The 55,923-nt window shown below is 62.1% G+C and carries 53 protein-coding genes and 1 tRNA gene (2 of these 54 running past the window's edge); 23 read left to right on the top strand and 31 right to left on the bottom strand.

All coding sequences use genetic code 11. From position 1 onward, the window contains the following. Positions 1 to 149: the final stretch of an ATP phosphoribosyltransferase gene (gene hisG / locus ACCO56_RS02370; protein ID WP_433637242.1), read on the top strand. The gene continues 550 nt to the left of window position 1, outside the view; the window shows 149 of its 699 coding nt (coding positions 551-699); its start codon lies beyond the left edge, outside the window; its stop codon occupies positions 147 to 149. Positions 150 to 223: 74 nt separating this feature from the next. On the opposite strand, the gene ACCO56_RS02365 is transcribed toward hisG, so the two are convergent. The 3 genes from ACCO56_RS02365 to ACCO56_RS02355 form a co-directional block, all read right to left on the bottom strand. Further along, on the bottom strand, positions 224 to 646 hold the full coding sequence (locus tag ACCO56_RS02365; protein ID WP_433638306.1) for a DoxX family protein: 423 nt from the start codon (positions 644 to 646) through the stop codon (positions 224 to 226). Positions 647 to 755: 109 nt separating this feature from the next. Beyond that, positions 756 to 2,147: a class II fumarate hydratase gene (gene fumC / locus ACCO56_RS02360; protein WP_433637239.1), complete on the bottom strand. Its 1,392-nt coding sequence runs from the start codon at positions 2,145 to 2,147 to the stop codon at positions 756 to 758. A gap of 169 nt (positions 2,148 to 2,316) precedes the next feature. Continuing rightward, positions 2,317 to 2,952 carry a DNA-3-methyladenine glycosylase I gene (locus ACCO56_RS02355; protein WP_433637237.1) on the bottom strand — a complete coding sequence of 212 codons (636 nt, stop codon included), beginning with the start codon at positions 2,950 to 2,952 and terminating at the stop codon, positions 2,317 to 2,319. Between the two features lie 291 nt (positions 2,953 to 3,243). Between ACCO56_RS02355 and ACCO56_RS02350 the strand changes: the two genes are divergently transcribed. Beyond that, complete coding sequence (locus ACCO56_RS02350; protein ID WP_433637234.1) at positions 3,244 to 4,014, top strand: L,D-transpeptidase; 771 nt, start codon at positions 3,244 to 3,246, stop codon at positions 4,012 to 4,014. 41 nt (positions 4,015 to 4,055) lie between these two features. On the opposite strand, the gene glcF is transcribed toward ACCO56_RS02350, so the two are convergent. The 4 genes from glcF to ACCO56_RS02330 all read right to left on the bottom strand — a co-directional run bounded on the left by glcF (position 4,056) and on the right by ACCO56_RS02330 (position 8,811). Then, positions 4,056 to 5,357, bottom strand: coding sequence for a glycolate oxidase subunit GlcF (gene glcF, locus ACCO56_RS02345; protein WP_433637231.1), 1,302 nt, complete (start codon positions 5,355 to 5,357; stop codon positions 4,056 to 4,058). Positions 5,358 to 5,371: 14 nt separating this feature from the next. Continuing rightward, entirely contained in the window at positions 5,372 to 5,746 is a 375-nt protein-coding gene (locus ACCO56_RS02340) for a DUF4870 family protein (protein WP_433637230.1), read from the bottom strand. A 14-nt stretch (positions 5,747 to 5,760) separates the two neighbouring features. Further along, the gene (glcE, locus tag ACCO56_RS02335; protein WP_433637227.1) at positions 5,761 to 6,996 is read right to left on the bottom strand and encodes a glycolate oxidase subunit GlcE; all 1,236 of its coding nucleotides are present in this window, start codon (positions 6,994 to 6,996) and stop codon (positions 5,761 to 5,763) included. A gap of 318 nt (positions 6,997 to 7,314) precedes the next feature. Beyond that, complete coding sequence (locus ACCO56_RS02330) at positions 7,315 to 8,811, bottom strand: FAD-linked oxidase C-terminal domain-containing protein (RefSeq protein WP_433637225.1); 1,497 nt, start codon at positions 8,809 to 8,811, stop codon at positions 7,315 to 7,317. 183 nt (positions 8,812 to 8,994) lie between these two features. Here ACCO56_RS02330 and ACCO56_RS02325 point away from each other — a divergent pair, with 183 nt between their 5' ends. The 8 genes from ACCO56_RS02325 (at position 8,995) to ACCO56_RS02290 (ending at position 18,402) form a co-directional block, all read left to right on the top strand. Next, on the top strand, positions 8,995 to 9,768 hold the full coding sequence (locus ACCO56_RS02325) for an FCD domain-containing protein (RefSeq protein ID WP_433637223.1): 774 nt from the start codon (positions 8,995 to 8,997) through the stop codon (positions 9,766 to 9,768). Positions 9,769 to 9,806: 38 nt separating this feature from the next. Next, positions 9,807 to 10,604, top strand: a complete 798-nt coding sequence (locus tag ACCO56_RS02320) for a (Fe-S)-binding protein (RefSeq protein WP_433637221.1) — start codon at positions 9,807 to 9,809, stop codon at positions 10,602 to 10,604. Positions 10,605 to 10,628: 24 nt separating this feature from the next. Next, the gene (locus ACCO56_RS02315) at positions 10,629 to 11,762 is read left to right on the top strand and encodes an alpha-hydroxy acid oxidase (protein WP_433637219.1); all 1,134 of its coding nucleotides are present in this window, start codon (positions 10,629 to 10,631) and stop codon (positions 11,760 to 11,762) included. A gap of 33 nt (positions 11,763 to 11,795) precedes the next feature. Beyond that, a complete protein-coding gene (locus tag ACCO56_RS02310; protein ID WP_433637218.1) occupies positions 11,796 to 12,533 on the top strand; it encodes a metallophosphoesterase in 738 nt (245 codons plus the stop codon). A gap of 446 nt (positions 12,534 to 12,979) precedes the next feature. Next, entirely contained in the window at positions 12,980 to 13,642 is a 663-nt protein-coding gene (locus tag ACCO56_RS02305; RefSeq protein ID WP_433637217.1) for a hypothetical protein, read from the top strand. Positions 13,643 to 13,649: 7 nt separating this feature from the next. Next, positions 13,650 to 16,712 (top strand): OmpA family protein, encoded by a 3,063-nt coding sequence (locus ACCO56_RS02300; RefSeq protein WP_433637215.1) that lies wholly within the window; start codon positions 13,650 to 13,652, stop codon positions 16,710 to 16,712. 18 nt (positions 16,713 to 16,730) lie between these two features. After that, on the top strand, positions 16,731 to 17,225 hold the full coding sequence (locus ACCO56_RS02295; RefSeq protein ID WP_433637212.1) for a Rab family GTPase: 495 nt from the start codon (positions 16,731 to 16,733) through the stop codon (positions 17,223 to 17,225). A gap of 106 nt (positions 17,226 to 17,331) precedes the next feature. Then, positions 17,332 to 18,402, top strand: a complete 1,071-nt coding sequence (locus tag ACCO56_RS02290; RefSeq protein ID WP_433637209.1) for an adenylate/guanylate cyclase domain-containing protein — start codon at positions 17,332 to 17,334, stop codon at positions 18,400 to 18,402. Positions 18,403 to 18,468: 66 nt separating this feature from the next. Here ACCO56_RS02290 and ACCO56_RS02285 read toward each other — a convergent pair whose 3' ends face one another. Together ACCO56_RS02285 and ACCO56_RS02280 are read right to left on the bottom strand one after the other, a co-directional pair. Further along, complete coding sequence (locus tag ACCO56_RS02285; protein ID WP_433637208.1) at positions 18,469 to 18,693, bottom strand: hypothetical protein; 225 nt, start codon at positions 18,691 to 18,693, stop codon at positions 18,469 to 18,471. Between the two features lie 215 nt (positions 18,694 to 18,908). Then, positions 18,909 to 19,607, bottom strand: a complete 699-nt coding sequence (locus tag ACCO56_RS02280) for a type 1 glutamine amidotransferase (protein WP_433637205.1) — start codon at positions 19,605 to 19,607, stop codon at positions 18,909 to 18,911. Positions 19,608 to 19,690: 83 nt separating this feature from the next. Between ACCO56_RS02280 and ACCO56_RS02275 the strand changes: the two genes are divergently transcribed. The 4 genes from ACCO56_RS02275 (at position 19,691) to ACCO56_RS02260 (ending at position 23,615) form a co-directional block, all read left to right on the top strand. Further along, a complete protein-coding gene (locus ACCO56_RS02275) occupies positions 19,691 to 20,350 on the top strand; it encodes a hypothetical protein (RefSeq protein WP_433637202.1) in 660 nt (219 codons plus the stop codon). A gap of 33 nt (positions 20,351 to 20,383) precedes the next feature. After that, positions 20,384 to 21,127, top strand: coding sequence for a 16S rRNA (uracil(1498)-N(3))-methyltransferase (locus tag ACCO56_RS02270; protein ID WP_433637200.1), 744 nt, complete (start codon positions 20,384 to 20,386; stop codon positions 21,125 to 21,127). 90 nt (positions 21,128 to 21,217) lie between these two features. Further along, entirely contained in the window at positions 21,218 to 22,591 is a 1,374-nt protein-coding gene (locus ACCO56_RS02265; RefSeq protein WP_433637199.1) for a glutamate--cysteine ligase, read from the top strand. 127 nt (positions 22,592 to 22,718) lie between these two features. After that, positions 22,719 to 23,615, top strand: coding sequence for a DUF937 domain-containing protein (locus ACCO56_RS02260; protein WP_433637197.1), 897 nt, complete (start codon positions 22,719 to 22,721; stop codon positions 23,613 to 23,615). 732 nt (positions 23,616 to 24,347) lie between these two features. Here the strand turns inward: ACCO56_RS02260 and ACCO56_RS02255 are convergent. Next, a complete protein-coding gene (locus tag ACCO56_RS02255) occupies positions 24,348 to 24,629 on the bottom strand; it encodes a DUF1127 domain-containing protein (RefSeq protein ID WP_433637195.1) in 282 nt (93 codons plus the stop codon). Positions 24,630 to 24,822: 193 nt separating this feature from the next. Here ACCO56_RS02255 and ACCO56_RS02250 point away from each other — a divergent pair, with 193 nt between their 5' ends. Further along, the gene (locus ACCO56_RS02250) at positions 24,823 to 25,779 is read left to right on the top strand and encodes a LysR substrate-binding domain-containing protein (protein WP_433637192.1); all 957 of its coding nucleotides are present in this window, start codon (positions 24,823 to 24,825) and stop codon (positions 25,777 to 25,779) included. A gap of 16 nt (positions 25,780 to 25,795) precedes the next feature. Continuing rightward, entirely contained in the window at positions 25,796 to 26,125 is a 330-nt protein-coding gene (locus tag ACCO56_RS02245; RefSeq protein WP_433637191.1) for an SH3 domain-containing protein, read from the top strand. 11 nt (positions 26,126 to 26,136) lie between these two features. Here ACCO56_RS02245 and ACCO56_RS02240 read toward each other — a convergent pair whose 3' ends face one another. Then, a complete protein-coding gene (locus ACCO56_RS02240) occupies positions 26,137 to 27,177 on the bottom strand; it encodes a zinc-dependent alcohol dehydrogenase family protein (RefSeq protein WP_433637190.1) in 1,041 nt (346 codons plus the stop codon). A 23-nt stretch (positions 27,178 to 27,200) separates the two neighbouring features. Then, positions 27,201 to 28,133 carry a DMT family transporter gene (locus ACCO56_RS02235; protein WP_433637188.1) on the bottom strand — a complete coding sequence of 311 codons (933 nt, stop codon included), beginning with the start codon at positions 28,131 to 28,133 and terminating at the stop codon, positions 27,201 to 27,203. 135 nt (positions 28,134 to 28,268) lie between these two features. On the opposite strand from ACCO56_RS02235, the gene xseA reads away from it, so the two are divergent. Beyond that, on the top strand, positions 28,269 to 29,837 hold the full coding sequence (gene xseA / locus ACCO56_RS02230) for an exodeoxyribonuclease VII large subunit (RefSeq protein ID WP_433637185.1): 1,569 nt from the start codon (positions 28,269 to 28,271) through the stop codon (positions 29,835 to 29,837). 207 nt (positions 29,838 to 30,044) lie between these two features. On the opposite strand, the gene ACCO56_RS02225 is transcribed toward xseA, so the two are convergent. From ACCO56_RS02225 to msuE, 6 genes are read right to left on the bottom strand one after another with little or no spacing between them, the layout of a single operon-like run. Then, entirely contained in the window at positions 30,045 to 30,869 is an 825-nt protein-coding gene (locus ACCO56_RS02225) for an ABC transporter ATP-binding protein (RefSeq protein ID WP_433637184.1), read from the bottom strand. Continuing rightward, entirely contained in the window at positions 30,866 to 31,708 is an 843-nt protein-coding gene (locus ACCO56_RS02220; RefSeq protein ID WP_433637182.1) for an ABC transporter permease, read from the bottom strand. Before ACCO56_RS02220 ends, ACCO56_RS02225 begins: the two co-directional genes overlap by 4 nt. Next, positions 31,657 to 32,526 carry a sulfurtransferase gene (locus tag ACCO56_RS02215; protein WP_433637180.1) on the bottom strand — a complete coding sequence of 290 codons (870 nt, stop codon included), beginning with the start codon at positions 32,524 to 32,526 and terminating at the stop codon, positions 31,657 to 31,659. Before ACCO56_RS02215 ends, ACCO56_RS02220 begins: the two co-directional genes overlap by 52 nt. Before the next feature lie 22 nt (positions 32,527 to 32,548). Next, on the bottom strand, positions 32,549 to 33,523 hold the full coding sequence (locus ACCO56_RS02210) for an ABC transporter substrate-binding protein (RefSeq protein ID WP_433637178.1): 975 nt from the start codon (positions 33,521 to 33,523) through the stop codon (positions 32,549 to 32,551). Positions 33,524 to 33,553: 30 nt separating this feature from the next. After that, positions 33,554 to 34,939 carry an NtaA/DmoA family FMN-dependent monooxygenase gene (locus ACCO56_RS02205; RefSeq protein ID WP_433637176.1) on the bottom strand — a complete coding sequence of 462 codons (1,386 nt, stop codon included), beginning with the start codon at positions 34,937 to 34,939 and terminating at the stop codon, positions 33,554 to 33,556. A 55-nt stretch (positions 34,940 to 34,994) separates the two neighbouring features. Then, positions 34,995 to 35,564 carry an FMN reductase gene (gene msuE, locus ACCO56_RS02200; protein ID WP_433637172.1) on the bottom strand — a complete coding sequence of 190 codons (570 nt, stop codon included), beginning with the start codon at positions 35,562 to 35,564 and terminating at the stop codon, positions 34,995 to 34,997. Positions 35,565 to 35,959: 395 nt separating this feature from the next. Between msuE and ACCO56_RS02195 the strand changes: the two genes are divergently transcribed. Next, a complete protein-coding gene (locus ACCO56_RS02195; RefSeq protein WP_433637170.1) occupies positions 35,960 to 36,100 on the top strand; it encodes a DUF1127 domain-containing protein in 141 nt (46 codons plus the stop codon). Positions 36,101 to 36,194: 94 nt separating this feature from the next. Here the strand turns inward: ACCO56_RS02195 and ACCO56_RS02190 are convergent, their stop codons facing one another. Then, the gene (locus ACCO56_RS02190) at positions 36,195 to 36,422 is read right to left on the bottom strand and encodes a hypothetical protein (protein ID WP_433637167.1); all 228 of its coding nucleotides are present in this window, start codon (positions 36,420 to 36,422) and stop codon (positions 36,195 to 36,197) included. Between the two features lie 173 nt (positions 36,423 to 36,595). Here ACCO56_RS02190 and ACCO56_RS02185 point away from each other — a divergent pair, with 173 nt between their 5' ends. Continuing rightward, positions 36,596 to 37,099, top strand: a complete 504-nt coding sequence (locus ACCO56_RS02185) for a methyltransferase family protein (RefSeq protein WP_433637166.1) — start codon at positions 36,596 to 36,598, stop codon at positions 37,097 to 37,099. Positions 37,100 to 37,131: 32 nt separating this feature from the next. Here ACCO56_RS02185 and ACCO56_RS02180 read toward each other — a convergent pair. Both ACCO56_RS02180 and ACCO56_RS02175 read right to left on the bottom strand, forming a co-directional pair. Further along, positions 37,132 to 37,208, bottom strand: a tRNA-His gene (locus ACCO56_RS02180). A gap of 166 nt (positions 37,209 to 37,374) precedes the next feature. Beyond that, the gene (locus tag ACCO56_RS02175) at positions 37,375 to 37,836 is read right to left on the bottom strand and encodes a phasin (protein WP_433637163.1); all 462 of its coding nucleotides are present in this window, start codon (positions 37,834 to 37,836) and stop codon (positions 37,375 to 37,377) included. A 240-nt stretch (positions 37,837 to 38,076) separates the two neighbouring features. On the opposite strand from ACCO56_RS02175, the gene ACCO56_RS02170 reads away from it, so the two are divergent. Beyond that, the gene (locus ACCO56_RS02170; protein WP_433637161.1) at positions 38,077 to 41,364 is read left to right on the top strand and encodes an ATP-binding protein; all 3,288 of its coding nucleotides are present in this window, start codon (positions 38,077 to 38,079) and stop codon (positions 41,362 to 41,364) included. A gap of 117 nt (positions 41,365 to 41,481) precedes the next feature. Here the strand turns inward: ACCO56_RS02170 and ACCO56_RS02165 are convergent, their stop codons facing one another. The 8 genes from ACCO56_RS02165 to ACCO56_RS02130 all read right to left on the bottom strand — a co-directional run bounded on the left by ACCO56_RS02165 (position 41,482) and on the right by ACCO56_RS02130 (position 47,745). Next, positions 41,482 to 41,886, bottom strand: a complete 405-nt coding sequence (locus ACCO56_RS02165) for a RidA family protein (RefSeq protein WP_433637159.1) — start codon at positions 41,884 to 41,886, stop codon at positions 41,482 to 41,484. Positions 41,887 to 41,899: 13 nt separating this feature from the next. Beyond that, positions 41,900 to 42,745: a fumarylacetoacetate hydrolase family protein gene (locus ACCO56_RS02160; protein WP_433637158.1), complete on the bottom strand. Its 846-nt coding sequence runs from the start codon at positions 42,743 to 42,745 to the stop codon at positions 41,900 to 41,902. Positions 42,746 to 42,890: 145 nt separating this feature from the next. After that, positions 42,891 to 43,928 (bottom strand): ABC transporter substrate-binding protein, encoded by a 1,038-nt coding sequence (locus ACCO56_RS02155; protein WP_433637157.1) that lies wholly within the window; start codon positions 43,926 to 43,928, stop codon positions 42,891 to 42,893. 29 nt (positions 43,929 to 43,957) lie between these two features. Beyond that, complete coding sequence (locus ACCO56_RS02150) at positions 43,958 to 44,758, bottom strand: ABC transporter permease (protein WP_433637155.1); 801 nt, start codon at positions 44,756 to 44,758, stop codon at positions 43,958 to 43,960. Beyond that, positions 44,755 to 45,600: an ABC transporter permease gene (locus tag ACCO56_RS02145; RefSeq protein WP_433637154.1), complete on the bottom strand. Its 846-nt coding sequence runs from the start codon at positions 45,598 to 45,600 to the stop codon at positions 44,755 to 44,757. The genes ACCO56_RS02150 and ACCO56_RS02145 overlap by 4 nt, the downstream gene beginning before the upstream one ends. 10 nt (positions 45,601 to 45,610) lie before the next feature. Then, positions 45,611 to 46,663 (bottom strand): ABC transporter ATP-binding protein, encoded by a 1,053-nt coding sequence (locus ACCO56_RS02140; protein ID WP_433637152.1) that lies wholly within the window; start codon positions 46,661 to 46,663, stop codon positions 45,611 to 45,613. An 18-nt stretch (positions 46,664 to 46,681) separates the two neighbouring features. Continuing rightward, entirely contained in the window at positions 46,682 to 47,110 is a 429-nt protein-coding gene (locus ACCO56_RS02135) for a cupin domain-containing protein (protein ID WP_433637150.1), read from the bottom strand. After that, positions 47,107 to 47,745: a GntR family transcriptional regulator gene (locus ACCO56_RS02130; RefSeq protein ID WP_433637148.1), complete on the bottom strand. Its 639-nt coding sequence runs from the start codon at positions 47,743 to 47,745 to the stop codon at positions 47,107 to 47,109. Before ACCO56_RS02130 ends, ACCO56_RS02135 begins: the two co-directional genes overlap by 4 nt. A gap of 428 nt (positions 47,746 to 48,173) precedes the next feature. On the opposite strand from ACCO56_RS02130, the gene ACCO56_RS02125 reads away from it, so the two are divergent. Both ACCO56_RS02125 and ACCO56_RS02120 read left to right on the top strand, forming a co-directional pair. Continuing rightward, a complete protein-coding gene (locus tag ACCO56_RS02125) occupies positions 48,174 to 49,211 on the top strand; it encodes a Fe(3+) ABC transporter substrate-binding protein (protein ID WP_433637146.1) in 1,038 nt (345 codons plus the stop codon). Positions 49,212 to 49,293: 82 nt separating this feature from the next. Further along, positions 49,294 to 50,976 carry an ABC transporter permease gene (locus ACCO56_RS02120; RefSeq protein WP_433637145.1) on the top strand — a complete coding sequence of 561 codons (1,683 nt, stop codon included), beginning with the start codon at positions 49,294 to 49,296 and terminating at the stop codon, positions 50,974 to 50,976. A gap of 77 nt (positions 50,977 to 51,053) precedes the next feature. Here ACCO56_RS02120 and ACCO56_RS02115 read toward each other — a convergent pair whose 3' ends face one another. Beyond that, the gene (locus ACCO56_RS02115) at positions 51,054 to 53,009 is read right to left on the bottom strand and encodes an acetoacetate--CoA ligase (RefSeq protein WP_433637143.1); all 1,956 of its coding nucleotides are present in this window, start codon (positions 53,007 to 53,009) and stop codon (positions 51,054 to 51,056) included. 234 nt (positions 53,010 to 53,243) lie between these two features. On the opposite strand from ACCO56_RS02115, the gene ACCO56_RS02110 reads away from it, so the two are divergent. Continuing rightward, positions 53,244 to 55,088: an AsmA family protein gene (locus ACCO56_RS02110; RefSeq protein WP_433637141.1), complete on the top strand. Its 1,845-nt coding sequence runs from the start codon at positions 53,244 to 53,246 to the stop codon at positions 55,086 to 55,088. Positions 55,089 to 55,105: 17 nt separating this feature from the next. On the opposite strand, the gene ACCO56_RS02105 is transcribed toward ACCO56_RS02110, so the two are convergent. Then, positions 55,106 to 55,923, bottom strand: partial view of an ABC transporter permease gene (locus tag ACCO56_RS02105; RefSeq protein ID WP_433637139.1) — the 3' portion only. Its footprint extends 4 nt past the window's final position; the window shows 818 of its 822 coding nt (coding positions 5-822); its start codon lies off the right edge, out of view; it ends in the stop codon at positions 55,106 to 55,108.

Raw genomic sequence — 55,923 nt, 5'->3', positions numbered from 1 at the left:
CGACCCTGCGCGCCAATCACCTGAAAATCCTGTCGGACGGCGTGATCCTGGAATCGCAGGCTTGCCTTGTCGCTTCGCGGAAACCACGCGACGCAGCCGATGAAGACGTCATCGCCGAGGTCGCCGAAAAAGTCGCGGCGGCCGTCTGACCTCACTGCCCAAAACAGAAATCAAAAGAGCCCGAGGCTCGCAGCCCGGGCTCGTCGCGTGACCGTCAGCTCAATCAGGCGTAGGCCGCACCACCGCGTCGTGCGTCGACGGAGAGCGCGCCCGGACCTGCAACGAAGAGCACCAGAAGACCGCCCGCGATGGTCAGGTTCTTCATGAAGTTGATCATCTGCATCTGGTCGGCCGGCGCGTAGTGGAAAGCGAAGGCGGTGAAGGCCGCGAAAGCGGCGAGCAGCAGCGCCGCCGCCTTGGTTTGGAAACCGACCAGGATCGCAAGCCCCACCAGCGTCTCGAAGATCGCAGCCAGCCAAGCCAGCGCCGTTCCTGCCGGTAGTCCAACAGAGGTGATGTAGCCGGCTGTGCCCTCTATGCCTCCGAACTTCTGCAGCCCGGACATGATGAACATGAACGACAAGAGCACACGGCCGACGAGGAGGATGATGTTGTTCGACATTGAAGCATTCCCGAGGTTGGTGATAACCACAACATACTCGCGGTGAGGGGAGCCGCTAGCCTCGGCTCCACCGACTCAATGTTCACATATATTGAACGATGCCACCCTGTCGTGCAACCGTCACCGTCTCGGGTCAGCCGGGACGCGTCATTTCCTCCGGCCGCACCAAGCGGTCATAATCGGCTTCAGTGACGAGCCCGGTCGCGAGCGCTTCCTCGCGAAGAGTCGTGCCATTCTTGTGGGCGGTCTTGGCGATCTTGGCCGCGTTGTCATAGCCGATGGTCGGCGCGAGCGCAGTGACCAGCATCAGCGACCGCTCGAGAGCGGCCTTGATGTTGTCTTCACGGGCCTCGATGCCGACGACGCAATTGTCGGTGAAGGATACGGCCGCGTCGGCCATGAGCTGAACGGACTGCAGGAAGCAGTACGCCATCAGCGGGTTATAGACGTTGAGTTCGAAATGGCCCTGGCTGCCGGCGAAAGTGATGGCAGCATTGTTGCCGAACACCTGGACGCAAACCTGGGTCAGCGCTTCGCACTGGGTCGGATTGACCTTGCCCGGCATGATCGACGAGCCGGGCTCGTTTTCCGGCAGGGCGAGTTCGCCCAAGCCCGAGCGAGGACCCGAGCCCAGCAGGCGAATGTCGTTGGCGATCTTGAACAGCGCTCCGGCAGCGGCATTGATCGCGCCATGCGAGAACACCATGGAGTCATGCGCGGCGAGCGCTTCGAACTTGTTCGGAGCGGTGATGAAATCCAGCCCGGTGATGTCTGCGATGCGCTCAGCCACCTTCTCGGCGAAGCCGACCGGAGCGTTGAGCCCTGTCCCGACAGCCGTGCCACCCTGGGCAAGTTCCTGCAGGCCCGGCAACGTCAACTCGATGCGCTTGATCGACGAAGCAACCTGTGCGGCGTAGCCGGAGAACTCCTGGCCGAGCGTCAACGGGGTAGCGTCCTGCGTATGGGTGCGGCCGATCTTGACGATGTGGTCGAAAGCCTTGGCCTTGGCATCGAGCGCGGCATGGAGATGCTTGAGCGCCGGCAGCAGGTCATGAACGATCCGTTCGGCGCAGGCGATGTGCATGGCCGTCGGATAAGTGTCGTTCGACGACTGGCTCATGTTGACGTGGTCGTTGGGGTGCACCGGCTTTTTCGAGCCCATCACGCCACCGAGCAACTCGATGGCGCGATTCGAGATCACCTCGTTGGCGTTCATGTTGGACTGGGTACCGGAGCCCGTCTGCCAGACCACCAGCGGAAAGTGGTCGTTGAGCTTTCCGTCGATCACCTCCTGGGCGGCAGCGACGATCGCCTCGCCGACCTTCGGGTCGAGCCGGCCAAGCGCCATGTTGGCTTCCGCCGCGGCGCGCTTGACGATGCCCAGAGCACGCACGATCGACAGCGGCTGTTTTTCCCAGCCGATCTTGAAATTGCTGAGGGAACGCTCAGCCTGCGCGCCCCAGTAGCGATCGGCGGGAACGTCGATCGGGCCGAAGGTGTCGGTTTCCGTACGGGTCGTGGTCATCTCTACTCTTTCCGATAGGCAGGCCGGCGTTGCCGGCGCGATTGGCGCCCTGCTGCAAATACCGGCTTCGCGGCCGGGTCAAACGAAAAATCGATTAGAGCATCTTGCGGCCAAAGTGAAATCGCTGGACGACGCGCAAAGGCGGCCGAACAATGCATAGGGCACTGTCTCAGTGCGGCCGCCTGAAACGCAGGCGCTCCGCTTCAACGACCGGGCGGCAGACACAGCCCTCGATGTGGTCGTTGACCATGCCCATGGCCTGCATGAAGGCATAGACGGTCGTCGGACCGACGAAGGTCCAGCCGCGCTTTTTCAGTTCCTTCGAGATCAGAGTCGACGTCGCGGTCGTGGGGTTGGCGATCAGCGTCGGGTAATCGACCCGCGCCGGACGATCCTGCGGCCCCGGCTCGAACTTCCAGAACCAGGCGGCGAGCGAGCCGGCTTCCTCCACGAGTTCGCCGGCGCGGCGGGCATTGTTGATGACGGATTCGATCTTGCCGCGATGACGCACGATGCCGGCATCGCCGAGCAGCCGCTCGACATCGCTCTCGGTATATCCCGCGATGCGCTCGAAATCGAACCCGTCGAAGGCTGCCCGGAAATTCTTGCGCTTGCGCAGGATGGTCAGCCACGACAGGCCGGACTGAAACCCTTCGAGGCAGATCTTCTCGAACAGGCGGCGGTCGTCAGCGACGGGGCGACCCCATTCCTCGTCGTGATAGCGGCCGTAGAGTTCGTCACTGCCACGCCAGAAACAGCGCATCGCACCGTCAGCGCCCACGATCAGTCCGGTTTTCTCTTCCATCGCCCGAATCCAGCAATTGCTTTGGCGGATTGGATAAGGCCAGCGCCAACCTGTTGTCGACCCGAAAAGACCGACGCTTCTTCTTGCCGATTCGATTATCGGTGCGGCACCGTCGTAGCTTTGCGACGACCTTTACCCAGCCTTTACCAGCCTTCTGAACCCGGCGGTAACCACACCAGGAGCTTTCGTGGTGGAGTCGCATTTTATCCATCCGGATTCATCTTTCGGTTGCCAACGGCCGCCAATTTCCTCGCGCAAGCGGATCATTGGCGATCATGTAGAGAGTGCGTCATGTTGAAATCTGTCCTTCTCGCCGGCACGGCAGCAACGCTGGCGTTGACGGTCTCCCCCTCAGCGGCCCAGGATCGTTATGCTGCCCGTCCGCCAGTGGTCGTATCGCCGGATCTTTCCGCGCCGTGGGTCATGCAGTTGCGCGATAACCGCCCGCCGGTCGCGTCCAAGCTTCAGCGGCCCAGGGAAGGCGCCCTGCAGTCGTTGGGCGAGCCGGCCCCCAGGCAAGTCCGCCAGGTTCGCCGGCCTCGTCCGGATCCCGTCCGGACGGCTGCGGTAGAACCTCGCGCGACCCGCCAGGCGCAGCCGAAACTCGATCCACAGTATCTGCCGCAGCAGATTGACTATGACGGTGGACACAAGCCGGGAACCATCGTCATCGATACGCGCGAAAACTTCCTCTATCTCGTCGAGCAGGACGGCAAGGCACGCCGTTATGGCGTCGGTACGGGCAAACCGGGCTTCGAATGGGCGGGAACCCACAAGGTGACGAGCAAGCGAGAGTGGCCCGATTGGCGTCCGCCGGCCGAGATGATCAAGCGCGAGCGCGCCAAGGGGCGTCACCTGCCCAAGCATATGGCAGGGGGCCCGGAAAACCCTCTGGGCGCGCGAGCACTTTATCTGGGTTCCACGCTCTACCGCATCCACGGAACCAACCAGCCCTGGACGATCGGCCGAGCCGTCTCCTCCGGCTGCATCCGCATGCGCAACGAAGATGTTGTCGATCTCTACGAGAGGGTGAATGTCGGGACGACTGTCGTGGTGATGTAGCCTCGGGAAGGCGCTGCCCATTTCGTCCGGCAGCGAATAGTCTATGCCCGGATCGCCATCGGCTTGGGCCCGCCATAGGCCCAGTCGAGCAGTTGGACGGTATGGACGATCGGCATGCCGGCGCGGTCTCCGATCTGCGTCATGCAGCCGATATTGCCCGTGGCGATGAGGTCCGCATTGGTCGCGGCGATGTTCTTCACCTTCCGGTCTCGCAGGCGCGCCGAAATTTCCGGTTGCAGGATGTTGTAGGTTCCGGCCGAGCCGCAACAGAGGTGGCCCTCCCGCGGCTCTCTCACGACGAACCCGGCTTTTTCCAGCAATTCCTTGGGCAGCTTCGTGATCTTCTGGCCATGCTGCATCGAGCAAGCCGAGTGGTAGGCCACAGTCATTGCGGGTCGCAGCGCCGGGGCAGGCATGTCGAGTGCCGCGAGATATTCCGTCACGTCCTTGGCGAGCGCCGAAACTCGAGCGGCCTTCCCGGCATAGGCGGGATCGAGGCGCAGCATGAAACCATAGTCCTTGATCGTCGTGCCGCAGCCGGAAGCCGTGATGACGATCGCATCGAGACCGCGTTCGATCTCGCGGGTCCAGGCGTCGACATTGCGGCGAGCCGCGGCGAGAGCCGCCTCCTCCCGACCCATGTGGTGGACCAACGCACCGCAGCAACCTTCGCCTTGCGGCACCACCACTTCGATGCCCAGCCGCGTCAGCAGCCTGATGGTCGCCTCGTTGATGCCCGGCTCCAGGACGGATTGTGCACATCCGGTGAGGATCGCGACCCGGCCCCGCAGCGTCGCCTCCGGCGCGTGTGTTGCGGGCAGCACGATCGGAACGGGCCTGGGCACGCTGGCCGGCGCGAGCCGCAGCATCGCCGCAAGCGGCTTCAACAGCCGCAGTCGATCGAACAGGCCCAGAAAAGGCTTACCGAATCGCGCCAGCCTGAGCGCCGCGCGGAAACGCCGGGGGTAAGGCAGCACCGCGGCCAGCAATGAGCGGACGAGGCGATCGGCCAGCGGCCTGCGGTAGGTCTTCTCGATATGCGCCCGAGCATGATCCACGAGATGCATGTAGTTGACCCCGGACGGGCAGGTGGTCATGCAGGCGAGGCACGACAGGCAGCGATCGATATGGGTGACGATCTCATCATCGGCCGGACGACCGTTCTCCAGCATATCCTTGATCAGGTAGATGCGGCCGCGCGGACTGTCGAGCTCGTTGCCGAGCGTCACATAGGTCGGACAGGTCGCCGTACAGAAACCGCAATGAACGCATTTGCGCAGGATCTTCTCCGATTCCGCGACATGCGGGTCGGCAAGTTGCTCGGCGGTGAAGGTCGTCTGCACTTCTATTACAGCTCCTAGATAAGCCAGCTTTCCGGATTTTTGATCGGTTCGCCGCGCCCGGCTGCCTGGAGCCCGATGATGCAGCGGACGATGAACCAGACCGCCGTTGCGAACAAGAGCAGGAAGCCTATCGCCGCGAGCATCAGGATGAAGGAGACGACGACATAGGCGATGCCGATCCAGAAGGTGCGGATCGCCCATGTGTAGTGCGTCTCCACCCAACCTCCCGCCTTGCCGCGATTGACATAGGCGATGACGACGCCGACCAATGCGCTGACGCCGATAACCAGACCGGCGAGGTAAAGGACATAGATCACTTGAACATTGGTCGCGCCTGGCTCCAGCCACCGGTCGGTCTGGCGCGGTGCTCGCGGTTGCGGATCGCTCATCGTCTCCTCCTCGACTAACTCTGGGCGACTTTAGCAGACTGCGCCTCCGCGGCCATGCGACCGGGGTTGAATATGCCCTTGGGGTCAAATTGCTCCTTCAATCGGGCTGAAAGCGCTGCGAGGCCCGGCTGCTGCGGCTGGAATATAGACACTGCGGCGCGCCAGGCGGGAGAGGCCCGCACCAGCGTGGCGTGGCCACCGCCGAGCTTCCGGATGAGACGGCGCAGCGTTTCCGCTTCCGGATCCCCTTCCATGCGCAACCAAACCAAACCGCCCTGCCAGTCGTAAAAGGCCTCAGCCGCCGCCTCCATGCGTAAAGCCAGCGCCAGTTTCGCAGCTTCCGAGGGTGCAACCGACACCCGCCAGACAGGCTTCTCGGTCCCATCGGCGAAGGGCACGCAATCGCGGATGTCGCGCCACAGGAGACGTGCCCGGTCGGCTTCGATCCGGTCGATCTGGCCGGCCCTGCCCAGAAGCTCCATCAGGCTCTCGACGCGATAGGTCACGGACGGTCCGAAACCTTCGACGCGCAGCAGCGTCGCCGCATCGCCGCCCAAGGCGCCGCCGAGCACGCGCTGCGCCACGCCTTCCGGCAAATGCGCCGCGCTGGAGACCTCCGCGCTCGATCCCATAGCCAGCGCCATGACGGCAATCGCAACGTCGTCGACAAGGCCACGGATCGCCAGCGTCATCTCCGTTTCTGCCGCGGGCAGCACCTTGAATGTCAGCTCCGTGACGGCGGCGAGCGTGCCCCAGGAGCCGGCAAGTCCTTTGGAGAGGTCGTATCCGGTTACGTTCTTCACCACCCGGCCGCCCGACTTGAAGGCCTCGCCTCGTCCCGAAACGGCGTGGACGCCCAGGATATGGTCTCTTGCCGCACCGGCCTTGAGCCGGCGCGGCCCGGAAAGATTGGCCGCCAGCACGCCGCCGATCGTTCCCCTGCCGGCGGTGCCGCCGAGCAGGGGCCCATAATCCATCGGCTCGAAAGCGAGTTGCTGACCGTTTCGAGCGAGCAGCTCTTCGATCTCGGCGAGCGGTGTTCCCGCGCGCGCCGAAAGCACGAGTTCCTCCGGTTCATAGAGCGTGACGCCGACGAGGCCCGAGAGATCGAGCATGTGCTCAGTTTGCTGCGGGCGGCCGATGTTTCGCTTGGAGCCATGTCCGACGATCTCAAGAGGGGCTTCTTGCTCCAGCGCCCATTGGACGACGGAAAGGACTTCGTCGGAAGTTGAGGGGGTGAAGGTGGTCATTGCAGCGCGGACGGAGCGATCCGTGCAGATACACATGGCCGGTACAGGTCCCCCTCTCCGTCTCGGCTTCGCCGAGCCACCTCTCCCCCACTATCGTGAGGGAGAGGAATCGCCGGCCGCATGCTCGGCGCCTTTCCTCTTCCCCACAAGGTGGGGGAGAGGTGGCTCGGCGAAGCCGAGACGGAGAGGGGGACCTGCCAAGCGATGAGGAAAGACATTTCCAGACGTGTGGATGCCGTATCGTCATCAGACAGACGTCCGGCAGGACAGAGGGGGGCGCGAAAGAGCGTCGTCATAACCGTCGAACCCTGCACGATCTCAAAACCTCGGAATGTCGGGAAATGGAATCTGCCCGCGATGGATGTGCATGCGGCCGAGTTCGGCGCAACGGCGAAGCTGCGGGAAGACCTTGCCGGGATTGAGCAGATGGTTGGGATCGAAGGCGCATTTGACCCGCATCTGTTGGTCGAGGTCGATCGGCGAGAACATCTCCGGCATGAGGTCGCGCTTCTCGACGCCGACCCCGTGTTCGCCGGTCAGCACCCCGCCGACCTCGACGCAGAGGCGCAATATGTCGGCGCCGAAGGCTTCCGCCTTTTCCAGCTCGCCGGGGACGTTGGCGTCATAAAGGATCAGCGGGTGGAGGTTGCCGTCACCGGCATGGAAAACGTTGGCGACCCGCAAGCCATAGTGATCGGAGAGCTCTCGCATGCCGTGGAGAACCCGCGGCAATTCCTTGCGCGGGATCGTGCCGTCCATGCAATAATAATCCGGCGAGATACGTCCCACCGCCGGAAAGGCCGCCTTGCGGCCTGCCCAGAACGCGAGCCGCTCCTGCTCCGACTGCGAGATGCGGCACGTCGTGGAGCCATTCTTCAAGGCGATCGCCTCGACCGCGCTGATCAGATGATTGACCTCGACGGCAGGCCCGTCGAGCTCGACGATCAGCAGCGCCTCGCAGGCAAGCGGATAGCCGGCCTGGACGAAATCCTCGGCGGCATGGATCGCCGGCCGGTCCATCATCTCCATGCCTCCAGGGATGATTCCCGCCCCGATGATGTCGGCCACGCATTGCCCGGCCTGCTCGCTCGTCGGGAAGCCGATCAGCAAGGCCCGTGCATTCTCGGGCTTCCTGAGGATGCGAACGGTCACTTCGGTGACCACGCCAAGCAGGCCCTCCGAGCCCGTCATGACGCCGAGCAGGTCATACCCCTCGGCGTCGAGATGCTTGCCGCCCAGACGGACCACCTCGCCATCCATCAGGACCATCTCGATGCCCAGCAGGTTGTTGGCGGTGAGACCGTATTTCAGGCAATGGACGCCGCCCGAATTCTCCGCGACATTGCCGCCGATCGAACAGGCTATCTGCGAAGAAGGGTCGGGTGCATAATAGAAACCCTCCTGCTCGACCGCGGCCGTGATGCCGAGATTGGTCACGCCGGGCTGCGCCACCACGGCGCGATTCGGGAAGTCGATCTCCAGGATGCGGTTGAAACGGCTCATCACCAGCAACACGGCGTCTTCGAGCGGCAGCGCGCCGCCTGAGAGGGAGGTGCCGGAGCCGCGCGGCACGACGCGAATGTTGCGGTCGTTGCAATATTTCAGGATACGCGACACCTGCGCCACCGTTTCCGGCAGGACCACGCAGAGCGGTAATTGCCGATAAGCAGTGAGGCCATCGCTTTCGAAGGCGCGCATGGCGTTGACCGCGTCGACCACGCCCTCGCCCGGCACGATAATGCGCATGTCGGCAACAATCTCGTCGCGGCGCGCCAACGTAGCGGCGTCGGGCGTCGGCATGGCGAGACCGGTCATGCGGCATTCCTCCTTCCGCGTTGGTGGTAACAATCCTTTACCAGCTAGTCCGAGGCGCGGCAAACGGATTGCCGTCGAAAATGGAACTCGCCACTCGCCGGAAACCCGAAGTGGCTAAAATAATTGACCATTCTGCGGAGGTAAGATTATCTTTGCTACGATCACCATACCAACGGCATTCCATTGGGCGAAATCTTCTCCAGGATCGAACATTCACGGACCTCCGACGAGGCGGTCCAGCAGATCGAGAGCCTCATCCTCGAGGGTGTGCTGCGGGACGGCGATCGGCTGCCCGGCGAACGCGAGCTTGCCCGCCAGCTCGACATATCGCGACCCATCCTGCGCGACGCGCTCAAAGCGCTCGAGGCACGCGGATTGATCGCTACCCGGCATGGCGGCGGCACCTATGTCGCAGACGTTACAGGGCAGATCTTCACACCTCCGGTCATGGAGCTGATCGCCTCGCACCCGAAGGCGGTTGCCGATTACCTGGACTACCGGCGCGATATCGAAGGCATAGCCGCCGAACATGCCGCCCGGCGCGCAACCGACGACGACCGCGAAATGCTCGCGCAGATCATGGACAGGATGGCCGCCGCTCACGAGCGTGGCGACGCAGCCGAAGAGGCCGCGATGGATGTCGAATTCCATAGCGCCGTCGGCGAATGCGCGCACAACATCATCCTTCTCCACACGCTGCGTTCCTGCTATCGGCTGCTGTCCGACGGCATCCTGCGCAATCGCACCATGATCTACGACCTGCCCGGCGTTCGCGAATCGATATTCGATCAGCACCGTTCGATTCATTTCGCGATAGCGACGGGCGAACCCGCGGGCGCGCGGGCGGCTGCGGTCGCTCACATCGACTTCGTCAGGAATGCTCTTGCCGAAGCGGAGCGGACCGGCGATTGGCGGCGCGTGTCCCGTTTGCGGCTGAAACAGAGAACGGCGGACTGAGCTTGTACGTGGATTTGGAAAGCGATGCTGGAACGCCGGTGAGGGCAGAAGCAAAACCGAAGATCGGCTTGTTCGTCACCTGTCTCGTCGATCTTTTCCGACCGAGCATCGGATATGCCGCGGCAAGGCTGATCGAATCGACGGGCTGCAGCGTCGAGGCGCCGATGGCGCAGGGCTGCTGCGGGCGGCCGGCCCTGAGCTCGGGCGATCGGGCGGAAGCGAGAGCGGCAGCAGAGGCCGCCATCACGGCGTTCGAAGACTACGACCATGTCGTGGCGCCGTCCGGCGCTTGTGCCGGCATGCTTCGCAAACACTATCCCGCTCTGTTCGACGGCGACGCCGCATGGGAGCGGCGCGCCGGCGACTTCGCGTCCAAGGTCCATGAGCTCGCGGCCTTTCTCGTCGAAATGGGAGGCATCCGCTCCTACGCCGCTGGCCGCGGTCGGACAGCTACCTATCATGATGCCTGCTCGGGGCTGCGCGATCTCGGCGTGATGGCGCAGCCTCGCGCGCTGCTGTCATCGATCGAGGGGCTGACCTTGATCGAGATGCCTGAAGCGGATGCCTGCTGCGGTTTTGGCGATGGGCTGTGCGCGAAATATCCGAGCGCTTCCCGCTCGATCGCGTCACGCAAGGCAGCCAATATCGAGGCCTCCGGCGCCGACATGCTGCTTGGCGGGGAACTCGGCTGCCTGATGGCCATGGCGGGCAAGCTGAAGCGCGCCGGCTCGGCCATGGAAGTTCGCCACGTCGCCGAAGTGCTTGCCGGCATGGAGGACGACCCGCCCATCGGAGGTCCCCGTTCTCCGTCCCCTTCCCTTCGCCAAACCACCTGACGTTTTCGAACCCCTGGGAAACCAATGACCACGATCCTCGAAATCAACGACCTGAAGGAACTGGCGCAGCGACGCGTACCGAAGATGTTCTTCGACTATGCCAATTCGGGCGCCTGGACCGAAAGCACTTACCGGGCGAATGAAGCGGACTTCGCGAAGATAAAGCTGCGCCAGCGCGTGCTGGTCGACATGACGGACCGAACGCTCGAAACGACGATGATCGGACAAAAGGTATCGATGCCGGTGGCGCTCGCTCCGACCGGCCTGACCGGGATGCAGCATGCCGACGGCGAGATCCTCGCCGCGCAGGCGGCGGAAGAATTCGGCATTCCCTTCACCTTGTCGACGATGAGCATCTGCTCCATCGAGGATGTCGCCGCCGCGACCACAAAGCCGTTCTGGTTCCAGCTCTACGTCATGCGCGACCGGGATTTCGTCCTGAGCCTGATCGATCGGGCGAAAACGGCCGGCTGCTCGGCCCTGGTGCTGACGCTCGATCTGCAGATCCTCGGTCAACGCCACAAGGACCTGCGCAACGGCCTCTCCGCCCCTCCGAAATTCACGCCCAAGCACATCTACCAGATGGCCACTCGGCCGGGCTGGTGCTTCGGCATGCTCGGCACCAAGCGCAGGAGCTTCGGCAACATCGTCGGTCACGCCAAAGGTGTCGGCGATCTCTCATCGCTCGCTTCCTGGACCAACGAGCAGTTCGACCCGCGGCTCTCCTGGAAGGACGTCGCCTGGATCAGGGAAAAATGGGGTGGCAAGCTGATCCTGAAGGGCATCCTCGACAAGGAGGACGCGGCGATGGCGGCAGAGACCGGCGCCGATGCCATCGTGGTCTCCAACCATGGCGGCCGCCAGCTCGACGGCGCCCCCTCGTCCATCGCGGCGTTGCCGGGCATCGCCGATGTCGTAGGCGACAAGATCGAAATCCATCTCGATGGCGGCATTCGCTCCGGCCAGGACGTCCTCAAGGCACTCTGCCTCGGAGCGCAGGGGACCTATATCGGGCGGCCCTTTCTCTACGGCCTCGGCGCGCTCGGTAAGCCGGGTGTGACGAAGGCCTTGGAGATCATCCGCAACGAGCTCGACATCACCATGGCGCTGTGCGGCAAGCGTGACATCAAGGACGCCGGACCACACCTATTGTACTGAATTGTTGAACAAGACGGGATCGACGGACGAAGCTTGAGCGGTATTCACTTCCTGGACGCAAGGGGCCCCGACGGCACGCGACTCTATGCCATCGGCGACGTGCATGGACGCCGCGACCTGCTGGCCGAAATGCACGCCCGGATCCGGGCAGAACTCATCCGCGATCGCCCCGCGGACTGGCGGATCATCCACCTCGGCGACTATGTCGATCGCGGCCCCGATTCCAAGGGCGTGCTCGACGTGTTGATCGCGGCGAAGGAAGCCGACAGCCGCGTGCTGATGCTGGCGGGAAACCACGACATCGGTTTCCTGGAATTCCTGGCACATCCGACCCCGAAGGGGCTGTTCGCGCTTTTCGGCGGGCCGGAGACAGCCCGTTCCTACGGCATCGAGCTCGATCTTGCCGATCCGAAGCGATTTCGTGAGAGTTCGGAAGAGCTTGTCCGGACAGTACCGCCCGCGCATGTCGCACTGCTGCGAGCGCTCGATTTCTCGTGCACGTTCGGTCATTTCTTCTTCTGTCATGCAGGCATACGTCCCGGCGTCCCGCTCGGCGAGCAGGAGCGGATGGACTTGATCTGGATTCGCGATGCCTTTCTCGATTGGCCGCATCTCCATCCGAGAGTGATCGTGCACGGCCATACGCCCGCGCCCGAGCCGGAGGTGATGCCCAACCGGGTGAATGTCGATACCGGCGCCTACAAGACGGGCAGGCTCACGGCCCTCGTCATCGAAGGGGCGGAAAAGCGTCTTCTCAACGTCAGCGACTAGAGCGAAGGAAAAACCATCCGAACCTCCGCGTATGTGCATCGGTGCCTGCCGCAGTGACCGGCCGCAGCGGCCGAGCGCCCATAATGATCTTGAGCGGCACCTTGAGATAAAAGCAGCCTGCTCCGGACGTCTGGATTTTCTCGAAGCAGAGTCTTGCGGCAGCGTGGAAGCGCTGTGGCTCGATCGCTGCACAACCGCGACATATTTGCTCCTCTTAAGGTTGTTATCGTATCGTTGCTCTTAAACGAAATGCTAATCAAATGATCCATTCGATTTAGATTTATCGCATTACGATATACTGCTTATGGTTTACAGTAAGACATTCCTATGTTTTCTTTTATGAAATAGGTTCTCTGCTTGCTGGCCGGCTTCTTTGCTGCCATTCTTATCGGCGCCTTAGGTTTCCGGGAGCAGTTGTTCAACCATCAAACGAAGGGGGCATATGGATGGCCAAGGAATCTTCGAATGCCGCTTCTTCAACAAGTAAAGCGGACTCAAACCCGATAATCGACCCAAACGCAGGATTGGCTTTTATGGCGTCGCAAGCTCGAGAAAATGCGGCTCCCAACGACCCTGTAGGCGTCGACAAGATACGCGATCTCCTGTTCGGCAACCAGATGCAGGACTATGATCGCCGCTTCTCCAAATTAGAGGAACGTTTCTTGCAGCGCTTCAAGGATGTTGAATCCGAGACCAAGCGCAATCTCGAAATGTATGAGTCAAATGCCAAGAAACAGGTCGAATCACTAGCAGCGCAACTGCGGAATGAAAAAGATGCGCGAGCAGAGGCCGACAAGGAGATTGATCGTAATCTCCGCGAACAAAACCAGGCGCTTGAAAAGCAAGTTCGCGCGCTGTCGGACCAGTTGAGCGAACTTGAACGCGAAGTCTCGGATCGGATAAATCGAAGCGATCATTTGCTGCGCGAGGAGATCAAGCAAAAGAACGAAAGCATACAGCTGATGTTGGAAAAGATGTTTTCCGACCTCAGCAACGTCAAGACAGACAGAAATCTGTTAGCCGGTTTATTTGTCGAAGTTGCGAAATGCCTCAACCAGGATTCTGGGGGCAGCAAGAGCAATTCGGACCGGGTTTGGAAAACGAGTTGATCCGGATTTGACGTCGACCGTCGACCCAATCAACCTTCTTCAACGAGCTGCTTCGAACGATACTGGGATAGATCGAGAAGCGCTGGCTCGCCTTTTGGTCGAAATTGCCCGGAATGTGGATCCGGATTATCGCGTCAGTTTCCGCGAAGCTCCAACCGCCGACCCTCGCATGGAAATCTTGCGCCAGTTGCTGGTCGGGCGCGAGATCTCGGAGCTTTCACGGATCGTGCATCTGCTCGACGAACCCGAGCAACTCGCAGCGGCCGTGGGGAACGTTCTTCCGAGCGCGACCGCACAGGCCTCTCATGTGCAACTCAGCGAAGTTCTCACGCCAGTTGTCGAGGGGGCTACTCGACGATCCGTTCAGAAGAACCCGCACACGCTGACGGACATACTGTATCCGCTCCTTCTTCCGGCCATCCGCAAGTCGATCGCAGAGAAAATCGACGCGACTTTTCAGTCCCTCAATGAATCTCTGAAGTATATATTTACGGTGCGAGGATTGAAATGGCGGCTCGAATCCTGGAGAACAGGCACAAGCTTCGCGGAAGTTGTTCTTAAGCATTCTCTCGTCTACCGCGTTGAGCACGCGTTTCTCATCCACCGCCTTTCCGGGCTTTTGATTAGTCATGTGGCCGCCGAGAACGCGACGAGCGAGGATCCACAACTCATTTCCTCGATGCTCAGTGCGATTCAAGATTTTGTAAAAGATTCATTCGACGAGAAAGAACAAGAGGGCCTCGACACAATTCGCTTCGGAGAACTTCGCCTGTGGTCGGAACCGGGACCGGTTGCCACCTTGGCCGTGGTGATTAGGGGAAACCCGCCGGAGGAATTGCACGAAATACTAAGCGACTTGTTGCTTCGTATCCATGCGGAATATGCGGAGGCTTTAGAGCAATACGATGGAGACAGCTCTAAGCTCATCGGTATAGAAACGCAGTTGCAGACCTGCGTTGACCTTAAGCAGGAAGACGCAAATCAGGGATTTCCCTGGCTCCTACTTGTTGCTGTCTTGCTGGTTTTGACTTCGGCAGGCGGTTGGCTCTTTTTTTCATGGCAGTCCTCGCAACGCTGGCAAGCCTATGTCTCGCGACTGGAGAGCCAACCGGGAATCATCGTCACCGAACAAAGGATGTCGGGCAGGCAATTCTATGTTGCCGGGCTAAGGGATCCGCTTGCTGCCGATCCGCAGACTCTGTTGTCCGGAACGCAAGTCGATCCCGCTCGCGTTCACTCACGCTGGCAATTCTATCAGAGCCTTCAGCCCGAATTCGTGCTGAAGCGCCTGACGGCGTCGTTGGGGCCGCCGCCGTCGGTGCGACTTTCGATCGCCGACCATGGCATCGTTGCCGAGGGAAATGCTCCCGCCGCCTGGATTGACCGGGCGCGTGCTGCGGCCCAGCAGCTTTCGGCGGGCGGACCATTTCTGGATGTCAGGGTCCGTGAGGTCGATCCCGAAAAGCTAGCCGAGAGGCATTGGCAAGACTATGTATCCCGCCTGGAGACCCAGCCGGGAATCGTCGTTGGAGAACAACGCGCCCACGATGGGCAATTCTACATCGCCGGCCTGAGAGACCCCCTTGCGGTTGATCCGCTGTCTCTGTTGTCGGGAACGCAGGTCGACCCCGCCCGCATCCATTCAAATTGGCAATATTATCAGAGCCTTCAGCCCGAATTCGTGTTGAAGCGCCTGACGGCGTCGCTGGCGCCGCCGAAATCGATACGACTGTCGATCGTCGAAAATCGTATCCTTGCCGAGGGCGAGGCACCTGCCGCCTGGATCGACAGCGCTCGGGCTGCGGCTCAGCAACTTTCGGCGGGCGGACCGGCTCTCGATATCTCCAGGGTTCGCGAGGTGGATCCGCAAAAAATCGATGCAGAGCGCTGGCAAGCCTATGTGTCCCGCCTGGAGACCGAACCCGGCATCATCATTGGAGAACAAAAGGTGCGTGACGGGCAATTCTACATTGCCGGTCTGAGAGATCCGCTTGCCGCCGACCCGCAGGCCCTGTTGTCCGGAACGGAGATCGAGCCCGCCCGCGTTCATTCAAATTGGCAGTTCTATGAGAGCCTCCAGCCCGAGTTTGTGCTGAAGCGCCTGATTGCGTCGCTAGCGCCATCTAAGTCGATACGCCTGTCGATCGCCGACAATCGCATCGTCGCGGAGGGCGAGGCTCCTGCCGCCTGGATTGACCGGGCCCGTGCCGCGGCTCAACAACTTCCGGCAGGTGGACCGTTGCTCGACATCTCCAAGGTCCGGGAGGTGGATCCGCAAAAGCTCGATGAGGAGCGCTGGCATGCCTATGTCTCGCAACTGGAGGGCCAACCGGGAATCGTCGTCACCGAACAAAAGGTGCAACAGGAACAATTTTATATTACCGGCTTGAGAGATCCGCTGGCCGCCGACCCCCAGGCCTTGTTGGCCGGAACACAGGTCGATCCCGCCCGCGTCCACTCACACTGGCAATTCTATGAGAGCTTCCAGCCCGAATTCGTGATGAAGCGCCTGATTGCCTCCCTGGCGCCGCCGAAGTCGGTACGATTTTCAATCGTCGACAATCGCATCGTCGCCGAGGGTGACGCTCCTGCCACGTGGATTGCCCGGGCACGCGCCGCCGCCCAACGGCTTTCCGCGGACGGACTGACTGTGGAAGTCGAAAAGCTGCGTGATATCAGCCTCGGGACACTAAACCGCTTTAAAGACGCTATCCAGGCGATCGATATTTTCTTCGATTCCGGCAAAGCCGTACCTGGAACGACCCAGATGCCGGTTCTCGACGAGTTGGCGGGCGATCTTAAAGAGCTCAGTGAGGTTGCCCGTGAGGCGGGCGTTACGGCGCGATTCATGTTGACCGGTCATTCGGATGCAACCGGCCGTGAAACGGCCAACCTCTCGCTCAGCCTTGCACGTGCCGAGACGGTCCGTGCACTTCTCAAGAAGCGCGGCGTCGATCCGGAACTGCTCTCCGTTCGCGGTGCGGGCACCTTCGAGCCAGCGGAAAGCGACGACGGCCTGGTCGGAAAGTCCGCCAACCGCAGGGTCAAGGTCACGGTAAGCTTCGAATAATCCGGGCGGGAGGCGAGCATGTTGCAGAAGAAGATATGCATGCTAGGGGGATTCAGTGTCGGAAAGACAAGTCTGGTCCGCAGGTTCGTCCAAAGCATCTTTTCTGAAACCTACATGACGACGGTGGGGGTGAAGATCGACAAGAAAAATGTCGAGCTCCCGGATAAAACCGTGAATCTGATTTTGTGGGATTTGGCGGGCGAAGACGATATCGGCTCGTTCCGCGTCAGCTATGTGCGTGGCGCGACCGGGCTCGTCCTTGTCGCCGATGGAACCCGCCCAGCAACCCTCGGGGTCGCGCTAACCCTCCGTGAACGGGCCGAGTCGGAATTCGGTACCATGCCGGTCGTACTCCTGTTCAATAAGTCCGACCTGGCCGATCAATGGGCGATATCGGACGTAGAGATGAATGAATTGAAGACGAACGGATGGCAGATCTACTTAACAAGTGCGCTTACAGGGGACTGTGTCGATGATGCATTTCATCGTTTGGCCGAGATGGTCGCCCACTAAAGCGGGTCGCCGAAAATCGGATTCGGCGACATGCTTTAAGGGTTTGTTTTTCCGCATGTCGTTATCCCAAAACCGCTGCGCACTTTTGGGCGATATGCTTTAGCCCATGGCTGCGTTGCCGAAAGCCATCAGCAACTGGCTTTACAACTTGGTCTACCACGAGCGCTCTGTCGCATATGTGAAAGTTGATGCCCAGCATTTGGTAGTCGCCAAGGGCGGGAGCGTCGAACACTACGGACTTTCATCACTTCACATTGGCGAACCTGTAGCCGAACAGCTCGAATTTATGGAAGGTCTGCTGCCCGGCCTCGATCTTCCATATGATATGCCCATGATTGAATTGCCTTCCGGGCGCGTCTCAGACCTCCATCTTCTTGCCGAAGACAGCTGCATCTGGCTGATCTTTCTTGATGCCACCGTCGAGCGCGACAACAAGCGGCGAATACAACAAAAAGCCTATGAAATGACACTTCTGCAAGAAAGACTCCGCCATCTCAACGACGAGTTACAATCGACAAATGAAGCGCTAAAGCGGAGCCAAGAGGATTTGGCGCGTGAATATCAACGCTCCGAAGCCCTGCTCCTCAACGTCCTTCCGGCCTCGATCGCAGAACGGTTGAAAGCGCACGAACAGATTGCCGACGACCATGCAGAGGTGAGTGTCCTTTTTGCCGATATCGTCAGCTTTACGGAAAAAGCGCGGAGCGTAGGAGCGGAAACGACGGTCGCTATCCTCAGTCGCTTCTTCAAGGCCGCGGATCTGCTTTCCGAACGACACGGCTGCGAAAAGATCAAGACAATCGGCGATTGCGTCATGGTGGTCGCTGGCCTGCCTGTCGCGCGACCCGATCATGCAGAGGCCCTTGCCAGCTACGCACTTGAACTGCGGAAGGCGGCTGAGTGCGAAAATTTCGCGGGAGAACCGTTAGGGCTCAGGATTGGAGTTCACTCAGGACCAATAGTTGCGGGCGTCATAGGCAAAAAGCGCTTTGCTTATGATCTTTGGGGCGACACGGTCAACCTCGCGGCACGTATCCAAAGGTCTGCCGAACCCGCAGAAATCCGAATCTCGGACGCCACACGCAATCTGCTTGGACCAAGCTTTGCTTGCCATCCGCTTTCTGAAACGGAATTGCGAGGTGCAGGCCGCGTACGACTGTGGCGGCTCACGGCTTGATTTGGCCGCACTTGCGCGAAGCCAAGTGATCCCACTTGGCTTCAACATGCTCAAAGGTGTCGCGTATCAGCGGATAGCCGAAATGCCATAGCCATCGACCACGGCATGGCCGCTCGATGCATCCGAAGCATAAATACCAACGCCGCAGATGGCGATTGCGGAAATCATCAGGAAGGAAAGGAGGGCGGCTCTCACGGGGTTCATCTCGGCTGAAGCTTCCCGAAAACTTGACACAAACAAAGTTACCAAAGTGTTCCCGGCAACAACGACAATCACGAGCAAAAGTTGCATCGAAGATCCGCGCCCCACAAAAATTGAGGGAGGTTGTTCTTCGCTGAGTGATTGGATTATCCGGTGCGCCACGGCTTCGTCTGCAGCCGCAGCGGCGCCCTTCTAGCTCTGCCTGCCGGCTCCCGCCATAGGCTTTTTCGTCCGCCCACAACAGAAAAACGACAGCGTTGCGGATATGTCACGCATGACGCTGCGGTTCCCCGGCGAACGTATCGTCAGATCGTGCGCACCCATGCGCGAGCGATCGCCAGACCGGCCTCATCGGCAATGGGGCCATGCTCGACGGCCTCGCTCTCATGGCGCTCGGCCCAGCCGGGCTGGCGTTCGGCCAGTTGGCTCGCAAATACCGTGTTCCAATGCCGGACCAGCTTGCGGTCCGCCTCGAAATGGAACTGGGTGCCATAGGCCGCCCGACCGACCCGAAACGCCTGGTTGACGGCAACCTCGTTCGAGGCAAGCCGGATCGCACCTTCGGGCAAGGTGAAAGTGTCGTCGTGCCATTGGAAGATCGAAAAATCGGCGGGCAAGCCGCCCAGCACCTTGTCATCCTTCGCCGCGTCGGTGAGTTTCACGTTGCGCCAGCCGAACTCACTCGCCCCGCCGATCTGGTTGGCGGCGCCGAAGGCGCGGGCGAGAAGCTGGCTTCCGAGACAAATACCGAGCAGCGCCCGGTCTCTGCCCACGAAATCGCGCATCAGTTCCAGGAGCGAGGGGATATAGGGATAGGCCGCATCGTCGAGGGCATTCTGGCCGCCGCCGAGCACCACGGCGGCATCATGAGCGGCCGCATCCTCGGGGAGCACGTCGCCGCGATGAACCCGGCGAATATCGAGCGTCGCATCCGCCTCGGCGAGCGCCTCTCCCACCTGGCCGAGTTCGGTGTTGTCATAGTTCTGGACGACGAGAACCCGCATCGCCTGCTGCTCCGGTCATGAAATGGAATGACATTCGAAGCGCGAGCGATAGCATGGAGCCTCCGAGTGGCAAAGGGAATGAAATGCCTCTGCAGAATCGTGTCGATCCTTTGGGGGAAATCCATGCCGTTGCCGAGAGGGGGATTTTCACCGGCAACCGTGGCATCATCCACGATCCTGAAACCCGGACTTTGCTCAGGCGCCGCTGGACGACCAAAGCCTGGATCATCTGCACTTGCGAATTCCGCGGCAGGAAACGACAGGTGATGGGGCGGAACGCCCCCTCCGGCGCCGCGGGCTGGACGGAGCTCTTCTTCCTCGACGAGGTGACGGCGCTGGCGGCCGGGCATCGCCCCTGCTTCTATTGCCGCAGGGAACGGGCCGAAGCTTTCGTTGCAGCTTGCGCGGCAGCGTTCGATGGAACACCTCCCAAGGCGCCACGGATCGACGCCCGGCTTCATGACGAACGTTTCGCCTCAACCCGAAAGGCATTGGCGATGAACAGCAGTGACTTCGACGCGCTCCCCGACGGGGTCATGCTCGCCAGCGACCGGGAATGTTTCGCCAAGCACGACGGCGCGCTGCGAAGGTGGAGCTTCGACGGCTACGGCAAGGCCAGCGACTTCGCGCGTGCGGAAGATTTCAGGCTGCTCACCCCCAGGACGACGCTTATCGCGCTCAAGGCCGGTTACCTTCCCCTATGGCATCCGACGATCGGCACAGTGGTCGAAAGCGGGACTTGACCACGGCACCCGTCCCGGCACATGTGTCCGGGCATGCGTGCGAATTACAGAATGCAGCGGCTCTACGTGCCGCAGGATCTTTTTCAGGGCGCCGAGATCGAGCCCGATCCGCAGCAGGCGCACTATCTCGGCAATGTGTTGCGTCTCAATCAGGGTGGCCAGATCCTGGTCTTCAACGGTCGCGACGGCGAATGGCTTGCCGAGGTCACCAGCGTCACGCGCAAGAGGATGGCGCTCGGCGCGCTCGCCCAGGTGCGACCGCAGCCACAGCATCCCGATCTCGTCTATTGTTTCGCTCCCCTCAAGCAGGGCCGCCTCGACTATATCGTCCAGAAGGCGGTCGAGATGGGAGCGGGCCTGCTGCAACCTGTGATCACGCAGCACACCCAGATGTCGACCGTCGGCATCGACCGCCTCCGGGCGAACGTAATCGAGGCGGCCGAACAATGCGGCATCCTGGCGATCCCGCATGTCGAGGAACCGGTGAAGCTCGATCGTGTGCTGTGGCTGTGGGAACCCGGCCGCCGACTCATCTTCTGTGACGAGGGCTCGTCTACGAACAATCCGGTGCCGATCCTGTCGATGGTCGCCGAACGCAAGCTCGGCCTGCTGATCGGGCCGGAGGGCGGTTTCTCCGAAGAGGAACGCCAGCAGCTTCGAGCGCTGCCCTTCGTCACGGCCATTCCGCTCGGTCCGCGCATCCTGCGCGCCGATACGGCGGGGGTCGCCGCCCTTGCCGTGATCCAGGCAACGATCGGCGACTGGAACGTTCAATGACAGTTGATGTCAGGGTCAGGATTTTTCGTTTGATCGCTCAGCCTTCTTTCATCCATCAAGCGCCGGCAACCGGGCGGGAGAACATTCACCATGGCGCGTGACACGACGGATTTCCGGCCCATCGAGGGGCTGGACGAGCTCGTCGGCTATCTTTCCGATGGCGGCAAGCCGAAAGAACGCTGGCGCATCGGGACCGAACACGAGAAATTCCCCTTCTACGTCGATGGCAACGCGCCGGTTCCCTATGGCGGTCCGCGCGGCATCCGCGCCTTGCTGGAAGGCATGCAAAAGACGCTCGGCTGGGATCCGATCATGGATGCCGGGCGCATCATCGGGCTCGTCGAGCCCACCGGCCAGGGCGCCATCTCGCTCGAGCCCGGCGGGCAGTTCGAGCTTTCCGGTGCACCGCTGGAGACGATCCACCAGACCTGCCGCGAGGGCAACGCTCATCTCGCGCAATTGCGCGAGATCGCCGAACCGCTCGGCATCCGCTTCCTCGGTCTCGGCGGCAGTCCGAAATGGACGCTTGCCGAGACACCGAAGATGCCGAAGTCGCGCTACGAGATCATGACTCGGTACATGCCCAAGGTCGGCACCAAGGGCCTCGATATGATGTATCGGACCTGTACCATTCAGGTAAATCTCGACTTCGCCGACGAAGCCGACATGCGTCGCAAGATGCAGGTTTCGCTCAAGCTGCAGCCGCTGGCAACGGCGCTTTTCGCCAATTCGCCTTTCACCGAGGGGCGGCCGAACGGCTTCCAATCCTGGCGAGGCGATATCTGGCGCGACACCGACAACCAGCGTTCGGGCCTGCTGTCCTTCTGCTTCGCACCGGATTTCGGCTTCGCCGATTACGTAGAATGGGCGCTCGACGTCCCCATGTATTTCGTCATACGCGACGGCCATTATCACGACGTGACCCACGTGACTTTCCGGCAGTTCATGGAGGGCGCGCTTGACAATACGATCCCGCAGGGCCGCCCGACCATGGGCGATTGGGCCAACCATCTTTCCACTCTGTTTCCCGACGTGCGGCTGAAGCGCTTCCTCGAGATGCGCGGCGCCGACGGCGGGCCGTGGCGGCGCATCTGCGCCCTGCCCGCCTTCTGGGTCGGATTGCTCTATGACGGGGAGGCACTTGACGCAGCCGAAACGCTCACCCGCGACTGGACCTACGAAGACGTTCGCGCCATGCGCGACGCCGTTCCGGAAGGAGCCCTTTCCGTGCCGTTCCGCACAGGCACGTTGCGTGAGATGGCGCGCGAAGTGCTGACCATATCGCGAACCGGTCTTTCCAATCGCGGCCGCAAGAACCGCGACGGATATGACGAGACGCATTTCCTGGCGCCACTCGACGAGGTTGTAGCGCGCGGCACGACGAGCGCTACCGAGATGCTCAACGCCTATCACACGCGTTGGGGCGACTCGATCGAACCGGTGTTCCTCGAATACGCCTATTGACGCGGAACCGAACCCGACTCATCGGCCGGTGGTAGGGCGCAGTGCGTCCAATCGGGCGACTCCATGTGATTCCACTTGGCCGCAAAATGTTTTAGGCTCTCCCAACCGACAAGCCTGGGAGGCCTTCATGCTCAACCTGTTCGACATGCTCGCCAACGCGCAGAACGGCAACGGAGTGGAGGCTCTGGCACGCCAGTTCGGCCTCTCCCAGCAACAGGCGCAGGCCGCTGTGCAAGCGCTGCTGCCCGCCTTCAGCCAAGGGCTCAAGCGCAACACTTCGGATCCCTATGGGGTCGGCGCCTTCCTGTCGGCCCTGTCCACCGGACAGCATGCCCGCTATTTCGATGATGCCGCCGATGCCTCCTCGCCTCAGGGCATGGCTGCCGGCAACGACGTTCTCGGCCAGTTGTTCGGTTCGAAAGATCTGAGCCGAGCCGTCGCGGCACAAGCCGCCCAGGCAACGGGTCTCGGCCAGCAGTTGCTCCAGCAGATGCTTCCCGCCATCGCGGCCATGATCATGGGCGGACTCTTCAAGCAATCGACCAACCAGATGCAGGCGGCAGCCGGCAATGCCAGCAATCCGCTGCAGGAGATCATCGAGCAGATGATGAAGCAAGGCGGCGGGTTCGGCATGCCTCAACAGACGCCGCAGCCCAGGCAAGCGCCGCAATCGCCCGATCCCCTCGACAATCCGCTCGGCAAGATCCTGCAGGACATGTTTGGCGGCGGTGCCGCCCCGGCACCGTCAGGTGGGACGCCCGGCGGCTATGGCGACAATCCGCTCGGCAGGATTTTCGAGGAAATGCTGCGCGGCGGACAGGCTCAGGCGCCTCGGGAAACCTCTCCGCAGCCTCAGGAGGCCCGCCCCCAGCAGCGGGACAACCCCAGCGGACGGCCGCGCAACCCCTATGACGATCTCTTCGGCGACATGTTCGAAACGGGCGCCAAGCAGCGCGACGACTACCAGAAGGGCGTGGAATCGATCTTCGACCAATTCCGCCAGGGCATGGATCGCTACCGATAGAGGACAGCTCAAAACGACAGAAAGCGCCGGAATTGCTCCCAGCGCCTCCCTGTCAAAGCAACGGCACCTAAGGTGACCTTGCTTGTGACGGTCGCAGCAAATGCGTTCCTATCGAAATGCGTTGCCCGACCGCGCCCGCGCAACTTGCGTTCCGCTTGACGCACCATCGAAGGACTTTCCCGGCCTTCATGGCAGCATCGGCCCATCGTTGACGTTTGCAACCGCTTGACGATGGTCGCCGTCGGTCTTCTGAACCGTGCAGTCGCGGGACCGCGAGATGCCCTCTTCAGAACGGCCTCAGGTTGTTCCCCGGCTGATCCGCTGACCAATTCGAACGTCCGCGGGACCTGAATTGCCCTTACGTTACGACGGCGTTTTGCCGCAGCCAAGCCGCGCGAGCCTGTGGAAAGCGGGATTATCGTGAATTACGGCTGTCGGGGGCGGAAACAGGAGGATGATCGTTCGTGACATCCTCATTCGACCCCGCAAACCCCGAAGCAAAAAACAGCTGGGGTCTCCTGCATAAAGTCGGGATACTACTGCATCTCCGGAAATCGGGAGCAATTCGTCACTTGGAGGTCAGGATGATGGCGCGGCACTGCCGGTGGAAAGCACCCTGAAAAAAGCCCGGCCTCGGGAGGCCGGGCAATATGCAGGCTACCGGGGAACCCGGCGGGAGTGGGGATAGCGCCTGCGTCAACTCTGTCAGATCATCCCTTTCGATGCGGCGCGCTAATGCGCCTGGCGCGAGGCCGTCTCCTGGTGGCGCCCATGGACGATGGCGTTCAGCCGCGCCGTGGGGTCGGCGCCAAAAGGCAGACCTACGGCGGCGTGCAGATCGGTGCGGCGCAGGCCAATGTCGGCAAGCTCGGCATCGGTCATCTCGCCGAGACGCATGAATTCGCGCCGGTTTTTCCAGGAGCGATAAAAACTGGCAATGGAATTGACCGCACGAACCGCCCACGCTTGACGCGAAGGGGCGTGGAGCGAGGAATTCTGGTAAACCGTGGCCATCTCAAGGCCTCCTTCCGCGGCTTGGGACAAAACCCGTCCGTCCGGAGCGGCGTCTGGGAGGACACGCCGCTTCCGGTTCAGCTCGAATTCTGTCGCTTCATGTGGACGCTTACACTTTGCGCGAAAGAGTATTGATTAGTCCAACGAATGTTTTTAATCTTTACCATCAACTTTCATGATGGATTTTTCCGCCATGGCAGCGCCACTCGATCTCGATCAGTTGCACACCTTCATCACCATTGCCGATACCGGCAGCTTTACGCGGGCCGCGGAAGAAGTGCACCGTACCCAGTCCGCGGTCTCGATGCAGATGCGCCGCCTGGAGGAACGCATCGGCAAGCCTCTCTTCGAGAAGGACGGCCGCATGAACCGGCTGACCGAGGAAGGCGACCGACTGCTGTCCTATGCGCGGCGTATGCTGCGCCTCAACCGGGAAACGCTTGCAGCGTTCGACGATTCAAGCCTTGAAGGCCAGGTGCGCATCGGTACGCCGGATGACTATGCCGATCGTTTCCTGCCGGAGATCATGGGCCGCTTCGCGCGCTCCAACCCTCGCGTGGAGCTGTCGGTGGTGTGCGAACCGACAATCAATCTCGCCGAGTTGATCCGTCGCGGCCATCTCGATATCGCGCTCGTGACCCAGTGCGACGACGTCCGTCCATCAGAGATCGTGCGCAAGGAGCCCCTCCTCTGGGTGACGTCGGCTAGCCATTCCGTGCATCAGGAAGAAATCCTGCCGATGGCCTTCGGCCGTCCGACCTGTCAATGGCGGCGCGTCGCCACCGATACGCTCCACCGGATGGGGCGCGAACACCGCATCCTCTTCACGAGCTGGTCGGCGACGGTGATCATAGCGGCGGTCCTTTCGGGCCTCGCACTGTCCGTGCTTCCGGAATGCGCGTTGCGGCCCGGCATGCGCGTGCTCGGCGAGGCCGATGGTTTCGGCCCCCTTCCGGACATCAACATCGGAATTCTCCGCGGCCATACGAGCAAGGCCGACATCGTCGACGCGCTGGCCCGCCATATCGCCGAAAGCCTCGATAACATCTCGGCGCCGATCGCCGAGGAGACCGGCACGTTCGACTTCGCCGCGCTCGGCGGCATACGGAGCAAGCGCCTGCGCCCGAACCATGTCATGGCCGGCTGGTAATCCAGCGGGAGGGGGCATGTACAAGGAAACCATCATCGCTTGCCTGGCGGCGGTTTGTCTTCTGCCGACTGGCCAGGCGCTGGCGACGAGCGGACCCGGTTGTCTCGTTGTCGTCAATGTCGAACCGGGCGACGCACTGAACATGCGCAAACGGCCCAGCGCATCCTCCCCGATTATCGACGAACTCACGCCGGGGAGCCACGGCATCATCCATCTCGATAGCCCGTGCGAACCGCTCAGCAGACCTTGGGGCAGCCGCTGGTGCAAAGTCAGTCACTATAATGCCGATAAGGTCACCGAGGGCTGGGTCAAGGCCCGTTACGTTCGCGACTCCGACTGCCCATAGGTGACAGGGGATCAGAACCTGTCGACGACCGCAATGCCTTGCCCTTCGAAGCGGTCCATCGCCATCAAGGCGCCTGGGGCCTCGTCGAGGGAAATTCGCCTTCCCACGAGCTTTTCGGGAGCGAGCTTTCCGGTCTCGAGCATGGCCATCATCTCTTCATAGCGGAAGGCCTGCATGCCATGGCTGCCGATCACCTGCAGTTCGTGTGCGATCACCTTGTCCATCGGTATCGGCGGCCGCGCGTGCTCGTCGAGCATCAGGCCAACCTGTACGTGACGGCCTCGCCGCCGCAGATTGGCGATCGAGTTGAAGCAGGTCGCGGGATGTCCAAGCGCATCGATCGAGACATGCGCTCCGCCCTTCGTGATTTCCCTGACAGCCTCGGCGACGTCTGATACGCCTGCCCCGTCAATCGTCGCAACCGCACCAAGGTCACGCGCAAAGGTCAGCTTTTCCCGCGCGATGTCGATTGCCACGACGTTCGCCCCCATGGCGGTCGCGATCATGATTGCGGAGAGGCCGACGCCGCCGCAGCCATGCACGGCCACCCATTCACCCGGCAGCACCCTGGCCTGGTCGACGAGCGCCCTGAACGAGGTGGCGAAACGGCAGCCAAGGCTCGCCGCGGTCACGAAATCCAAGCTGTCGGGCAGCCGCACCAGATTGGTGTCGGCAAAATCGAGGGCCACATATTCGGCGAACGAGCCCCAGGCAGTGAAGCCGGGCTGGAACTGCGCCTCGCAAACCTGATGATTACCCGACCGGCATTCATGGCAGTGGCCGCACCCGGCCACGAAGGGAACCGTCACACGAGCGCCCACCCGCCAGCGCTTCACCTGCTTACCCACGGCCGACACGGTTCCGGCAAGCTCATGGCCGGGCACATGCGGCAACACGATATCGGCATCATGACCCATCCAGCCGTGCCAGTCGCTTCGACATAGGCCGGTCGCCTCGACCTTGACTACGACGCCATCAGCCGATGGCGTGGGATCGGGAACATTGCGAATTTCCGGCGGCGACCGGAATTGCTCGAACAGAACGGCTTTCATGGGCATGCCTCCTGACTTCCGGTTTACCGTTTGCCGGCCCTGATCACCAGCACGTTCCCGATCGCAACGAGCAGCAACCCGGCTATCGCCCAGGGAGTCCAGCGATAGCCTTCGAAGACCGTCGAGATGAGCAAAGCGAAGACGGGGAACATCACCGTCGCATAGCCGGCTCGCGCGCCGCCGATCCTGCCGAGCAGGGTGAGATAGGCGGCAAAGGCCACGACGGTAGAAATGACGGACAGGAACAGGAGAGAGCCCAGATAAGAGAAGGTCGGCACGACGATGAACGGCCTGCCAAGAGCCAAAGCCAGCACGCCGGACCACAAGGTGCCGTAGAGCATGCCCCAGGCATTCATCGAGACGAGGGACAGTCCTCGGCGCTGGGCGGCCCCGGAAACGAGGTTGCCGAGGCAGAACGAGAATGTGCCGGCGACGCAGAGAAGCAGTCCAACCAACGTTCCGCCGGAAAGCCCCCGCGCGGCCAGTTCCGGCCAGAACATCAGGGCAATGCCCGCGAAACCGACAATGCCACCCGCGACGATGCGAAGCGATGGCTTTTCCCGCATGACCAAGGCGCCGAGCAGCATGTTGATCACGGAGGCGAGCGAGAAGACCACGGACAAAAGTCCGCTCACCAGATAGAGGGCGCCATAGTAGAAAAGCAGGAAATTGGACGAGAAGATCAGTATTCCGAGCGTGGCAAAGCGCAGATGATCCGTCAATGGGAATCGCCAGGGCCGCCTGGAGGCAAACACCCAGCCAAACATGATGATCGTGGCGATCCCGAAGCGCCAGACGAGATTGACCTCGTTCGAAACCGTGCCCACCTGCTGCGCGATAGCGAACCAGGACGCGCTCCACGCCACCACTGTCAGCGCATAAAGGCCGTGATCGAGCATGTCGAATGGCTTGATGGGCGGCGTGGACGAACCGGGCCCGAAAGAGCGGGTGTTCATGGATGCTCCTGTGGCAAGCCTGTGCTAGAGAGCCGCTCATGTGCTCGTCCAGCCAGTTCTTTTGATCATTTCATTAAACGAAGCGATGCGTTGCAGGCCTTGACCTTGGCGGTGCAAGGGCTCCCAATCTCCATCATGAGCGACTTTTTTGCTTCCGATTCGAAGACGAACGCCGCCGAATATACGGTGAGCGAGATTTCCGGCGCCCTGAAACGTGTGGTCGAGGATGCTTTCGGCAATGTGCGGGTGCGAGGCGAAATCTCCGGCTATCGTGGGCCGCACTCCTCCGGCCATGCCTACTTCGCCCTGAAGGACGATCGCTCACGGATCGAGGCGGTGGTCTGGAAAACCACCATGGCGAAGCTGAAGTTCCGGCCCGAGGAAGGCATGGAGGTGATCGCCACCGGCCGTCTGACCACCTACCCGGGCTCGTCGAAATACCAGATCGTCATCGATAATCTCGAACCCGCCGGCGCCGGCGCCCTGATGGCGCTGCTCGAGGAACGCAAGCGCCGGCTCGCCGCGGAGGGTCTCTTCGACAGCGGCCGCAAGCGGCCTCTTCCCTATATGCCCCGCGTCATCGGTGTCATCACCTCGCCCACCGGCGCTGTGATCCGCGACATCCTGCACCGCATCCGCGACCGTTTTCCGTTGCACGTGCTGGTGTGGCCGGTCCGCGTGCAGGGCGAAACGGCAGGGTTGGAAGCAACGGTGGCGGTGAAAGGCTTCAATGCGTTTCCGCGGGAAGGCGACATCCCCCGGCCGGACGTGCTGATCGTGGCACGCGGCGGGGGCAGCCTGGAGGATTTGTGGGGCTTCAACGACGAAGACCTCGCCCGGGCCGTCGCGGCGTCCGAAATTCCCGTAATCTCAGCGGTCGGCCATGAAACCGACTGGACGTTGGTGGATTTCGTCGCCGACATGCGGGCGCCGACGCCGACCGGGGCGGCCGAGATCGCGGTTCCAGTGAAAGCCGAGTTGCAGGCGACGCTGTCGAGCCTCGCCGCGCGGCTTTGGGGAGCGGTGTCGCGTGGTGCCGAGCGCAAGCGTCAGGCATTGCGCGCGACGGCGCGCGCGCTGCCCTCCCCCGACCAGTTGCTTGCACTGCCGCGGCGACGCTACGACGAGGCAACCACGTGGCTCGCCCGCGGGCTCATCGTCAACACGGAACGCAAGCGCGCCGGGCTCGAAGCCGCGCGGCTGGCACCATCGCTGCTTTCGCGCCGTCTCGGCGAAGCGCGCCGCCATCTGGACCATGCCGGCAGCCAGCTTCCCAAATGCGCCGTGGCCAATCTGCGCGAAAGGCGGCGCCACCTCGCCACGCTACAGGCGCGCATGAGCATCGAACCGATCGCCCGGCATGCCGCCGAACTCCGCCGCGAGGAAAGACGGATCGCGACGAGGCTGCGCCGCGCCATCGACAGTTTGCTCGTCGCGAAGCGGAACCCTCATGCGCAGGCCGAGCGCATGCTTGCGACCGTCTCCTATCAGTCGATCCTGCAGCGGGGCTTCGCGGTGGTGCGGGACGCCGAGGGACAGACCGTCAAGCTTGCGGCTTCCGTGCGCCCCGGCGCGGCGCTCTCTCTCCAGTTCGCCGATGGAGTGGCGAGCGCGACCGCGACCGGCTCCGCCGAACCGGCAAAGCCGCGCCCCAAACCGCCGGCAAAGGGTCGATCCGGCGGTGAGCAAGGCTCGCTGTTCTAAGATAGGTTTCGGAAAATTGCCCAATCAGGCCACTTGCATCCGAGCAAGTCGAAGAACGTCCGAACCAGCCGGCTCGACAAGACAAAATTTCGTGCCGCTTACCGCTGGCCGGAGTGCCCCGATGCTCCGACGCACGCGCACCTGTTATCTGATTGCGAGGTCGCGCAGAGGTACCCAGCGACTTCCGCCACCAAGCCGGCTCAGCGTTCACCGGGCGGCCTCGATCCTACTCCATATCCGGTCTACATGGTCGATGTAGGCAGGATCCTTGCGCAGCAGCTTCGGGTCCCTTGGCCGCTTAAGCTCTATGGGCAGGTCCAATACGATCCGGCCCGGTCGCGGTGACAGCACGATCACACGGTCCGACAAGGTAACCGCCTCCTCGATATCGTGCGTTACGAAAATCACCGAGCGCTGATGATGCGCCCAAATGCGCAGCAGCTCGCGTCCCATCGCTGCCTTGGTCTGTGTGTCGAGCGCCCCAAAGGGCTCGTCCATCAGGAAGATATCGGGCTCGTAGGCCAGCAGCCGCCCGAGCGACACGCGCTGGCGCATGCCGCCCGAAAGCTGGTGCGGCTTGTGGTGTTCGAACCCATCGAGCTTGAGGAAGCCGATCAGCTCGATGATCCGCCGCTCCGCGTCGTTCCCGTCCTGGCGGCCGGAAAGCTCGGCGCCGACGCGAATATTGTCAGCCACGCTGGCCCAGGGCAGCAGCGTGTCCCGCTGGAACATGAAGCCGACATTCTCGCGGCTGTGGGCGAAAGAGCGGCCGTCGATAAGCGCCTTTCCGGCCGAAGCGGGGACAAGACCGGAAAGCACGCGCAGCAGCGTCGACTTTCCGCACCCACTCGGTCCCACAATCGATACGAACTGACCAGCCGGTATGTCGAGGTTGAAGCGGTCGATTACGAGCACGCCTTCACCCTGCGGCGTCGCATAGCTGACACGTAGGTCGCAAAAGGAGATCTTCGCCGGCAGATCGACGTGAGTGGAGCGGCGCTCGACGTCGCCGGGATGGAGCTGGATTGTCATGTCTGGCGCCATCCCAGATAGCGTTTCTCGATCCTCGCCACTGCCGCGTTGGCCGCGACCGCCACAACGACGAGCGCGGTCAGCCCGGCAAATACACCGGTCGTGTCCAGCCGTCCCGCCGAATGCTCGATGTACCAGCCGAGTCCGGCGCTCGAACCGATCAGTTCCGCCACAATGGCGCCGATCAGGGCCGAGCCAATGGCGAGCCTCAGCGAGGAGATGATCCAGGGCACGATCCACGGCACCAGAACCTTGCGCGTTACATAGAGCCGCGGCGCGCGCATTGTCCGGAACAGATCAAGCAGATCTTTGTCGATCGTCTTCAGCCCCTCATGGATGTTGAGGATGAAGATAAAGACGACGATCGAGAAGGCCATCATCACCTTGGAGAATAGATCGATGCCAAACCAGATGATGAAGAGCGGCGCTAGGGCGACGCGCGGCGTGCTGTAGAGCGCCATGACGAAGGGCTCGGCGACAGCACTGCCATATTTGTAGCGGGCCATCAGTATGCCGATAGGAACGCCTACTGCAAAGGCCATAGCGAGTCCGAGCCCGGCTTCGAGGATCGTGGTCCAGGAATGCCGCCAGAGCAGTCCTGACCATCCCAGCGACCACAGGCGCTCCGCAATCGCCGATGGCTGGCTGATCCATAGCGGACTGACGAGCGCGCGGGCGGCGGCCTCCCAGAGGGCGACGAACAGTAGGAAGAGGATGAGCCGGTCGCGGGCAAGCCGCAGAGAGGCGTTGGAGGGCATCCGCGCCGCGCCGATGTTCGCGGTCATCGTCATTGCGGCTCGGGCCCAGTAGCCACCGGCCGCGATGGATCCGAACTCCATGCGGACCAGGATCCCGGAAACAGTGCGGCATCGATGCCGACCGTTGCCAGCGCCAGGATCTGGTGGGTCGCCGTGACTCCACCTCCGCAGTAGGCGCCAACGCGCTTACGCTTATCGATCCCAACAGCCGCGAACCGCTGTTTCAGCGCGTCGGATGGCTCGAACAAACCGTCGGCGCTGAGATTGCCGGTGGTCGGCACGTTGATCGAGCCCGGAATGTGCCCCTCAGCTGGCTTGCCCGCCTCGCGCGGCGCGCCCTGATAATGGCCGGCGTCGCGCGCGTCGACCAGAATGCCGGAGCGTGCCAGCGCGCTCGCCTCGTCGGCGGTCAGCGTCGGCAAGTTGCCGGGCGACAAGCTGACGTCGCCATACGCTGGCAGAGCGACGTCGCGGGAAACCGGAAGGCCGGCCCGCAGCCATGCCGCGAAGCCGCCGTTCAGCAGCCTGACATTTTTGATGCCGGCCCAGCGCAGCACCCACCATGCGCGCGCCGCCTGCTGGCCATAATTGTTGTCGTAAACGACCACCGCATCGCCCTGCCCTATGCCCCAGCGCCGGGCGTCCCGCTGCAGGTCGCGGATGTCGGGCAGCGGCCGGCGGCCGCTGAAGCCCTTCTCCTCGCCGGCGAGTTCGGTCGGCAGATCGACGAACACCGCTCCCGGAATATGCCCCTCTAGATATTCCTGCCGCCGGTCCGGCCCGCCGAGGCGGAAGCGGATGTCGAGTAGGACCGGCCTGTTCGGCGACGCCAATGTTCCGAAGAGCTCCGCGGCATCGATCAAATGGTTAAAGCGTAGATCGTCGTTACCTTCCGACACGTCAAATCTCCTTCGCTGGCGTCTACTGCGTGACCGGCGCGGGGTTGAACTCGTCGAAGCTGATCGGTTTCAGCTCGGGTTCGAGCTCGAGAATGTCCTTCTGCAGCGCGTCGAACTCTTCCACGGCAAAACGCGGCGACGTCACCGTGGAATCGTTCAGCTTGTCGGCGGCGAGCTCGATCAGGGCCTCGTCCGCTTCAGGAAACAGCTCCCTTAGCGTCTTCACCCTGATCGTACGGTCCGTTGCCGCCAGTTCGGCCCCGCGCCGAGTCGCACTTGCGACGGCCTTGGCAACGTCCGGCTTTTCCTTCGCCCAGCCACCGAGCGCGAGCAGGCCGAGGCTGGGCACGCGCAATGTGCGCCAGTCATAGACGACCGAATGCGTCTGTTCCGCCCTCAGCGCCTCGAAGCCCGAGAGCATGCCGGCGGCGATGTTGCCCGTGTCGATCGCACTGATCTGGTTCGCCGGTCCGCCGATGCCCACGATCTGGACGTCGGCATCCGGATCAAGATCGGCGCGGTGCAGTGCAAGCCGTAACAGGTTGTCGGTCTTGCTGCCCGGGCTGGTGATGCCCAGCTTCTGGCCCTTCAGTTCGGCAAGAGACTTCGCAGAACCGTCCTTCGGCCCGAAGAGCGCATATCCCATACGGTTGTCGAGTGGCGCTGCGACGATCGCGTCCACGCCCCGGTTGCGCAGACGGATGACGTGCTCGGGCGCGCAGATGCAGTATTCGATCGCGCCACCCGCCAAGGCCTGGATGGCGGGCGCGCCGCCCTTGAAATGGATGATCTCCGGCTCGATCCCCACCTCCTTGAAATAGCCCTGATCGATGGCAACGGAAATAGCGATGGACTCGTTGCTCAAGCCGCCGGACGTGCCGAACCGCACAGGTTCCTCCGCGGCGCTGGCTGTCAAAGTTGCCATCAGCATCACTGCCGTCAATGCTGCCCGCGCGAACGGGAACGCATGAATCCTGAAGCTAAGCGTCAATGTCATGGGACGGTTCCTGTCTTGAATGGCGACGCGCTATTCGGCGGCGGCGGTCCGGATGGGTCGATTGGCATTTGCGCCGCGGGCGATGAACCGTTCGGTTGGGCGCGCCAGACCGAAATGGTCGCGCAGCGTCGAGCCCGTATAGTCGGTTCGGAAGATGCCGCGCCGCTGCAACTCGGGGATGACAAGATCGACAAAGGATTCCAGCGCGCCCTCGACATAGGGCGGGAAGATCATGAAGCCATCGACCGCACGCTCGTTGAACCAGAGTTCGAGCACGTCAGCGATCTCGCGCGGATCGCCGACAATTTCCTTGAATGCACCGCGGCGGCGATAGGACCGGTAAAGGTCGGCAAGCGAGATGTCGTCGGAACCGTACTGTTCCTTGGCGATCCGAACATACTCCTGCGCCTGTGGTGCCAATTGGGCGAATTCGGGCACGTCCGGGAGCCGCGTATCGGCGGCATAGCCGGTAACGTCCACACCAATGCCCTGAGAGAGATCGGTGAAATCGATCGGGATCTGCCAAAGCTCTTGAATCTGTCGGTAAAGCGCATGCGCCGCATCACTGGTCTCGGCGGTGTAGACGACGATCCCTGGAATGATGAACTGATGATCCGGGTCACGTCCCTCGCGCGTCGCACGCGCCTTGAGGTCGGCGTAATACCGCTTGGCTCCCTCCAGGCCGAGCGTCGACGAGTTGGTGAACTTGATATCGGAATAGCGGGCGCCAAGTTCGATGGACCGGTCCGAGCGCCCGGCATTCACCAGCGGGATCTGTCCCTGCACCGGTCGCTCGGCGTTGAGTGGCCCGTCGATGGAGAAGAACTCGCCGCGATAATCGATGCGGTGCACTTTTGTCTGGTCGATGAAAACGCCGGTGACCTTGTCAGCGACCCGGGCATCCTCTTCCCAGCTGTCCCACAGACCCTTCACCACCTCAACGAATTCGTTTGCCCATTCGTAGCGTCGTGTGTTGTCCCAGTGCTCCTTGCGGTTGTAGTTGCCGGCGGCCGCCTCGGCCTCGCCGGTCACGATGTTCCAGCCGATGCGCCCGCCGCTAAGATGGTCGAGCGTCGCCGTCGCGCGCGCCACGCTATAGGGGTCCGCATAGGTCACGTTCACCGTGGTCACGATGCCGATCTTTTCGGTTACACCCGCGACAAAGCCGGCGAGCGACAGTGCCTCCGGACGTAGGACCTGGTTCGGGCGCTCGTACTGCCATTCCGGTAAGCCGACAACCTGATCGCCGATGAAGAAAAAGTCGAACTTGCCGCGTTCGGCGAGTTGGGCCATCCGCTTGTAGAAGTCACGGTTTGAATTGCCATCAATGCGCGCCTGCGGCAGGCGCCAGCCGGCCGGATGGAATCCAGACGGCCAGATGGTGAATCCAAGGTGCAATTGACGCTTCGTGCTCATCGGCGGTCCTTTTCGGATAATGCTGGCAGGCGGCGTGATTGGGCCGGTGGTGAAATCAGGCGACGAGACCGATCCGGCTGTTGCGCTCGGAACGCGCTCCGAGTATCCGGTCGGCTTCGGATACGGCCTGCGCGATGCGCTGTAGGATCGGCTCCGACACCAGCACGCCATCGGAAAAATCACGCTCCGAGACATAGATGGCGGTGGGCAGCGCGAAGGCTTCGAAGAAGGCGAAAAGCGGCCGCAATTGATGCTCCACCATGAGCGAGTGCCTCTCACCGCCGCCGGTCGCCGCGAGGACGATAGGCTTGCCGCGCAGGCATCCAGGGTCCAGCAGATCGAAGAAATGCTTGAAGAGCCCGGTATAACTTCCCTTGGAAGTCGGCGAACCGACGACCAGGACGTCGGCGGCCACGACGCCCTCTATGATGCGTCGCGCCGAACCGTCGAGGTCAGCGAAGCGCTTACCTTTCGGGAAGGACGGCCCGAGATCCTCGAGGTCGAACGTCTGTTGCGCCAAGCCGCTCTTCTTGGCGATTTCGGAGACTAGCCGATCAACCAAGCCGCGGGTCTTGGAGGGCCGCCCCAGATTGCCGGAGATGCCGACGGCGGTGGATATCTGCATGCTCGAATGCCTCCTGCGCTAGGATGCATCCATTTAAGTACACTATTTTTATAGAATTAAGGTACATCTGACGCGTGAGGAGCGGTGGCACGACAAATCCATCCACATTTGGTCATGTCGGAGGAAAACTCGTTCAAACAGAATTCATCGTTCCACGACGGCGTGCAACGTTCGAAGGTCGCATCCGCGGCATAGATTCGACGACCGGCGCTGGACGCTGCCATTTGCCGCCCGACCAAGGCCACGACAGCTTGCCGTGAGCGACGGCAACCTTAACGAACGATGAACGGCGCTTTGCACCCCGCGCATTGCCGCCATGCAATCTCATCGCTTCAAGCCGGCGGCCGACGCCACTATCTGAGCGTCAACAAAGAACCGACGAAATGGAGAGTCAGATGAACCTTATTCGCAACTATCGCAACTGGCGCCGCGTCCGCGAAACCGTGAACGAACTCAATCGCCTGTCGAACCGCGAACTCGCCGATCTCGGCATCAACCGTACCGACATCGAGCGCGTCGCCCGCCAAGGTCTCTAAGTTTGAGGCGCCTGCGACGAAGCCCGCCCGCGAAAGCCGGCGGGCTTTTGATTTGAGCATTTTTTAGCGAGAGACTCCCGGCACCAGCCGAAGACTAAAACCTTTCGGCTCCGATCGCAGCCGAATGCGCTCCAATCGCTGTCAACCGAAGAAGATCCTTGTCGCGCATGCCGCTCTCGTAAGCGGTGATCAGCCTCTTTGCCACGGCGTCGGCAGCCTCGCCGTCGATCGGCTTCAGGCCGCATGCATCGAAGACTTCCTGAAGGAACGCCAGTTCCTGGGGCCGGAAGACGCCCGTTTTGGAAAAGCCCGACAAAGCCATATTGACCTCCCGATTCATGGGGCGGGAGCCCGATGGTCTCTCGATCGCCAGAGCCCGTTGTCATGTCGTGACGATACGATTTATCTATCACATTCCTGCTTGCTGCTCCAATCACGGACGAAGACAAGCAAGAACAAGTGCTAGACATATACATCTAGTCCGAGGCCTGTCTGATGCGAAAACCGGAAGCCGTACTGGGCTCGGTCATCTTCTTCGTCGTGGCGCCTCTACTGATTGCCGGCGTCGTGCCGGCGTGGATCACCCACTGGCGCTTCTACCCGGCCTTTCTCGGCCTTGAGGGGTCGCGCGTCACCGGGGCCGTGGTCCTGTTCGCCGGGATCGCGGGCTTAGTGGATTCTTTCGCCCGCTTCGCCTTGCAAGGGCTGGGCACCCCCGCTCCCATCGCACCGCCCAAGCATCTCGTCGTCACGGGCCTGTACCGGTACGTGCGGAACCCCATGTATGTGGCCGTTCTGGCCGCCATACTGGGCCAAGCGCTTCTCCTGGCGGATTGGCGACTTATCGCCTACGGCGCCGCGTTCTGGCTGGCTACCCACCTGTTCGTGCTGTCCTACGAAGAGCCGAAGCTGGCCCGAGACTTCGGAGCAGAGTACGCAGCCTACCGTACCGGCGTGCCGCGCTGGATTCCGCGCATCACGCCATGGCGGCGACAATGATCTTGCGAAGGGCGAGATGAACCGGATGTGAGTGGTACGGTTGGGTGGACTTGAACCACCGACCTCAGGAGCCACAATCCTGCGCTCTAACCAACTGAGCTACAACCGCACGGGCACCAATCACGGGCGAAGCGTCCATACGGACAAACGGAGGATAATTCAAGCCCGTTGAGGATGCTATCCGCAGACGAAACCAAGAAAGAAAAGGCCGGAACCAGAATCCGGCCTTTTCCCGTCCCCGTAAGAGCCGGGGACCCTCTCGAAAAACGGACCGCTTACGCGGCCTTGAATTCCTTGAGCGCCTTGTCGAAGACGCCCTTGAACGGCTGCGCCACCTCCTCGGCTGCCTTGGTCGTCGCGGACTGGAATTCCTTGGCCTGTTCCACGGCCATCTCGACTCGCTTGCGCAGATAGGCAGTCTGGAGCTCGACGATTTCGGACAGCGACTTGGCGGCGACAAGGGATTCGAGATGGGAGAATCCCAGTTCGGCATTGGCGCGCAGCGCGGCAATGGCCTTGAGCGACAGCTCGTTCGAAGCAGCCTTGGCAGTTTCGACAGTGCTCTCGAACAGCTTCTGCGTCTCCTCCGCGCCGGCCTTTACCTTGGCATAGGCTTCCTTCGACTGTTCCGCTCCTTTTTCGGCAAAGGCGCGGAACTGATCGGTGGCTTTGGATGTGTCGAAAGCGGAAAATTCTATGTTCTCGATGATATCTGCGGTCTTCTCGGTCTTGGCCATTTTCCGGTCCTGTTCTTGGCGGTGGCGCTGTTACGACTTCAGTTCATTTCGAAGCCCGTAGTATAAACCAGAATTTTGTGCGGCGCAATATTTTGCGTGCAACGCAGCATAGGTGTCCCAAAGCGGTTAACCAAACGCCGAGATTCGGCTTGAACCCGTGCGCTCGTTTCTGGACGTTCGAGGCCCTAGCTTTTATTAACAATATGTTAATCCACGGCGCCACGCCTGCAGGGAGCACGGATGGCTTCACGGGACTACTCATTCCTCGACATCGCGGTCCTCGACGGCGTGCGCTCGCGCTTTGCCGCCGGCGACGCGATGGCGGTGCTTTCGACGGATCTCCAGGAAGTGATCTGGGCGAACGGGCCCGGTGCGGCCCTCTTCGGCCATGGGGACGTCGAGGAGATCATGGGAGCCGACGCGCGACTGCCTTTGATCGCGCGCCGGCAGATCATGGCGGCGCCTGGATACCCCGATCTTGGCCAAGACCGTCCGATCACGGTGCGGCTTGCCAGCGGCATGACGAGCCGCGTGGTCGCTTTTGTCGCCAGCCGCCTTACCCTGCCCGGCGGCGAAACGGCGATCCTGCTCGCCGTTCCGGTCCTGAACGGCTCTTCGCGCAGCGAGCACGAAATGGCCGAGCGCGCCATAGGCGGCTTCCGTGGCGCGGGCCACTATGCGGCACTGATCGACGGCCAAGGTCGCGCAGTGGCCGCGTCGGAAGGCTTTTCCGGCCTTGGCTTGGCCGATACGACCCTTGCGACCCTTGTCGAAGAGGTTCGCAGTGCCCCCGATCGACTGGTGAAGCGCCTGGTCCGTGCCCGTGGCACCAGTCTGCCCGCCGGCATGGCGCGACTTGCCGACGAGCCCCTTCTCGCCCTGCTCCTGGTGATCGGCGAGGATCACTCGGAGAAAACGACACCGGCCCCTGCCAGAACATCGGCAACAGCCAAAGAGCCGCGAACGGACACGGTGGCCCAAGAAGCGCTCAAGCCCTTGACGAGCGAAACGGCTGATGTGGCGAAGGCCGAACACGATCACTGGTACTTCAGCGCCGGCGAAGAACAGTCCGGGCCCGCCGCTGAAACTCCGATCGCAGATCAATCCCGTCCGACGCCGCCTTCGGAAATCCCCTCCCGCGACGCCACACCGAAGGACGCAGATGCGCCGCAGACAGACCGGGGTTCCGCGCCCGTAAGGTTCGTATGGCGCACCGATGCCGAAGGACGCTTCAGTGTGATCTCGGAGGAGTTCGCCAAGGTTGTCGGAACCGCGGCCGCCGATGTGATCGGCCGCAAATTCAGCGACGTGGCCATGATCTTCGGCTTCGATTCCGACAAAGACATCGCCGGCCTTCTCGAAAGGCGCGACACGTGGTCCGGCCGATCCGTGCTTTGGCCGGTGGCCGGCACGGCACTCAGAATTCCCGTGGATCTCGCCGCCCTCCCGACTTACGGGCGGAACCGCGAATTCGAAGGCTTCCGCGGCTTCGGCGTTGCGCGCCCCGCGGATGCGGTGGCCGACCCGGAAGGCATCGGCCGCAGCCTCACCCAGGATTATCGCCCGCCGACTTCGAAGCCCCCCGCCGACGGAACGGACGGGGCTCAGGCCACGCCTCCCGCGGCAGACGCATCAGCGGAACGCTCCGGTGCTTCCGTGGACGAAGCATCGGCGCAAGTGGTCACGCCAAAGCAGGAGCGGCAGCAGAGCGATAAGATCATCCGGCTCGCCGAGCACCGCGCGCCAGCCAACGACCGGGGGCTGACCCCGGTCGAGAGGAACGCTTTCCGCGAGATCGGCGACCGGCTGAGGCGGGAGAGCGCCGGCGGTCTTTCCGACGACAAGGCGGACATCCCGGATTCTCGGAACGAAGGGCCGAGTGCTGTCCAGAAGAGCGGCGAGTCCGCCGCGGAGCGGGACGACGACGACGCCGCGGTCGACGCGCCGACCGGCACTCATGCCGAGTCGCCAGCCCCTCCGGCTCCCGACGTCTCAACAGGCGATGCCGAGACGATGCCCGAACCCGCCGAGCCGCCATCGCGCCCGGCGGTCGACACCACGATCCTGGACAAGCTACCTGTTCCCGTCCTCATCCACTCCGGCGACATCCTGCACTACGCCAATCGCGATTTTTTCGAGTTCACCGCCTATGCCTCGATCGAGGAACTGGCCGAACGCGGAGGCCTCGACGCCTTGTTCGGAGATCCATATCGCGACGAGGCCGACAGTGACCGAAACGACCGCAAGCTGCGCCTTCGGCGCGGCGACGGGCTCGAACTGCCGGTCGAAGCACGGCTTCAGTCGGTGCCTTGGAAAGGCGGCAAGGCCTTGCTCCTTGCGCTGCGCAAGGTTGGACGCATGCCGGTTCTCACGCCGGCTCCCGGCCTCTCGATCGAGCAGAAACTCGAGCTGGAATCGCGCATCACCGAGCTTTCAACGATCATCGACACGGCCACCGACGGCGTCGTGCTGATTGCCAATGACGGTATCATCCGCTCGATCAGCCGGCCCGCCGAAGCGCTGTTCGGCGTCGACAGCGCCGAAGTCGCAGGCAAGCCATTCACCGGGCTCTTCGCGATCGAAAGCCAGCGGGCGGCACGCGACTATCTGAACGGACTTTCCGAAAACGGTGTCGCCAGCGTGCTGAACGACGGCCGTGAGGTGATCGGCCGCGAGGCGCAGGGTCGATTCATCCCGCTCTTCATGACCATCGGCAAGCTGCCCAATCTGGCCGGCTATTGCGCGGTACTGCGCGACATCACCCAATGGAAGCGCGCCGAGGAGGAACTCACCCAGTCGCGCACCAAGGCCGAGCGCGCCTCCTCGCAGAAGACCGACTTCCTTGCCAGGGTCAGCCACGAGATTCGCACGCCGCTCAATGCCATTATCGGCTTTTCCGAACTAATGATGGACGAGAAGTTCGGGCCGATCGGCAACGATCGCTACCGCGACTATCTGCGCGACATCAACCGCTCGGGCAACCACGTCCTCGATCTCGTCAACGACCTGCTCGACATCTCCAAGATCGAGGCGGGCGAGCAGGAGATGACCTATGAGGCCGTCTCGCTGAACGACACGCTGGCCGAAACGGTGGCGATGATGCAGCCGCAGGCCAATCGCGAGCGCGTCATCATCCGCTCGAGTTTCGCTTCGCGCCTTCCGGAAGTGGTGGCCGACCTGCGAAGCGTGCGGCAGATCGCACTCAACCTTCTGTCCAATGCGGTGCGATACACACAAGCCGGCGGCCAGGTGATCGTCTCGACATCCTACGAAGCCTCGGGCGACGTCGTGATGAGGGTGCGCGACACCGGGATAGGCATGACCACGGCCGAGATCGAGCAGGCGCTGAAGCCCTTCAAGCAGATCAACGCGCTGAAGCGTGCTCGCGGCGACGGCACCGGGCTCGGCCTGCCGTTGACCAAAGCGATGATCGAGGCGAACCGCGCGAAGTTCACCATCAGTTCCACGCCCGGCGAGGGCACGCTGGTGGAGGTCACGTTTCCCTCCACCCGCGTATTGGCGGGATAGCTGGTTGGCGGGATAGCTGGCACCGTGCTTTCGGTCGAACGCACGGTGCTCCATTTCATTCTTGTCGCCGGGCCGCTTATCGCGGCACCGGCATGGGTGTTTCCGCGCGATTCGGCTTCAATTCGCGGTAGAGCAACCGATGCGCCCCATTGCCTCGATCTCCACAAGGATCTCGGGCTGCGCCAGTGCGGCGACTTCGACCAGAGAACAAGCTGGGAAATCCCCCTCGAACTCTTCGGCGCGCGCCCGCCAGATCTCGACGTTGTTCGCCATGTCGGTGACGAAGATCGTCATTTTCAGGATGTCGTCCATCCGCGCCCCGGCCGCCTCCACATAGGCGCGGATCTTGGAGAAGATGAATTTCGCCTGGTCATAGGCATTGCTGCCCTCTATCCTCACCAGATCGTTGCTGCGAGCCGTAAGTCCGGAGACGAAGAACAGGTCGCCGCTGACGAGGCAGTTCGACCACATTTTCGGCTTCGGCTCACTCACCTTGTCAGTCAGGATTCGCGTCTTCTTCATGCAATTTTCCTTTTCATGCAGCCACAAAGGTATGGGACTGAACGCCCAGCCTGCTACCCGTCATCGTCATCCTGTCACCGGGGCGCAGAAATACCGGATCGGGCTTTATGGATTGGCCAACGCCCGCCGGCGTGCCGGTCAGGATCACGTCGCCGGGCTCTAGGGTCATGAACTGGCTGATGTAGGATACCGAATGCGCCACCCCGAAGACGAGGTTCGAAGTGTGGCCGTTCTGGCGTTCGACGTCGTTGACGGCCAGCGTCAGTGACAGGTCGCCGGCCTCGCCCAATTCATCGGTGGTGACCAACCACGGCCCCAGCGGGCAGAAGGTGTCGTGCGACTTGCCCTTGGTCCATTCGCCGCCGCGGCGCAACTGATGGTCGCGCTCCGACACGTCGTTGGCGAGCGCGTAGCCGGCGACATGGTTCAACGCATCCGCCTCCGCCACATAGCGCGCCTCCTTGCCGATGATGACGGCCAATTCGATCTCCCAATCCGTTCGCTCCGAGCCGCGGGGTATCAGGATCGGATCATCCGGGCCGGTGATCGACGAAGGAGCCTTAAGGAAAAGCAGAGGCTCACGCGGAAGCTCGCGCCCACCCTCTCGCGCGTGGTCGACATAGTTGAGACCGATGCACACGATTTTGGAAGGGCCGGCCACGCACGGGCCGAGACGCGGCGCGCCTTCCACAACCGGAAGGGTGCGGAGATCGAGCGGCAGCAACCGCTCGATCAAGCCGCTATCGAGGCTCGGGCCGTCAATATCGGGAGTATGGGCGGACAGATCGCGCAAGACACCTTGCGCATCGATCAGCCCGGGACGTTCGGCGCCTGGCCGGCCGTAGCGGACGAGTTTCATCTCTGACCTTTCGATGTTTCCGACATTTCGTAGCGCATCGGCCCGAAAGCCGGATTCGGCTTTCGGAGAGCACGACACATGGATCCAGATGAGCTCGGCGTACAGCCACGCGCGACGCCCCGGCTCGGCTGGCGCGAGGTTCGCGTCAGCCGTTCACCACTTCGTTCCAGCCATCGACGATCGCGGTCCTATTCTCGCCGAAATACTGCCAGTCGAGATTGCGCAGCTTATCGGCCGTCGGCACCATGGCGGCGACGTTTTCCGGCACTTCGGCTTTCACATTGATCGGCCGGCAGCCGCCGATCCGCGAAAACGCCGACTGTGCTTCCGGAGACAGCATGTGGTTGATGAGTTCGTCCGGCGCCGTTCCGGCACTGTCGTTGTCGACGCGCACCACGCTCATCGGCACCGAATAGGCGCCTTCGGACGGCACGCAGAAGCGCAGATCCGGGAGATCCGGATCCGACATCAGGGCGAGGATCGATCCGCTGAGATAGGGAGTGGCCCAGATCTCGCCGGACTTCAGGCCGCCAACTGCAGTGCTCTCCTGATCCCAAAGACCCGGTCCGCCGGTGCGGATCTGCCTCAATCCCTCGTAACCCGCCTGGGGGTCTTTCAACGAGCCGCCTTTCAGCGAGGCCAGGGCATCGAGGGTGTAGAGCGAGGAGTTGTAGGTGATGTTCGGCGCGGACACTCCCTTGGCGATGTCTTCCCTGAGAAGATCGGCCCAGGACGTGACCGGCTCCTTCACGTGGCGGGCATTGTAGGCGATGCCCCATGAACCATAAGTGAGCGGAACGGCCTTGTCGCCGACGGGGCGCGGCACGATGGGATCGAAATCCGCCAAGTTCGGTACGTCCGACGTCTTGATGTCGCGCACCAGCCCCGAGCGCGCCACAAGCGGCAGCATCGCATTGGTGAAGACTCCCAGATGCAGGTTCGGCTTGCTGCGGTTGGCCTGCATCTGCGTGAAGCGGGCATTGTCGAATGCTTCGATGATCTTGACGCTGTCTGCCTTGGCATAGCCGTCGAGCAGGCCCTTCTTGAAATTCTGGCCGAGCAAGCCGGGATACCAGCCAAGCGCCACTTCCGCTTCGGCGGCACGCAACGGCAATCCCGTCAGCGTCATCCCGGCCAGGGCAGCGCCTGCTCCGAGAAAAAGGCGACGATTGAGATTCTGCATGGCTATTCCCTTCCCTTTTGTGTGAGTTGTCACGCGCCGCCGCCCGACAGATGGCGCAGCCATCCCAGGCGATCGATGACGAATGCGATCAGGAGCCCAAAGACGACGAGCACCGTCGAGACGGCTGCCGTCACGGGGTCGTTCATGTCGGAGAGGTATTTGTAGATCGCCACCGGAAGCACGACCTGCTCCGACTGGGTGACGAACAGGCTGACCGTAAACTGGTCGAGCGAGATGATGAACGAGAAGATGGCGCCAGAGATGATGCCGGGAAACAGCGAGGGGAGGACGACCTCGCGAAAGGTCATGCGCGGGCTTGCGCCGAGGATCTCGGAGGCATCGATCAAGTTCTGACGCAGACCGACCGCGCTCGTGTAGACCGACCGAAACATGTAGGGCAGCACGATCACCGAATGGCTGAGGACCAGAGCGCCGAAGGTATCGAGAACGCCGAAGCGATTGAACGTGTAAAGCAGGGCGATGCCGATGATCAGCGCCGGCACGATCAAGGGCGAAAGAACGAAGAACTCGACGGCGCTTTTCAAGCGCCCGTCCCGGACGCGGCGAAGTCCTAGCGTGACTGGAATGGCGACCAGGGTCGCCATGAGCGTGGCGACTGCCGCAAGGGCGAGACTGCGCAGGGCCGGCGTCAGGAACAGGCCGGACTCCCAGGCGGCCGCGTACCAACGCAACGAAAAGCCGCTCGGAGGAAAGGAAAAGTAGGACTTGTCGGAAAAGCTGAAAAGCACGACGACGATCAAGGGAAGAAAGAGGAACAGGTAGACTAGGACCGCCGCGACGCGCACGAGCGTGATGTGCATGTTCTTCATTGGGCGGTCTTGCCTCCGCGCGACAGGCGTTGCTGCAAAGCATAGAGCGCCAGCACGACAACCATCAGGACCAACGACAGCGTCGTCGCCCGTGGCATGTTGAACAGCACCAGCGCGTCCGTATAGACAGCCACCGAGGCATATTTCACGGCGGAGCCGCCAAGGATCAGCGGCGTTACGAACGCGCCCAGCATCATGCTGAAGACGAGGATGGACCCGGCTATCAGCCCCGGCATGGCCAGCGGCAGGACGATGGTGAAGAACCTGCGTACCGGGCCGGCCCCAAGGATTTCGCTGGCCTCGATGAGACGGTTGTCGATCGCCATCAGCGAGGTGACGAGCGACAGGATCATGAAGGGCAGGAAAACCTGTGCCCCTCCTATGGTCATCCCGAGCGCATTGCCCGAAAGGGCCAAGGGCTCGCTTATCAGCTTCATTGCCGCCAGGGCCTCGTTGACAAGCCCTTTGCGGCCGAGGATCAGCAACCAGCCATAGGTACGCACCACCGTATTGACCAGAAGCGGCGCGGCGACCAGGAAGTAGAGGATGCCGCGCCATCGCGAAGGCGCCATTGCGATGGCCGCCGCGACCGGAAATCCGAGCAAGATCGTGATGACCGTGACGGCGAGCGCGATCAGCACCGTGGAAACCATCATCTCCAAGGTGCTGGAACGCGTCAGCAGGTCGACATAGTTGGCGAGGGTCAACCCGGGTAGGATCTCGCCGAACTCCTCACGATGGAAGCTGATCGAGATCATCTCGGCTACCGGTATGACCAGAAGGAGAAGAACCAGCAGCAATGCAGGTAGCAGGGAAAGCCATATGGCCAGTCGATTGGTCATCTGTCGCGCCTCAGGCCGCGAGCGGATAGGCGAGCTTGCACGTATCGAAGCGCAGCCTCACGGAGGTGCCGAGGCGCAGCGCCGCATCGCTCAACCCCAGATGCCGCGACTTGACCACCTGGCCGCCATCGAGTCTGACCTGATAGGTAGTCGTGCCGGTCTGGCGGGCAATCTCGACGAGCTTTCCGGAGGCCCCTTCGGTATCGTCGGTCAGATGGATGTTCTCGGGCCGGATGACGAGGCGCACGGGTCCATCCGACAGTGTCAAATCGGCCGGGATCGCCAACCCCTCTCCTGTGGTCACATGCTTGGCGGCCGCGCGGTAGATGCCGTCGATGAAAGTGACCTTGCCGATGAAGTCGGCTACGTATTCGTTCGCGGGACGCAGATACAGTTCGTCGGGCGACGCCAGCTGGGCGATCTTGCCGTCCTTCATCACCGCGATGCGGTCGGAAAGGCCGAGCGCCTCCTCCTGATCGTGGGTGACGAACAGGAAGGTCGAGCCCGTTTCGCGATGCAGCCGCCGCAGCTCTTCCTGCAACTGCTCGCGCAGCTTCTGGTCGAGCGCACCCAAGGGCTCATCGAGCATCAGCACAGAGGGGCGCACCGCGAGCGCGCGTGCCAGAGCGACGCGCTGCTGCTGGCCGCCCGAGAGCTGCGGCGGCTTTCGTTCGGCGAGGTGAGGAAGCTGCACGAGATCGAGCATCTCGGCCACACGCTTCGTGATTTCGGCCGCGTTCGTGCGTCGGGCACGCAAGCCGTAGCTCACATTCTCGGCGATGGTCATGTGCGGAAACAGCGAATATTGCTGGAAAACCATGCCGAGATTGCGCTGGCGCGGCGCGAGATCCGTCACATCTTTTCCATCGATCAAGATCTTGCCGGAAGTCACCGTTTCAAAGCCGGCAATCATGCGCATCAAGGTGGTCTTGCCGCAGCCGCTCGCTCCAAGAAGGGTCAGAAATTCCCCCTCCAGAATGTCGAGGTCGATATTGTCGGCGGCGGCGAGGGTGCCGAATGTCTTCAGCACCTTCTGCACGGAAACCTTGACGTTCCTGCTCATTCCATCCCCCAATGCGCCTCAGCCTGCGGCGGGCACGATCATGGTGTCGTCGGTATGGTAGTCGGGCTTCTCGTAGTAGTGCGGGCCGTCATAGATCTCGATCAGCCGGCACTTCTCGTGGGCGATCGTCGGCCCGTGAGGGTTGTCCTTGGAGTTCATGTAGAACGAACCGGGCGTAAGGGTGACGCCATGGGTGGTGTATTCGTAACGCCCCTCGAGACAGTACATGAACTGGTTCGAAGCATGTGTGTGGCGGTTGGGAATGCCTCCGCCCTTCTCGAACTCGAGTATCGCGATGCTGGAACCGGTTTCCGGACTGATCCAGTAGAAATACTGCCGCAATCCAATATCGGGAAATTCGACCCACCCTGCCGGGTCGATGTCGTTCATGTGGACAACGACCTCGCCTTGCGGGGTGGCGATATGGACGCGCTTGTCGCTGCTCATGCTGTTTTCTCGGCGAAATTGTTGATGTGAAGGGTAATTGCCCGATCGGCTCGGTCGACGTCACGCGCACCGATGGCCTCGACGATCTCGGAATGCTGCCGGTAGACCGCATAGTATTGGTCGCGACCGGACATCGAAGGCGCCCAGAAATGGGTCGAGCGCTGATGAAGGCGCATCGCGGTTTCCGCCAGGATGGGGTTTGCGATCGCCTGGGCGATCGCCGCATGAAACCACAGGTCCAGCCGAAGCAGACCCTCACGATCCATCTCCTCGATGAGACGCGGTGTGGTTTCGATCTGCTCGCGCATTTCCTCGACGCCGACGTCGCTGATGCGCGCACAAGCCAACCTCACGATCGCCTGTTCGACCGGCAGGCGGGCCTCCACCATCGAGGCGATGTCCTTCTCGCTCCAGAGCCGTACCTGCGCCCCCTTGCGCGGACGGATCACGACGAGATCGTCATAGGCAAGACGATGAAGGGCATGATGGATCGGCGCCCGGCCAAAGCCCGTCGCGTCGACCAACGCCTGCTCGTTGAGCAACGTCCCGGCAGGAATCTCCTGATTTAGTATTTGCCATTTGAGGTGGACATACGCCTGCTCGCCCAAAGGCTGACTCTTCGGAGGCTTGGCCATTCGCAATCGTCATCCCTGCAATCCGTAGCCTTTCCCTAGCATTCGGCTTTATGAAATTTCAAGTGCTATTTCATGTGATATTTCACAGACAGAGTTGGAAGCAACCGGCCTATCCTCGTCGAAGCCACTGTGGTGCGGAAATCGCCCGGCAAAGGGCTGTTGAAGCGCGACTTCCTGCGAGCGCCGGCCGCGCCGCCTCTTCGATGCGTCGGATCTTTGAGCCCAGCACCTTGATCATCTCGCGGCTTCATGATGCCAAGCCATTGAAAAGCTGCGCAAATACCTCCAGTTTAGAACCCTTCTAAACTATTGAAATCATTGCTCTTTCGCTTGACGTGTGAGGACAAATACCGCATGAGATCAAACAATAGCGGCGATCGATCTGGATGCGGCCGCAGCCATCCTCCATTCAAGACAGGGAGACCGAGATGAATTCGAAGAGCATCCGCTTCGCAGCAGCCTTCGCCTTCGCTACTTTGTTTGCCGGGACGGCATTGGCCGATGGCGTGGTAAACATCTACTCCTATCGCCAGCCCGACCTGATCAAACCGGTGCTCGACGCTTTCTCGGCGGAGACCGGCATCAAGACCGAGGTCCTGTTTCTCGACAAAGGCCTGGAAGACCGTATCGTGGCGGAGGGACAGAACTCTCCGGCGGACGTCATCCTGACGGTGGACATCGCCCGCTTGACCAATGCCAAGGAAAAGGGTGCGACCCAGGCGCTGGATGACGCCACCGTAAACGCCAACATTCCCGCTGAATACCGCGATCCGGAAGGCGAATGGTTCGGCCTCACGAAGCGGGCGCGCGTTCTCTACGCCTCGAAGGAGCGCGTCGGCGACGAGCCGATCGCCTATGCCGACCTGGCCGATCCCAAGTGGAAGGGCAAGATCTGCATGCGTTCCGGGCAGCACGACTACAATCTAGCGCTGTTTTCGGCGGCCATCGCCCATTGGGGCGAAGCCAAGGCCGAGGAATGGATGAAGGGTCTCAAGGCCAATCTCGCCCGCAAGCCGGAAGGCGGCGATCGACCGCAGGCAAAGGCCATCTTTGCCGGCGAATGCGACATCGCGCTCGGCAACACCTATTACGTCGGCCTGATGCAGACCAACGAGAAGGAGCCGGAAGAGAAGGAATGGGCCGGCGCCATCAAGGTCGTGTTCCCGACCTTCGAAAGCGGCGGCACCCATGTGAACATTTCCGGCGCCGCGCTCGCCAAATATGCGCCGAACCGTGACAATGCCGTGAAGCTCATCCAGTTCCTCTCAAGCCACAAAGCCCAGCAGATCTATGCCGAGCAGGTGTTCGAATATCCGGTTGAGCCGGGTCTCGAGGCCTCCGCCGTCGTGAAGGCCTTCGGTGCGCTCAAAGCGGACACGCTGCCTCTCGCCGACATCGCCAAGAACCGCAAGGCGGCTTCCGAGATGGTCGACCGGGTCGGTCTCGACGATGGGCCGGCGAGCTGATCGGCCGGACTGACAGTGCTTTCCGGGCCGGGCCGCGTCAGCGGCCCGGCCTTGTCGCAGGAAGGGCTCTCCGAACATAGGCATGCAGATCGCGGCATCCGGCATGAAGAGTGGTCGGCGCGTTCGGCGCAATGCCCATCCCTATGTCCATCTTCTGACGATTCTGATCTCGTCCGTGGTGCTGCTGCCGGTACTGGCGCTCGCATCGATCGCGTTCACGGGCAGCGGCGGCGACTGGCCACATCTCGTGACCAACGTGTTGCCCGGAGCGACCTGGACGACGCTTCTCCTGCTCTTTCTCGTAGCGATCGGCACCGGCACTATGGGCGTGGCCGGCGCCTGGCTGGTGGTCGGATACGAATTTCCGCTGCGCCGCCTGTTCGCGTGGGCGCTCGTCCTGCCGCTGGCGATACCGCCTTATCTTGCAGCCTACGCCTTCGCCGAATTCTTTCACTTCACCGGCCCGGTGCAAGGCGCCCTGCGCTGGCTGTTCGGCTTCACCAGCCCGCGCGACTATTGGTTCCCCGACATACGTTCGACCCCCGGCGCCGCGGTCGTCCTGTCCTGCGTGCTCTACCCCTACGTCTATCTCACCTCGCGTATCGTGTTCCTCATGCAGGGGCGCAACATCGCCGATGTCGCGCGGACGCTGGGCGCGCGACCGGCCAAGGTGTTCTGGCGCATCCTGCTCCCCGTCGCACGTCCGGCCATCGTCGCCGGCATCACCCTGGTACTGATGGAAACCATCAACGACATCGGCGCCTCGGAGTATCTGGGCGTACGGACGCTCACCCTTTCCGTCTTCACCACCTGGCTCAACCGTGGCAGCCTCGAAGGCGCAGCACAAATCGCCATGCTCATGCTGGTGCTCGTCGTGATCCTGCTTCTCGCCGAACAGTGGGCCCGGCGCAAACAGCGCTTCCACACGGGGCGCGCCACGCATCTCAAGATGCATCCGCCACGCTTGCGCCTCTCCGGAGCGAAGGGAATCGCGGCGCTCATGGCGGTGACCGTCCCCGTCCTGTTCGGCTTCGGCATTCCGCTCTACGTGTTCGGCCGCTATGCCGCGCGCCGCCTCGACCAGTTCGTCTCACCCGAACTCGGCCATGCCCTTCTGAATTCGGTCGTCACGGCGGGGACGACCTCGCTGATCACCGTTGCGGTCGCATTGGCGCTGATCAACGCGGTGCGCCTGGCGCGTTCGCGGCCGATCGCGCTCCTGGTGCGGCTCGCGTCGATCGGCTATGCGCTGCCGGGCACGATCCTGGGCCTCGGCCTCCTCTTCGCGCTTGCCCGTTTCGACAATCTCATCGACGGTCTTGCTCGCGCCCATCTCGGTGTCTCGACCGGCCTCCTGCTCACCGGCTCGGCGGCGGCGGTGGTCTTCGCGTGCACGATCCGCTTCATGGCGCTCGCCGAAGGCGCGATCCGGTCGGGTGTCGAGAAACTGCCGCCGCATATCGACGAGGCCGCTCGAAGCCTCGGCCAAAGCCCGGCGCAAAGCGCCGGCAAGGTTCTGTTGCCGTTGTTGAAGCCAGCAATCCTTACCGCAGCCGTGCTTGTTTTCGTCGATACGGTGAAGGAGCTCTCGGCAACGATCCTGCTCAGGCCCTTCGGCTTCAACACCCTTGCAACCAGCGTTTACGAGAACGCCTCGCGCGCCGTGGTCGCCGATGCAGGCCCCGCGGCGATACTCATCATCCTCGCCGCGCTGATCCCCGTGGTACTGCTTTCCGGCGCATTGATGCGCGACCAGGAGGCATGAGCGAATAGTGAATTGCGGGAAAGGCGCCGAGACACAAGCCTCTGCTTACCCAATTCGCTACCGGCTATTCGCTCTTCTCAATCCGCCAGATCCGGCAGGTTCTTGAACAAATCCAGCGCCTCCGGGTTAGCCAAGGCCTCCTTGTTCTTGACCGCACGCCCGTGCACCACGTCGCGGACAGCGAGTTCGGTGATCTTGCCGGACTTGGTGCGTGGAATGTCGGCAACGGCCACGATCCTGGCCGGCACGTGACGTGGGCTCGCACCGCTGCGGATCTTGGCCCGGATGCGCTTCTGCAGTTCTTCGTCGAGAACCGCGCCAGGCGCCAGCCGCACGAAGAGCACCACGCGGACGTCATTGTCGAAATCCTGGCCGATGCAGAGAGCCTCTGCGATTTCCGGTAACTGCTCGACCTGGTTGTAGATTTCGGCCGTTCCGATGCGCACGCCCCCTGGATTGAGGGTGGCATCCGAGCGGCCATGGATGATCACTCCCCCGTGAACCGTCCATTCGGCGAAGTCGCCATGGCACCAGACATTGTCGAAGCGGTCGAAATAGGTCGCATGGTACTTTTCGCCCTGAGGATCGTTCCAGAAGCCGATCGGCATCGAGGGAAAGGGCTTTGTGCAGACCAGTTCTCCCTTCTCCCCGCGTATCGGCTTGCCGTGCTCATCCCAGACATCGACGGCCATTCCGAGGGCCGGCCCCTGAATCTCGCCGATCCAGACCGGCTCCGTCGGCACGCCCAGGACAAAGCAGGCCACGATGTCGGTGCCGCCGGATATGGACGCCAGATGGACGTCGTCCTTGATTTGTTCGTAGACATAGGCAAAGCCTTCGGGCGAGAGCGGGGATCCGGTCGACGACAGCGTGCGGATCGACGAGAGATCGTGCGTCTTGCCGGGGTGAAGATCGGCCTTGCGTAGCGCGTCTATGAACTTGGCCGACGTGCCGAAATACGTCATCCGCTCGGCCTGGGCATAGTCGAACAGCACATTGCCGTCCGGATAAAACGGCGAGCCGTCATAGAGCAGCAGCGTGGCGCCCGACGCCAGGCCGGACACCAGCCAATTCCACATCATCCAACCGCAGGTCGTGAAATAGAAGAAGCGATCGCCGTCCAGGATGCCCGCATGGAGCCGCTGCTCCTTCAAGTGCTGGATCAAGGTGCCGCCGGCCGAATGGACAATGCATTTCGGCACGCCGGTCGTGCCCGAAGAGAAGAGGATATAGAGCGGATGCGCAAAAGGCAGCCGCTCATAGGCGATGTCCTTGATGGCGAACGGCGCGATCGCCGCTTCGAGTGTTGCGGCGCCGGGTATGGCCTCGGCCACCGCCGCCGAATTGCCGAGATAGTCAACGACGAGAACCTTCCGCAGGCTCGGCAGCTTCGCCGCCACCGCGGCGATCTTGTCGGCGACTTCGATCGCTTTGCCGTTGTACCAATAGCCGTCCGGCGCAAGCAGCACCACGGGCTCGATCTGACCGAAACGGTCGAGCACACCCTGCTCTCCGAAATCGGGAGAACAGGAAGACCAGATCGCACCGATCGAGGTGGCGGCAAGCATGGCCGCCACAGTCTCGGGCATGTTCGGCATCATCGCCGCCACGCGGTCGCCCGGCTTGACGCCGAGAGCGGTGAACAGTTGCTGGAGACGAGAAACCAGCGCCCGCAATTGTGACCAGGACAGACGTCGTTCGACCTTGTCTTCGCCGCGGAAGACCAGCGCATCCGTGGCGTCGTTCTTGCGCAACAGATTTTCAGCGAAGTTCAGGCGCGCATCGGGGAAGAAGCTGGCCCCCGGCATCCTGTCTCCGTCGACGAGGATGCGCTCCCCCTTTTCTCCGACGATGCCGCAGAAATCCCAGATCAACTCCCAGAAGGCAACGCGGTCGGCAACGGACCATTCATGCAGTTCCGCGAAGTTGGAAAGCTTACGGCCCGCCTTGTCCGAGGCCACTGCCATGAACGCGGTCAGCGGCGCTTTCGCGATTTGCGCGGCAGTCGGCATCCACAGCGGGGCGTTGGTCATGAGGTCCTCCCAGATAAGACGCTGTCGTTATGCATACGGCTCGATGCGACCGCAATAGCGCACCGGCGAGGTCTCCTCTTTCTAACCGTTTGAAGTGGAATGCAATGACCGCGGAGCTAGATCGAATGTGAGAAATGCGAAGCGAGACTTGAAAAGCCATGATGCTCCTTTAAACCGTGCAGGCGAACGGATCAAAGCGGCAGCAGGCGATCCGATGCGGAGCGTCAGGGGCAGATGCCATCAAAAATTATCAGGAAAGGCATCTGGGTGATCGCCGCGCTTGCGGTCGCGGGCGGGGTCGCCTTGATGGCCTTGCCCTTCATCGCTTCGACACAGATCGTGCGCGACCGCATCGCAATCGAGATGAGTGCCTGGAGCGGCTACCGGGTCGAACTCGGCGGCGCCCCTGAAATCGAGGTCTGGCCATTCCGGGCGATTCTCAGCAACGTCACCCTTTCGGGCTGGAGCGACCCCGAGCGCAAGCCGGTGATTGTCGCCGAGCGTGTCGAGATCGAGCTTTCAGCGCTGGCCGCACTGCGCGGCTACATCGTCTTTTCCTCGACCCGACTGATCCGGCCGACATTGCGGGTGGCGCCCGTCGGGGGGAAGCTGTTGCTGCCCCTCTCGCCTGGCGGAGGGCGTATCGCCCGGTCGATCGAGGCTGCTCGCGTCGCGGTGAGCGCCGACCCATCCAATCCCGACCTCCGCGGCATACCGAGCGACCCCTTCGGCAAACTCGAATTCGTCGATGGGCGCATTGTCGTCAAGCGAGGCGGCAAAGACGAGGAGATCGTGACCAGCCTCGCCGGCGCAGTCAATTGGACAGCACTCGATCGCGGCGGAACTCTGGCCGCCACCGGCATCTGGCGCGGCGAAAGCGTGGCGCTTGACATGGCGATGGCCAAGCCACTCGTGCTTTTCGCCGGCGGCACCGCTCCACTCTCCATCAGCCTCAAGTCCGCTCCGGCGAGCCTGACCTTCGAAGGCTCGGCCAATCTCTCCCGCGATACTTATTTCGAGGGGCCGCTCAGCTTCTCGACACCGTCGCTGAAGCGCATGCTCGAGTGGTCGACGGAGCAGGCGACACCGGGACCCGCGCTCGGGTCGGTCGCGATCAAGGCCACAGTTGCCGGAAACGGCCAGCGCATGCGTTTCGCGGACGCCGACGTCACGCTTAACGGCAATCCCGGCATGGGTGTGCTCGACCTCTCCATCACCGAGGCCGTTCCCACGCTGTCCGGAACGCTGGCCTTCGATGCGCTCGACATCCGCTCATTCCTGACAGCGTTCACGCCGCTGGGCACAGGGAACGGCGCAGTTGCGGAGATCGACACGGCTTTCGCCGACCGTTTCAACCTCGACCTGAGGCTCTCCGCCGCCTCGGCCAATGCCGGATCCGCCACGCTCACCGACGTTGCCGCAACGGCCCAGATCAAGCCTGGCCTCGCGGCGTTCGACATTTCCGATGGCAGTGCCTTCGGCGGCAGTATCCAGACCGGTATCCGCTTCGATCGTCAACCAGGCGCGGATCAGGTCGAACTCAGGCTGTTGGCAACGGATATCGACGGCGGGATCCTGGCGGCCGCAAGCAAGTCGGCCAGCCTCGTACCGACGGGCCGCGGCACCGTTTCGATCATCCTCAAGGGGCCGGGAAAAAGCTGGAACGAACTCCTTCAAAAGGGAGACGGATCGGTGACCGCCAGTTTCGGCCAGGGAGCCATCTCCAATCTCGACCTCAATGCGCTTGTGGAGCGAATGAAGCAGGGCGGCTTCTTTGCTCTTGCCGAAGTTTCCAAAGGGTCGTTGCCGATCAATTCCTTCGAACTCAAGGCCTCGGTGTCGAAGGGTGTTGCCCGCGTCGAGAAGGCCGAGGTCAAGGCCCCGGGACATACAATCACCCTGTCGGGAATAGTGCCCTATGTCGGCGGCGGCCTTGCCTTGTCGGGAACGATACATCCGCTCGCCGCGGAAGGCACCAATCCGCCCCCGTTGGATTCGATCTTCTTCGTCGGCGGCTCATGGAGCGAGCCTTTCATAGCGCCGATCTACCAGAGCGTCCCGACCCAGCCTGTCGAATAGCGTGGCCTGGAAGCCGCTCAGCCGCGCTGCGCGGCCTGCTCGTCACGTTGCCTTTGCACCTCGCGACGTTTGTTGACGATCGAGGCAACGATCACGCCGATCGTGACGATGCCGATCAGGATCGTGCAGACCGCGTTGATCTCGGGAGTGACGCCCAGCCGAACCTGGCTGTAGATCTTCATCGGCAGCGTGGTGGCGCCGGGCCCCGACGTGAAGTTCGAGATGACCAGATCGTCGAGCGACAGTGTGAAGGCAAGCATCCAGCCGGAGATGACCGCGGGAAGGATGACAGGCAGGGTCACCTGGAAGAAAGCTTTCACCGGGGTCGCGCCGAGATCCATCGCCGCCTCCTCCAGCGCCCGGTCGAAGGTGACGAGCCGCGACTGGACCACCACCGTCACGAAACACATGGTGAAGGTGATATGCGCAAGGGTGAGGGTCACGAAGCCGCGATCGAGGCCCACCGCCACAAAGAACAGCAGCAACGACAGGCCGGTGATGACCTCGGGCATGACGAGGGGCGCAAAGACCATGCCGGAGAAAAGGAGCCGACCGCGAAAACGCGTGTAGCGCGTGAGCGCGATCGCCGCCAGCGTTCCGAGTACCGTCGCGACGGTCGCCGCGATCAACGCCACGCGGATCGTCACCCAGGCCGCGTCCAGGATGCCGCGGTTCGACATCAGCGAGACATACCATTTGGTGGAGAAGCCTCCCCACACCGTCACAAGCTTGGACTCGTTGAAGGAGAAGATGACGAGAAGGACGATGGGCAGATAGAGGAACGAGAAGCCCAGCACCAGCGAGACCATATTGAATCTGGAGAGGGTCGTATTGT

It is taken from the genome of Mesorhizobium sp. 1B3 (assembly GCF_050958605.1).
GTDB lineage: Bacteria > Pseudomonadota > Alphaproteobacteria > Rhizobiales > Rhizobiaceae.
The sequence above is the reverse complement of the archived record's forward strand: the minus strand, read 5'-3'. Positions and strand labels throughout refer to the sequence as shown.

What these genes read in the sequence shown, in the direction of transcription:
- fumC (WP_433637239.1), bottom strand. Translation starts at nt 2,147, where the DNA reads ATGACCACGACCCGTACGGAAACCGACACCTTCGGCCCGATCGACGTT.
- ACCO56_RS02355 (WP_433637237.1), bottom strand. Translation starts at nt 2,952, where the DNA reads ATGGAAGAGAAAACCGGACTGATCGTGGGCGCTGACGGTGCGATGCGC.
- ACCO56_RS02350 (WP_433637234.1), top strand. Translation starts at nt 3,244, where the DNA reads ATGTTGAAATCTGTCCTTCTCGCCGGCACGGCAGCAACGCTGGCGTTG.
- ACCO56_RS02340 (WP_433637230.1), bottom strand. Translation starts at nt 5,746, where the DNA reads ATGAGCGATCCGCAACCGCGAGCACCGCGCCAGACCGACCGGTGGCTG.
- glcE (WP_433637227.1), bottom strand. Translation starts at nt 6,996, where the DNA reads ATGACCACCTTCACCCCCTCAACTTCCGACGAAGTCCTTTCCGTCGTC.
- ACCO56_RS02330 (WP_433637225.1), bottom strand. Translation starts at nt 8,811, where the DNA reads ATGACCGGTCTCGCCATGCCGACGCCCGACGCCGCTACGTTGGCGCGC.
- ACCO56_RS02315 (WP_433637219.1), top strand. Translation starts at nt 10,629, where the DNA reads ATGACCACGATCCTCGAAATCAACGACCTGAAGGAACTGGCGCAGCGA.
- ACCO56_RS02305 (WP_433637217.1), top strand. Translation starts at nt 12,980, where the DNA reads ATGGCCAAGGAATCTTCGAATGCCGCTTCTTCAACAAGTAAAGCGGAC.
- ACCO56_RS02295 (WP_433637212.1), top strand. Translation starts at nt 16,731, where the DNA reads ATGTTGCAGAAGAAGATATGCATGCTAGGGGGATTCAGTGTCGGAAAG.
- ACCO56_RS02290 (WP_433637209.1), top strand. Translation starts at nt 17,332, where the DNA reads ATGGCTGCGTTGCCGAAAGCCATCAGCAACTGGCTTTACAACTTGGTC.
- ACCO56_RS02285 (WP_433637208.1), bottom strand. Translation starts at nt 18,693, where the DNA reads ATGCAACTTTTGCTCGTGATTGTCGTTGTTGCCGGGAACACTTTGGTA.
- ACCO56_RS02280 (WP_433637205.1), bottom strand. Translation starts at nt 19,607, where the DNA reads ATGCGGGTTCTCGTCGTCCAGAACTATGACAACACCGAACTCGGCCAG.
- ACCO56_RS02275 (WP_433637202.1), top strand. Translation starts at nt 19,691, where the DNA reads ATGCCTCTGCAGAATCGTGTCGATCCTTTGGGGGAAATCCATGCCGTT.
- ACCO56_RS02270 (WP_433637200.1), top strand. Translation starts at nt 20,384, where the DNA reads ATGCGTGCGAATTACAGAATGCAGCGGCTCTACGTGCCGCAGGATCTT.
- ACCO56_RS02265 (WP_433637199.1), top strand. Translation starts at nt 21,218, where the DNA reads ATGGCGCGTGACACGACGGATTTCCGGCCCATCGAGGGGCTGGACGAG.
- ACCO56_RS02260 (WP_433637197.1), top strand. Translation starts at nt 22,719, where the DNA reads ATGCTCAACCTGTTCGACATGCTCGCCAACGCGCAGAACGGCAACGGA.
- ACCO56_RS02255 (WP_433637195.1), bottom strand. Translation starts at nt 24,629, where the DNA reads ATGGCCACGGTTTACCAGAATTCCTCGCTCCACGCCCCTTCGCGTCAA.
- ACCO56_RS02250 (WP_433637192.1), top strand. Translation starts at nt 24,823, where the DNA reads ATGGCAGCGCCACTCGATCTCGATCAGTTGCACACCTTCATCACCATT.
- ACCO56_RS02245 (WP_433637191.1), top strand. Translation starts at nt 25,796, where the DNA reads ATGTACAAGGAAACCATCATCGCTTGCCTGGCGGCGGTTTGTCTTCTG.
- ACCO56_RS02240 (WP_433637190.1), bottom strand. Translation starts at nt 27,177, where the DNA reads ATGAAAGCCGTTCTGTTCGAGCAATTCCGGTCGCCGCCGGAAATTCGC.
- ACCO56_RS02235 (WP_433637188.1), bottom strand. Translation starts at nt 28,133, where the DNA reads ATGAACACCCGCTCTTTCGGGCCCGGTTCGTCCACGCCGCCCATCAAG.
- xseA (WP_433637185.1), top strand. Translation starts at nt 28,269, where the DNA reads ATGAGCGACTTTTTTGCTTCCGATTCGAAGACGAACGCCGCCGAATAT.
- ACCO56_RS02225 (WP_433637184.1), bottom strand. Translation starts at nt 30,869, where the DNA reads ATGACAATCCAGCTCCATCCCGGCGACGTCGAGCGCCGCTCCACTCAC.
- ACCO56_RS02220 (WP_433637182.1), bottom strand. Translation starts at nt 31,708, where the DNA reads ATGGAGTTCGGATCCATCGCGGCCGGTGGCTACTGGGCCCGAGCCGCA.
- ACCO56_RS02210 (WP_433637178.1), bottom strand. Translation starts at nt 33,523, where the DNA reads ATGACATTGACGCTTAGCTTCAGGATTCATGCGTTCCCGTTCGCGCGG.
- ACCO56_RS02205 (WP_433637176.1), bottom strand. Translation starts at nt 34,939, where the DNA reads ATGAGCACGAAGCGTCAATTGCACCTTGGATTCACCATCTGGCCGTCT.
- msuE (WP_433637172.1), bottom strand. Translation starts at nt 35,564, where the DNA reads ATGCAGATATCCACCGCCGTCGGCATCTCCGGCAATCTGGGGCGGCCC.
- ACCO56_RS02195 (WP_433637170.1), top strand. Translation starts at nt 35,960, where the DNA reads ATGAACCTTATTCGCAACTATCGCAACTGGCGCCGCGTCCGCGAAACC.
- ACCO56_RS02190 (WP_433637167.1), bottom strand. Translation starts at nt 36,422, where the DNA reads ATGGCTTTGTCGGGCTTTTCCAAAACGGGCGTCTTCCGGCCCCAGGAA.
- ACCO56_RS02185 (WP_433637166.1), top strand. Translation starts at nt 36,596, where the DNA reads ATGCGAAAACCGGAAGCCGTACTGGGCTCGGTCATCTTCTTCGTCGTG.
- ACCO56_RS02175 (WP_433637163.1), bottom strand. Translation starts at nt 37,836, where the DNA reads ATGGCCAAGACCGAGAAGACCGCAGATATCATCGAGAACATAGAATTT.
- ACCO56_RS02170 (WP_433637161.1), top strand. Translation starts at nt 38,077, where the DNA reads ATGGCTTCACGGGACTACTCATTCCTCGACATCGCGGTCCTCGACGGC.
- ACCO56_RS02165 (WP_433637159.1), bottom strand. Translation starts at nt 41,886, where the DNA reads ATGAAGAAGACGCGAATCCTGACTGACAAGGTGAGTGAGCCGAAGCCG.
- ACCO56_RS02160 (WP_433637158.1), bottom strand. Translation starts at nt 42,745, where the DNA reads ATGAAACTCGTCCGCTACGGCCGGCCAGGCGCCGAACGTCCCGGGCTG.
- ACCO56_RS02155 (WP_433637157.1), bottom strand. Translation starts at nt 43,928, where the DNA reads ATGCAGAATCTCAATCGTCGCCTTTTTCTCGGAGCAGGCGCTGCCCTG.
- ACCO56_RS02150 (WP_433637155.1), bottom strand. Translation starts at nt 44,758, where the DNA reads ATGAAGAACATGCACATCACGCTCGTGCGCGTCGCGGCGGTCCTAGTC.
- ACCO56_RS02145 (WP_433637154.1), bottom strand. Translation starts at nt 45,600, where the DNA reads ATGACCAATCGACTGGCCATATGGCTTTCCCTGCTACCTGCATTGCTG.
- ACCO56_RS02140 (WP_433637152.1), bottom strand. Translation starts at nt 46,663, where the DNA reads ATGAGCAGGAACGTCAAGGTTTCCGTGCAGAAGGTGCTGAAGACATTC.
- ACCO56_RS02135 (WP_433637150.1), bottom strand. Translation starts at nt 47,110, where the DNA reads ATGAGCAGCGACAAGCGCGTCCATATCGCCACCCCGCAAGGCGAGGTC.
- ACCO56_RS02130 (WP_433637148.1), bottom strand. Translation starts at nt 47,745, where the DNA reads ATGGCCAAGCCTCCGAAGAGTCAGCCTTTGGGCGAGCAGGCGTATGTC.
- ACCO56_RS02125 (WP_433637146.1), top strand. Translation starts at nt 48,174, where the DNA reads ATGAATTCGAAGAGCATCCGCTTCGCAGCAGCCTTCGCCTTCGCTACT.
- ACCO56_RS02120 (WP_433637145.1), top strand. Translation starts at nt 49,294, where the DNA reads ATGCAGATCGCGGCATCCGGCATGAAGAGTGGTCGGCGCGTTCGGCGC.
- ACCO56_RS02115 (WP_433637143.1), bottom strand. Translation starts at nt 53,009, where the DNA reads ATGACCAACGCCCCGCTGTGGATGCCGACTGCCGCGCAAATCGCGAAA.
- ACCO56_RS02110 (WP_433637141.1), top strand. Translation starts at nt 53,244, where the DNA reads ATGCCATCAAAAATTATCAGGAAAGGCATCTGGGTGATCGCCGCGCTT.